Here is a 57671-nt window from a genome sequence, read left to right as displayed (position 1 = left end):
GTGTAATGGGTGAACGATGCCGTTGCGCTCATCGGCACATAGGGGGGGTCGAAATAGACCAGATCGCCCGGTTCAGCGCGGTGCAGCACATCGCTGAAATCGCCGACGCACAGTTCGACATTGCGCAACGCGGCGCTCACCAGCCGCAGATTCTCCGGGTCGCAGATCAGCGGATTCTTGTAGTAGCCGAATGGCGCGTTGAACTGCCCCTTGCGATTAAGCCGATACAACCCGTTGTAACAGGTACGATTGAGGAAAATCGTGCGCGCCGCGCGCTCGATCTTGCTGCGCTGCGCAAAATCGGGTTGACGATCCCAGTTCCGCACCTCCAGGAAATAGTGCGGGTCGAGCCGGTGACGGTGATGCCAGCGCAGGGCAGTGATCAGCGATTCGACATCATCGCGGATCACTTCGTAGCAGACCATCAGTTCAGGATTGTAATCGCTGAGCACCGCCCCATCGCGCAACAACCCGTGGTTGAAGAGGTGGAAAAAGAGCGCCCCGCCGCCGACGAACGGCTCGTGGTAGCGGCGAAAACGCGGCGGCAGACGACGCGCCAGTTCCGGGATTAACTGACCTTTGCCGCCCGCCCATTTGATAAACGGACGCGCCAGCGGCTGAGATTCACGTGCAAGAGATGGCTGCACTCTGTACCATCCGTCCAACTGTGTCGCAGACCCGACCTTTCTGCTGTGTCCGGCGATTATACCATACCGGTTGTCGATGGCGCCTGTCTCGTGTCTGGCTCATGACTCCTGAAATGCATGAAAAGCGACCCAGGATATGCTATACTCATTTTCAACAAATGATGAATGACGGAAGCACGGCTATGTCACTCCTTCCCACTGCCACGATCAGCACGATTGCGCATCACAACGGAGAGGTCGTCACCCTCGCCGGATGGGTTGTGCACAAGACCGAAAAGGGTAAACTGGTCTTCATCCGCCTCCGCGACGGCAGCGGCGTTATCCAGTGTGTTGTCTTCCGCAACAATGTCACCGAAGCGACCTTCGCAGCAGCGCAGCAGTTGACGATCGAAAGTTCCTGCCGGATCACCGGCGCCGTCCGCGCCGATGCGCGCGCCCCCGGCGGGTTTGAACTCGACGTCAACGCCATCGAAATCATTCAGATCGCGCCGGAATACCCGATCCAGCCCAAGGAGCACGGCGTTGAATTCCTGATGGAACATCGGCATTTGTGGATCCGTTCGTCGAAGCAGCACGCGCTCCTGCGCATCCGCGCCGAAATTATCGCTGCGGCGCAGGAGTGGCTCAACGATCAGGGGTTTGTGCGCTTCGACACGCCGATCCTCACGCCGTGCGCCGCCGAAGGCACCACCAACCTGTTCGCCACGCCCTACTTCGATCTCGGCACGGCGTATCTCGGGCAAACCGGGCAACTCTACGTCGAAGCCGGCATGATGAGTTTTGGCAAGGTTTACTGTTTTGGTCCGACCTTTCGCGCCGAAAAGTCGAAGACCCGCCGACACCTCACCGAGTTCTGGATGATCGAGCCAGAGGTGGCGTTTGCGCTGCACGAAGACAATCTGGCGTTGCAGGAACGATTCGTCAGCGCCATTGTGCAGCGGGTGCTGGAGCGCCGCGCCGACGACCTGGCAACCCTCGAGCGTGATACGAAGCCGCTGGAGCGCTGCGTGCCGCCCTTCCCGCGCATCACCTACGATGAAGCGCTGAAACTGATCGCCGAACGGCATGCCGATGTCGAGGGATGCACGCCGCTGGAGTGGGGCGAAGACCTCGGTGCACCGCACGAAACGCTGATCGCCTCACTGTTCGACCGTCCAGTCTTCGTCGAACGCTTTCCCAGCGCGATTAAAGCGTTCTACATGGAACCCGACCCGCAACGCCCCGAAGTGGCGTTGTGCGCCGATCTGCTGGCGCCGGAAGGGTATGGCGAGATCATCGGCGGCTCACAACGGATCCACGACCCGGCGCTGCTCGAGCGCCGCATTCGTGAATACGGGCTGAACGTCGATGACTATCAGTGGTATATCGATCTGCGTCGCTACGGGAGCGTCCCGCACAGCGGGTTCGGCATGGGCATCGAGCGCGCGACTGCGTGGATTGCCGGTACGCATCACATTCGCGAAACGATTCCCTTCCCACGGATGCTGTATCGCATGTACCCGTAACGCAAGCGTATGGGGTATTCACCAGCGCATGATCAACCGGAGAGCGCCGATCTGCTCTTTGAAGTGATTGACCACATTCCTGCGGGGATTCTGGTCGTATCGCTGCCCGACTTTCGCATCCTGGCGATCAATGCGCGCGCCTGCGCTCGCCTCGGTATTCGTATCTCGGCGACGCTCACCGGTCGCCTGTGCCGTGATGTTATCCCCCGCTTCAGCGACGATCGCCTCGATGACCTGTGGCTTTCGATGGCAGGTCTCCGGCACGATGACACGGTGCCAGCAACGCAGATCGGCGGAGTGGTGTCGCGGCGCTGGAATGCGTACCCTGTCCGTGATCAGCACGGGCATGCTGTGCGTCTGCTGCTCGTCTGGCTCGAAGCGGGTGAAACTCCGGAACATCAGTTCGCCAGCAGCGCACAGCACATCACCCAGGCGCTGATCTCGACCCTCGACCGCGACCAGCTTCTCGATCTCATCCTGGAACACCTCCACAGCATTGTTTCGTATGACAGCGCGGCGATCATTCTGCGCGACGACGATGGGTACTACATCGCCGCGAGCCGGGGTCTGCCTGATCGCACGGCGCCGACCTACCAACGGCTCCCTAAAGACAATGCGCTGCTCAACCGCATCGAAACCGTCGGTGAACCGGTGATTGTGCGTCGTTTGCCTGAAGATGCAATCGAAGCCATGTGTTCGTTATCGAACGCGCCGGGTGAATGGCTGAGTGTGCCGCTGCGCGCTCAGGGTGACGTGGTTGGCATGCTCACCCTGTTCAGCCGATTACCCAACCGTTATACCCGCGCCGATGCTGCGCGCGCCCAGGCGTTCGCCACCTACGCAGCGCTGGCGGTACGCAACGCCGAACTCTACCGCCGCGCCCGCGAACAGAGCGCCCGTCTCGCGCTGGTGAACAAAATCGCGCGGACGATTACCGCCACGCACGATCTGCGCGCGATCTTCGATCATCTGATCGAGCACCTGCACGGCGTGGTTCCACTCGATAGCGCCGAACTGGCGCTCTTTGATCGCACGGCGCAGCATCTCCAGCCAGTCGCGCACTATCCGGCGTCGGATAACACCGAAACGCTCTGCGTCCATTACCACGACCAGGATACGATCTTCCTGCGACGCCTGATTGAACAGCGTCAACCGGTGTTGCTGCCGCTGGACGATACCGGCAACCCGCCCCTCACGCAACGCCTCGTTGCAGCTGGCATCCGGTCGTGCCTGATCGTTCCTATCGTCGATGGCGAAAACCTTTCCGGCATGCTGCTGCTGGCAAGTCGGCAATCGAACGCTTTCCCTGCCATCGAGATCCGCACCTTTGCCGATCTTGCGCAGCATCTTGCGGTTGCGATTCAAAACGCACAACTGCATCAGGCGCGCGAGCAGGCGATAGCGAATCTGCGCATCGCCCAGCAGCGCCTCATCCAGTCAGAACGACTGACCGCAGTCGGCGAACTGGTTGCCGGTGTAGCGCACGAACTCAACAATCCGCTCACCGCCGTGCTGGGTTTTGCCGGCATTTTGCAAGAAGTCGCGCCGGCTGAATACCAGCACGACCTGACGATGATCGTCGAAAGCGCCACCCGCGCGCGACGGATCGTGCAGAATCTGCTGACATTCGCGCGGCAACGCGAGGCGCACCTGGAGGAGGTCGATCTGAACCTGGCTGCACGGCAGGTGTTGAGCCTGCTCGCCTATCAGATGCGCACACACAACATCACAGTCGAAGAACGCCTCCAGCCGCAGTTGCCGCTGACCGTCGCCGATGCGACGGCGATCAAGCAGGTAATGCTCAATCTGTTGAACAACGCGCAGCAGGCGCTGGCTTCCTGGAGCGGTCGGCGAACGATTGTCGTCACGACACGGCTGGAGTTGCGCGAAAATCGTCAGTGGCTTGTGCTTGAAATTGCCGATACCGGTCCCGGCATTGCGCCTGAACATCTGCCGCGCATTTTTGAGCCATTCTTCACCACCAAGCCGGTCGGTGAAGGAACCGGACTGGGACTGTCGATCTGTTACGGCATCGTCCGGCAGTATCATGGCAACATTCGCGTGCAGAGCGCTCCTGGCAAGGGGGCATGCTTTACTGTCGAACTGCCGGTGCAGTCATTTGTATCAGTTCCGTCAACCAGGGATACGACGGTTACCGTTCAGCCCTCTTCGCGCTACCATATTCTGGTGGTTGATGATGAAGCGGCGGTGGCGGAATTGATCGCGCGATTGCTGCGCGAACAGCGGTGTATTGTTGATGTGTGCCACGACGGGGCGCAGGCGCTTGATCTGCTCAGCCGCGTCGCCTACGATCTGATCATTTGTGATGTGCGGATGCCGGGGATGAGCGGCGATGAACTTTTCGTCGAATTAAAACAGCGCGCGCCGCATCTTGTGCGGCGCGTCCTGTTCGTCAGCGGCGACACTGCCAGTCGCAGCACGCGCGATTTCTTCGAGCGGAGCGGCGTCGGTTATATCGAGAAACCGTTTACTGCATCAGAGCTGATCGATGCAGTGCAGCGGTCGCTTGCCGCTGTGTCGTAACGCTTACGGCAGGCGGGTGCGCCCGCCCACGGCGCGACGCACATTGACCGCCATCGAGCGCGCGGCGCCCAGGTAGACGTTGTACACATCGGCGCGCCGCAGTGCAAGCGGAGTCGCCGCAACCAGCAGCAGCAGCGCAGGAATGTACCAGACCCAGCCGAAGGCGCTGCCCAGGAAGAAAAAGATAAGCCCCGCGCCGACCATGGTATTCATCAAGGCGGCGCTGCTGCCTGCGCCGCTCAGCAGGTCGCGCAGGTTTGCCAGCACCAGGAGTGCGCCCGCTGCAACCGCAAAATATGCCTGCACCCCGGCGCTCAACAATCCGCCGATGACCGATATGATGATGACTGCCAGAATACCAATGCCAATATACAGGTAGATTGGTGGAATGCTCAACCCGCCTGAACTGTTTCGATAGCCATTCCCGTTCATTGCTGACCTCGTTTTCTTTCACGCGCTCAGTGTTCCTTTTCCCTGACGATAATACGCCTGCCTGAACGTCTTTGTTGCGGTCTGGTGAGAACCGAGAACCGGGAACCGAGAACCGGGAACCGATAGCCGATAGCCGATAGCCGATAGCCGAGAACTGAGCACCAGGAACTGAGCACCAGGAACTGAGAACCGGGAACTGAATCGTATCATCCAAACCTGCCGACCGATCGGGCTTCCCACCTGCCTGACGTTCAACGTTCAACCTTCAACGTTCAACCTTCAACCTTCCCACCTTCAACCTTCCCACCTTCCCACCTTCAACCTTCCCACCTTCAACCTTCCCACCTTCAACCTTCCCACCTTCAACCTTCCCACCTTCAACCTTCCCACCTTCAACGCTCCCCCGCCACTGCTGCACTGATCGTCCGCGAATGGCGCAACAACCAGCCGTTATCGGCGGTGCGCGCGCCGAGGATTGCCCAGGCAACATCAGCGCCCGGCGCCGCCCACGCCAGGCATCCCGACGCGCCGGTGTGCCCGAACGAATCGGCGCCGACACTCGACGGCAGCCAGTGCGGTTCCTTCACGCCGCGCACTTCCGGTCCCAATCCCCACGGGCAGCGATCCCACCACAACGGCTCGATGAACCCTCCCGGCAAATGACCCGTCTGATCGGTGACCGCCGCAGTGCGCAGGGGTGGACTGAGAAAACCCGGCGGATGCCCACGAAACGCGCGCACCAGCGCCAGGGCGCCGGCTGCGTTCGTGATCAGTCCAGCCCACGGCAGCGCCAGTGATCGCCAGAACGTCGAGTTGAACGGTTCCAGTGCTGTTGCGCGGTGACGTCCGCGCACATCAGCGATGCGCGCCGGCGCGCGCGGCGGTTCTTCTCCCAGATACCCTTCGATACCGAGCGGCGTCAGCACCAGGTTACGTAACGCATCACGAAAACGCGCGCCGGCGCGCGCTTCCACAACCAGCGCCAGCAATCCGTAGCCGATATTGCTGTAGAGCACCTCCGTTCCCGGTTGGTGGCGCAGTTTCGCCCGCAGGCATGCCCGCCCCAGCGCCTCCCACGTCAATCCCGGTTCGTAAGGAGCATCGTCGCTGCTCAGGTCGATGGGAAATCCGGCAGTGTGGCAGAGCAGACGACGGATGGTAACGCCGGGATGCGGCGCTTCCCGATGGAGAAACCGGTCAACCGGATCGTCGAGCGCGATCAATCCGCGATCAACCAGACGCAGAACGGCGAGCGCGGTCGCGAGTTTCGTGATCGAGGCAACCGGAAAGAGATCGTCGGGGGTAAGCGGACGTCCGTCGGCATCCGAACCGACTGCACAGATATCCGGCTGCCGGTTGCCGACTGCCAGAGCGACCACTACACCCGGAATGCGCCCGGACGCAACCAGCGATCGGGCGGCGGCGTGCGCCGCAGCAAGACGAGAGATGCTGTTCATAACGTTATGCGTTCTTCTGACGGTCGTCGTCGATCAGCGCGCGCCGCAGCACCTTGCCGATGAACGACCGCGGCAGCGCATCGCGAAATTCGACGATATGCGGAACCTTGTGCGCGCTCAGGCGCTCGCGGAGAAACTCGATAATTTCGTCGGCAGTGGCGTGTTCTCCTTTCCGCAGGACAACAAAGGCGCGCAGATCCGGGCGTCCCTCGGGTCGTGGAATGCCGGCAACCGCAGCTTCCAGCACTTTGGGGTGCTGATAGAGCACTTCTTCGATGTCGCGCGGGTAGATGTTGTACGGTCCGGCGATGATAACATCCTTTTTGCGTTCGATGATCTGAAAGAAACCGTCGGCGTCCATCCGCGCCATGTCGCCTGTGCGCAGCCATCCATCCGGCGTGAAGGCATCTGCGGTATCGTCCGGGCGGTTCCAATATCCCTGCATAACCTGCGGACCACGTACCAGCAACTCACCAATACGTCCCGGCGGCAGATCGGCGCCGGTGGTCGCATCAACGATCTTCGCATCGGTCGATGGCAGGGGTATGCCGATGGTCGCGTAGCGCTCGTGCGCTGATCCCAGGGGATTGGCATGCGTCACCGGACCCGCCTCGGTCAATCCATACCCTTCGACCAGGCGGGCGCGGGTGACGCGCTCGAATCCTTCCTGCACTTCTATCGGCAGTGGGGCGGCGCCGCTGATGCAGGCGCGCAACGATGACAGCCCGTAGCGTCGTGCATTGCTCATCTCCGCAATTGCGGCATACATCGGCGGAACGCCGGGGAAGATCGTGGCGCGTTCCCGGCGAATGGCATGCAGCACGTGAGCAGTCTCGAACGTCGGCAACAGGATCATCGCCGCTGCAATCGCAACCGAAAAGTTCATGCAGGCGGTCATCCCATAGGCATGTGAGAATGGAAGCACACAGACAACCCGTTCGGCGCCGCGACGTGCTGCGGGAAACCATGCGGCGACTTGCAGCGCATTGGCGACGAGACTGCGATGGGTATGCACCACCCCTTTCGCTTCACCGGTCGTGCCGCCGGTGTACAGAATTGCCGCAGGTTCATCAGGATCGCGCGATGGCAGCGGTGCAGCGGCAGTATCCGCCAGCATATGCGCCATCCAGAGTGCGCGGCGCGCCTCGTCGGTGGGGACACGGTGACCCTCACGTTCCTGACGCAGCAGCGTAAACAGGCGTCGCTGCCCTGGCGGAAGAAATTCCTTCAGATTGGTATAGATGACCCGATGCACGCTGGCGCGTTCGCGAACAGCTGTGACCAGCGGATGGAACATGCTCAATGCCACCAGGGTGGTCGCGCCAGCATCGGTAAGCTGGCGTACAAGACCGCCCGCCTCGAAGATCGGGTTGGTGAGCACAACGATGGCGCCAGCGCGCAGCGCTCCGTAGTATGCGACAGGCGCCTGTGGAATGTTGGGCAACACCAGCGCCACGCGCTCGCCGGGCGCAACACCGGCGTTGCGCAGAGCAACGGCAAAGCGGGTTGCCAGGCGGTCGAATATGGCATAGTCGATCACCCGCCCGTAAAACAGGATTGCCGGCGCAGCCGGATATTCGCGCGCTGCTGTCGCCAACAGATCGGGCAATGTGCTATCCGGCACAACGATCCCGGCAGGAACGCCGGGATCATACCAGGCAAGCCAGGGACGTGCAGCCATATCGGTTGAACTCACCTCTCCGCCGCTGCGGACGATACCAGTGCATCGAGTGTCGCCAGTGTGCGATCGAGATCAGCTTCACGCACCAGCAGATGATCGCGGCTGAACCCGGAAATTGCAACGATGGGCACGGACGCCGCCGCCAGCGCCTCGCTGATAACCGCAAGGAATCCGGTCAGGTCGGGCGGCAGATCGATCTCGAAACTGACTACCCGATACGGACGTTCGACGCGGGCGCGCGGAAATGCCGGACTGAGACTGCGCCAGTCACTCTCCGGCAGAATGAAGGTGATGGTATCGGGTGCGACGAACAACTGCCACAGACGCGCGCGCAGACCTCCCAGCAGGCGGATCGCAACCGCCGACTCGCGCGGGTCGATCCCCGCCAGAACGTAGCGTTCCGGCAGTGCCGACCAGCGCATACGCCGCAGGATGTCGGGCAGGCGTGGATCGTACAAACGACTCATGGAAGACCTTCCTCCCAGAAGACATCTTCGCCCTCAATGTCGCCGCGCCAGCTTCGACGCACGCCGATGAAGCGTTCGATGGCGCGGTTGACCGCTTTCGGGCGTTCGAGTTGCGGCAGATGACGGGCGTACCTGATGATTTCCAGTTGCGAATCGGGCAAGAGACGGTGCATCCGTTGCAGCGCCGACGTCGGCACGATGAAATCGAACTGTCCTCCAATAATAAGGGTCGGCGTGGTGATCTGCGGGAGCAGATCCCATCCGCGCCAGGGAAAGAGTGTTCCCGCCAGCACACGCTTGATAACGAACAGCGGCGCATGCAGTTTGGGCGCAAGGATCGGACGCAACCGTTCGAGAGCGGTGAGCGGGATCGGCAATTTCAGCACGGTTTCCAGCACAGGATGCAGATGGATCTCCGGCGCAGTCGCCACGAGGGTCAGTCGGGCGACGCGATGCGGTTGCGCGGCGGTGAATGTCAGCGCAATCGGTCCGCCGAAGGAGTGCGCCATCAGGAGAAACGGCTCGCGGATCTCGAGACGGTCGAGCAGTTGGGTGAAATCCCACAGAAACTCCTCCGGCGTATAGGCGGAACGCGGCGCTTCGGATTGACCGTGACCGCGCAGGTCGAACGCAACAACACGGTAGTTGCGGGCAAAGCAGGTCGCCTGCGGCAACCATTGTTCGGCGCACCCGCCGGCGCCGTGAATGAACACCATCGTACCGCGTACAGGCGCGGTCGGTGCAACATCAATGACGCTCAAACGCACAGGCGCACTTCCGGCAACGACAACGGTTGTGCGCGTCAGATCCATCAGGTCAGAAACTCCAGCAACAGACGCTGAAACGCTTCCGGTTGCTCGTCCATCGGATGGTGCAGCGCTCCCCGCACCAGCGCGAAGCGCGCTTCCGGAATAGCTGCCGCCACGCGCTGCGACAGACGGGACGGCACGACGGCATCGAGATCGCCGTTGATCACCAGGGTTGGCACGCGCACCCGGTCCAGTCGACCGTCGAGCGAATTGGCGAACAGCGCATTCAGCAGACGATGCAAACCTTCCGGGTCGTGATGGGCAGCGAATGCTGCGCGACGGACTCCGGGAAGGATGCGGGTCATGGCGGTGATCGGTCGCCACTGGCGCGCCAGCGCATCCACCCTGCGGTAGAAGAGGAGCGATGCGCGCAGGGCTGCCCACCCATATCCGTCCTGCAAGAACAGGCGCGTGTAGGGCGGCATTGCCGTCCCCAGCGCCGCAGGCGCCACCAGCGCCAGCCGTTCGACCATCTGCGGATGCGTCAGCGTCAGTTCCAGTGCAACATTGCCCCCCATGGAGTGCCCCACAAGCGCAAACGAGGTCAACCCGTGCGCTGTGCAGAACGTTGCAACGCGCTCTGCGACCTGCTGCATCCGTTCGGCGCCGTCGAGCGGCGAGCCGCCGTGACCGGGGAGATCGGGGGCAAAAACGCGGGCGCGCGATGACAGCACGGCGCATGTGGCGTGCCAGATCTCTTTTGTGTCGCCCCAACCGTGCAACAGCACCACTCCACGTTCACCGCCACCGGCAACGCTGTAGCGCAGACGGCTTGTTGCACAGAATGCTTCAGTCGGCGAACGAACTGGTGTTTCGATCATCGGGATGTGCGGTGTTGGTTTCGTATGTATGATACCACACGATGCAGCAATTATGCGAGGTAAGAGGAACTGTTCACACCAAGGGTAACACGTGCGCCTGGGAGCGAGGGCGTCCCGCCCCTGTCGCGTCTACGAGAGCAGGATGCCCGCGCTCCAAAACGAACGACGCGGGGAGAAGCAACCGCTTCTCGACCCGCGTCTCGCGCCCCCCACGCCACGTCACGAACACGCGCCCTGGATCAGGTGCATCCGTCCATGTTCCGTACCATTCGATATGCTTGCTCAGGTCGCGTTCACCGTTCGGTATTCCGCCATCACGCAAACACCACACGATCCACCGCCATTGCCACGAAAAGGATCGCCAGGTAGAGCAGCGAATACTTGTACAGCGCCCAGGCGGTTGTGGTCGTTCCGTCGCGGCGCAGTTTGAGCGCATAGTGCAGGAACAGGCCGCCGGACACTGCCGCGCTCATCAGGTAGGCCCATCCGAGCATCCCCAGCACCGGAGGCAGCGCCGTGAGCGCCAGCATCGACAGGGTGTAGATCACAATCTGGCGGCGTGTTTCCTGATCGCCTTCCACCACCGGCAGCATCGGCACGCCAGCGCGGGCATAATCCTTCTGCCGGATGAGCGCCAGCGCCCAGAAGTGAGGTGGCGTCCAGAAGAAGACGATCAACCAGAGCAGCAACGCCTCCGGCGCAAGCGAACCGGTGACCGCCGCCCAGCCGACCAGTGGCGGAAATGCGCCTGCACCGCCGCCAATGACGATATTGTGCTTCGAGGTGCGCTTCAGCCAGATCGTGTAGATGAAAACATAGTAGAGGAAGCCAGCCAGCGCCAGTATCGCCGCCAGCAGGTTCACAAACAACGCCAGAATAACGAACGCCACGACGCCAAGCGCAATGCCCAGCGCCAGCGCGTGCCACGCCGGGATGCGCCCGCTCGGAATCGGACGGCGACCCGTGCGCCCCATGTTCACGTCGATATCTTTATCCAGATAACAATTGATGGAGTGCGAGCCGGACGCCATCAACCAGCCGCCGAGCGTCGTCCACAGCACCAGCGACAACTCCGGAATGCCAGCCGGTGTGATGTACATGCTGGTGATCGTTGTCAGAATAAGCAGCGAAATCACCCCTGGCTTGGTCAGACTGATATAGTCCTTCAGCAGCGACGGCTTACCCTCCAGCAACACCGTGTCGGTCATGCCGGGGCGCGCCACATGCGCCGGGCGCAGTAGCGCCACAGCGGGAAACGGTCGCCGCAACGCCAGCGTTGTCAGCACAACCAGCGCCCCCCACGCCGTTGCGCTCAGCCCCAGGTGCATCAGGCGCGCGACTGCCACCGGCTGCGATTCGCCGCCCTGCGCCAGCAGCACCTGCGCCAGACCGACCAGATTCTGTATCAGCATCAGCCCCAGCGCCCAGGCAACAGCGATCCGCAGCGAACGCTCGTGCCGGATGCGCCAGGTTTGCACCGCAAGCGCCGCAATCAGCAGGGTTGCGCCGCCCGCCAGCCCGCGGTGCGCCAGCGCAAGCCAGGCACTATCGCCGGTCATCGCGCAACCGGGCCATGTCTGGCACGTCCACAACGTGCCGGCACTCGTGTTGATCGCTCCAAAAATGACCGCCAGATAGAGCACGCCTGTGGCGGCAAAGGCAAGCGTCAGATAGGCGCGCCGCGCCGACGCAGCGCGCCCGCCCAACCGCACCGGCGCCGCGCCAACGCGCATACCGGTGTATATCGCAAGCGCCGCGCCCAGGGTGAACATCGCGATGCCGCTCACCGCAGCACCGGTCAGTGCAGGGACGATGCCGCCCGCCAGCACCGCACCATACGCAATCAGCGCCAGCACAATGAGCAACCAGGGGAGACGAACAAGGGGGAAAAGGATCGCACGCGCATGCTCACGGCGCATATCGGTAGCCCTCCTGAAGGCAGGATGATGAAGTCCACAGATGCATGCGTTCCATCGCACGAGGCATCTGATGCACCGAGTCTATCACACGAAATATATTGTGTCAAACTTCACAAAGAAAAGAAATAACAACCCTGGATAACGGGATGCTAACCATTCAGGCGCTTTGATCACATGCGCCAGAAGTCGTATGATCCCAGCACTGCGGCCACATCGTCGTTCGGGTGAATGACGACGACCGCATACCCGGACTCTTCCAGGGTAGCGCGCAGAGGAGCGAGGTCTTCACCCGCTTCCGGGCAGAGAATGCAGTAGCCTGGACGATAGACGAGGTGTGGGCGGCAGCCGTCCAGATCGGGCAGGATCTGATCCGGTTCACGCCCGCCCAGGTCGCGGATGGCAGTCAGCACCCGCGCAATGGCGGGAGAGACGGCGGGTAGCGCGGTGTGCTCGGGTGTATCACGATCATCGTGGCGCTGGCGCTGCACCCGTGACCGGGACAGATCGATCAGGAGATCGCGGATGGAGCGGCGGTCGAGCAGCCCGTGGTCGGGCTGGTTGCTGTACGAGAGGAGGCAGCGGTAGCAGGCGCGCACGCATTCTCCAACATCACTGCGCTCCTGTCCATGTTCATCGTAGTGGCAGAGTTCGAGCGCAGCGCGCGCGACCCGCGCAAGCGCTTCCGGCTCCTCCACCAACCGTCGCAGCACTCCCGCTCCTCCCTCGGCGGCTTCCCAGAAGATCAGGCGCGTCGTCGCACCTGAACCGAGACGTCTGGAACTCAACTCTTGCTCTTCGAGCTGGAAAGCGACGGTGATGCCGGATTGCAACGCATACTGCAGGCTTGCCGCAACCTGTTCCTGCGCGGCGAGCGACGGCGGCAGTTCAACAACGAGCAGATTGCGCGTGTCGCGCACCACGAGCCGCACGCCCGTGCGCACATCTTCGTTCCGCTGACCTGGATCAGCTTCGTTATCATCATCATCGGCGGGGTCGCTTCCCCATTCGCCACTGCGCACGTTGAGCGCAAAGCCGTTATTCGAGCGCTTCCAGCCGTGATTCACCTGCCAGATCGTCGCCGTTGGCGCATAGGTGAGCGCAATATGCTCCTGGCGCCCTTCCGCCGTCTCCAGTTGAACATTGCCTGTATCACGGCGAGCGCCGTGCGGTCCCCGCGCAAACTGGTAGAACATTTCCAGATTGTACCCCTTGCGAACACGTTCTTCCTCTTCACAGGTGATCCGGTCGGCGGGGGTGGCGATGACGGTGCTCATCTCGAAGAGGGTCGGCAGGATCGTTGTATTCTGACCGGTGAGCAGTAAGCCGCACTGGTCGCAGACATCGGCATCGCCGCCTTCGTGGAAGTAGCCGCAGGCGCGACAGATCTTTGCGCGCAGAAAGCGACGGCTTGCATCACCAGCCGGGATGGTGGTGCGGGTCACGCGATATTTGCGCCCTTCGTGGTAAATGATGTTTTGCGGACCAAACTCGCGGATCGCCAGGAAACGCGGTCGAGCCAGGTAAACCCCTTCTCCCAGTCTGTGCGCCAGAAATGCGCGCACCGGCAGACGCGGGAAGTTGTAACCGGGGAGAAACCCCTCGCTGGCGAAGTAGCGGTAGGGGTAGAAGTCGCTTTCGCTGCTGGAACGCTCGTGGCTGCACAGCAGATCGATCTGGCGTTTCGCTTCTTTCTCACGCTGTTCGGCATCGTCGGCAATCTCGCGCGTGCCGATGCCGCGGTGCCAGTCGTCGGTGATGCGACGCGCTTCGTTTAACTGCGCCCGCGCATCGGTGTAGAGTTGTCGCCAGCGGTTGCAAGCCTCGTCGAAGTGACGCGGCGCGTCGTTGATGACCCGCTCCAGCCACCCCTCGTCGAACCATTCGCCTGGAAGAGATGCGAGCAGCCCGCCGAAGGCGCGCCGCGCCCGGGCGACACACGCTGCCCGGCGGGAATCGTCCAGCATGATGTGTTCCTGCACCTCCGATTTGAGCGGCAGGTCTGGCGCGCCGGCATCGATCAGGTCGAGCATTGAGCGTTTCAGATCAAGCCCCGTCTCCGCCAGCCAGATCGCGTGGACATGCGCCTTCAGCAAATCTTCGTTGGTCAGGTCGATCTGCGGCGCTGCCACTGCCCCGGCGACCATGTCCTTCGGGCGCTGAAAGAAATACTGGTCGTGCCCGCTGGCGGTCGAACAGTAGGTGATGACCAGCGCGGGTTGACCGCTGCGCCCTGCTCGACCGGATCGCTGCGCATAGTTGGCGGGGGTTGGCGGCATGTTGCGCATATGAACCGCATTCAGGTCGGCGATGTCGATCCCCAGTTCCATAGTTGGCGAGCAGAAGAGCACCGGAAGTTCGCCTTCACGGAAGCGTCGCTCGCGCTCCTGACGGTCTTCCTGCGTTACCTGTCCCGTGTGCTCCCGCCCTTCGATCCGCAGCAACCGCTCTGGCGGACGGAGGTAGAACCTGGAAAAGAAGGCATTCGCCGGGGTGCGAGCAGCGCCGTTCTGCGTGTCGTCAGACGCCGCCCGTGCAACAGTCGTCATTCGTTGGGAACGGATCGGATCAGGCAGCGGCGGCGTTCCATCACCGGGCAACCACAGCAACGCATCGCGCCGGATCTGAAATGCGCGCAGTCCGCGCCGCACAGTCACGTCAACCAGAATCCCCGCGCCCATCAGGATCTCGAACAATGTCGTCAGCAGCGCCGCATACTCCTGATCATCGAGCGGCGCTTCGAGCGCGCTCCAGGCTGCCGATGAGCGCAGGAAGCGCCCTGCGCGGCTGTATCGGGAGAGGCTTCGCGCGCCGGGAACGTTCGTATCGTCGCCGGGGAGCACGAAGCGCGTCGCCATGCGCAACCCATTTGGGCGCTTTTCGGCTTCATCGAAGACCCATGGCTCTTTGAGCGCAGCATCGACGCGGCGGAGCAGTTCTGGTTGCTGTTCCGGATCGAGACAGGGTGCATCGATTGCCAGTTCGCGCCGCATATGGTCGAGCAGGGCGCGGATGGTGCGCTCGCGCTGATCAGGCGGCGTAGCCGCCAGAACCGGGTGACGCTGCCACGGTCGATCATCAGCACAGAGATCGTGCAGGTCGAGATAGTCGATCCGCAGCAAACCGCACTGTTCCAGGTTGGGTTGCGTCACGCGCCATGAGCGGCGCAGGTCCTCGAAGATGCGATACTCCAGATACGCGGTCAGCACTTCCTCGTTGCGTCGCCGGGCGCCGCCATATTCGCCGACGGTGCGCGCATACGCCTCCTGCGGCAGGTTGAGTTCCCTGAACACCGCTGGTGCGATAGTCAGGTGGGTCAGTGGATTGGAAGGCGAAGCTTTCTGCAGCGCAGCAGCGATTGCAGCCCGCAACAGACTGACGGCGGCAAAGTCGTTGAAATGGCCCGCCTGCAACGACGCATCCTGGCGATTATCGGTAAAACTGAGCAATTTGCGCGCTTTCGGATCGAGGTCGGTGGTGTGCATCGCTTCGATGGCGCTCAGCGAGATCAGCGTGGTCGCCGTGCTGCGCCCCTCGCTGCTCAGGCGCGCCAGTTTCCGAAAGTCGTCCCTGTCTCTGCGGGTGTACACCGCGCCGCAGGAGAGGCATGTGAGAAACGGCGCAGCAAGAAACCAGGCGTCCACTGCACCGCCAGGACGGGCGCCAACCCGCTCCGGATCGAACGTCTGACCGTCGGGGCGCACGTACAGGCGCTTTGGTGCGAACTCGCGATACTCCTTCTTCAGTGTGCGCCCGTTGCGGCGCACATTAAACCACGTGTCGGGCAACGTGTCCTCGAGTTCCTCGCTCCAGGCGTCGGCGCCGATCAGCAGGTATCCGGCGCGCGCCGGTTCGGTCACATCCTCGCCGCGCAGCATCGGGTGCCGCGGGACAACCTGACCGTGCTCCTCGTCGTAGGCGCAGAGCGCATAATGCTGACCACATTCGCGGCAGAAAACAAGCGGGAAGAGTAACCGATCACCGTCCGAACCGGCGACATACTGCTGCCCTTCGAGCGTCAGATGACGCGCTGGCGGAAGTTCCAGCGTGCTGTACACGGCGCTGCCCTGGGAGATGAACTGGTGCAGTTTGAAGGCGAACCCCGGATTGCCCTCCGGGTCTCTGACGTTGCTGCCCAGGGCGAAGAAATGGCGGAGATACTTCTCGCACCGTTCGACAGGAACGCCGGTCTGCTGCGCAAGCGCCTGTGCACCGTCACGCAGTGTGCGTGGCTCGGCGCGGCGCTGGCGTCCCTGTGCATCGGTGCGCAAACTGAAAGTCTGTTCGATCCAGCGCGCCAGCGGATGCCGTTGAAAGGCATTCCAGTCCAGGCGTTCCGGAGGATTATCTTCGAGAGCCGCGCGCAACTCTGCATTTGTGATCGATGCCGCAGGGGTTGCGTAGATCAGCGTTTCCTCGATCACCTGCTCGGCAGTGAACGGCACGCCGAAGATCGTCTCGGCTACACGGGCAACGCCCGCTCGCCGATCATCAACCGACTCGCCACTGACGATCGTGGCGCTGGTGCCAATGCAGATCAGGTTCGGATTGCCGCAGCGCTCGCGCAGACGCCGCATCAGCATCGCCACGTCGGCGCCCTGACGCCCGCGGTAGGTATGCAATTCGTCGAGCACCACGAATTGCAGGTTGGCGGCGCTGGCATCGACAAACGCAAACTCCTCGGGGCGCGTCAGCATCAATTCCAGCATCACATAGTTGGTCAACAGGATGTGCGGCGGGTTCTCCTGAACGCCCTTTTTTTCCGCGTCGTTTTCCTGACCGGTGTAGCGCGCAAAACGTACCGGACACCTGCCGGACGCATTCTCAAAGAAACGCTTGATCGCCTGCGCCTGTGAGTTGATCAGCGCATTCATCGGGTAGACGATGATTGCACGAACACGCCCATCTTCGGGACGGTTGCGCAGGATGTGGTTGACAATCGGGATGATATAGGTCAGGCTCTTGCCTGAACCGGTTCCGGTCGTCACCACATAGTGCCGACCGGCGGCGGCCATATCGATGGCCTGTTTCTGATGGCGGTAGAGCCGCAGGGATGATTTCGTCGCTCCGCCGACCTGAAAAATATCACGGCAGAGCGGATGCAGGATGCCCTGTTCAACCAGATCGGCAACCGTCAGAGAGCGGTCGTAGGCGGGTGAGAGTTGCACGAGGGCATCGGGCCAGAGTTTGCCGCGCGCAAGTTCTTGCTGCACAAACTCACGAATATCGGGGTCGAGAATGTTCAGGAAACTTTGCGTATATGCGGCGAACTCATTGACGATATGGTCGCGCAACTTGAAGATGTCCATAGCTACTACCCCACATATTTTTGTCCCGCCTGGAAACGACGAACAGTTTCTTCAATCAGGCGCACGGCGGCGTCTCTGCGTGCAGCTGTGCCAGCGGTCACTTCCCAGCGCGCCAATCCACGCTCACTCTGCGAGGCGCGCTGCGCAACCTGCGTCCACTCTTCGGTCAACGGCGTGTCGGCGTCGATCACGAAGGGGAGACCGTCGCGGAGCAGGGTCGCATCCATGGCGGCGCCGTCCGCCATTCGATGCATCGCCTGCCAGCCATTCCGCACGAACGCCTCCTCGACTGCCGCCAGCGCTGCTGCGCGCAGGTCATCATTCGGAAAATGATACCCCCATTCGCGCTCACGAAAGGTCGTCTGTTGCAGATCGAGCAGGTCGCGGTACAGCGCCGGATCTTCCCGCCAGGCGCGCGCCGTCAATAGTGCATAAAAGAGCGTGTTTTCAATCGGGAAGACAGCACCTTCCCGTCGCAGATTGAGATAGTAGTGCGCCGATTCCTCCACAGCAGCGACGAAACCGGCAGCCGCATTCTTTCCCAGCGCCTGTTTGATCTGCGAGTGACCATTGCGAATGACGTGCACGCCGAACCCCTGCCGCGCAATGCGAATGATTGCCAGCGGGTTGGCTTTCAGATCGACATACACGTTGGGGTGCGGTATGTCGGGAAAGAGTGCGCGCAAACGCGGCACCAGCGCAATCAGGTTGAACGCCGGGCTGATCTGCCGGCCATCCGGTGCAACAATATCGAGCCGATCCCCGTCGCCATCGAAAAACATGCCGAGATCGAACCTGCCGCTGCGCAGCACTTCCAGCGAAGGCGCAATCGACGCATGCACAACCGGATTGGGCGCGCCGGAAGGAAAATGACCGTCCGGCACCAGATTGCGCGGCTCGATCTCCGCGCCAGCAGCGGTGAACGCCAGGATCATCTCCTGCCCGGCTGCGCCGGAGAGAAAATCGAGCACGATCCGCAACCCCGCCAGGTCACCCGGACTGACGTCAGCCAGACGCATCGAGTCGCGCACATAATCGTCGAAATAGTTGACGATCCGCAACTTCCCGCTGCCAATGCGCTGCGGTCGCGCGCCCTGCTCGTACAACCGGCGAATGGTCTGCAACCCGCCGCCGGGACCGCACCCATCCGCAATCGGTTGCACACCCGGCGCGACGATCTTCTGCCCCGTGTCGCCGCCAGGGTTGTGCGATGCGCCGTACATCACGCCAGCCGCGTCGGGATGACGCATACACGTATAGTAGAACAGACAGGCGGAACTGACCTGCGGCGCTGCCAGCACCTCGAACCCGAGATCGCGAAAGATGCGAATGCCCTGTTCGAGATACCGCGCGCCGGAAAGACGCGCATCGCGGCAGAGAATAACCTTCTGAACCCCCAGGTTCTCGCGAAAATAGTATGCCTCGGCATACGCCAGACGCTCGGACAGGTCGAGTGTCAACTGCTGCGCTGGCGTGCGAATATCGTAGGCTTTGAACATGCTCAGATCAAGATGGGCCACACACGTACTCCTGTTACGTCCTGAGCACAGATTGAGCGCAAACGCCCGTGACGATTGTAGGGGAAGCGCGGAGAAGCGTCAATCCCCTGAGCAACAATGTATGATACAATGTCTTACAGGATGACTATCACGACCCGATCGGAGTTCGTAAGCAATTCTCACATTTGTAGACAGATGAACATGCCACACTGGGCGACCGTAGTGATCGTCACGCTCCACACGCAGCGATCAGAATAATGAATTTCAAGAATAAAATCCAGTATAGCCCGCGCAGGCAGGCTTCACCTTCCAGAGCTGAGGGCTGATCGTCGCCGATAGCCGATAGCCGATAGCCGATAGTCGATAACCGATAACCGATAGCCGATAGCCGATGGTCGAGAGGGTCGCCGTTGGAGTTCGCGTTCCACGCAGGCGGGCTTTGCCTTGCATAGCCGATAACCGATAGTCGATAACCGATAGCCGATGGTCGAGAGGGTCGCCGTTGGAGTTCGCGTTCCACGCAGGCGGGCTTTGCCTTGCATAGCCGATAACCGATGGTCGAGAGGGTCACCATTGGAGTTCGCGTTCCGCGCAGGCGGGCTTCGCCTTGGATAGCCGAGGGCGTATGGTCTTTGAAGAAATAATCCGGTATAGCCCGCGCAGGCGGGCTTCGCCTTGGATAGCCGAGGGCGTATGGTCTTTGAAGAAATAATCCGGTATAGCCCGCGCAGGCGGGCTTCGCCTTGGATAGCCGAGGGCTTCAGCCCCACGGCTAGCGCGGGATAGTGGATTTATTTCTCAATCTTCATTAGCCCGACGGCACGAGGCGCATACCGGATTTAATGCTCAATCTTCATCAACTCTACGGACAGAACGGACACCGGTGTATATTGTTGATCTTCATCATCTCCACGGCCAGAACATTCGGTATTACTGGATTCAATAGATGTGGCATGCGCGCCGCCGCCGTTCCCTGGAAGATCGCTTTGCTGCCAGGAGGGGGCGGAGCGCTGACGCACACCTGGCACGAAAAACTCCCATTCACACAGGATTGGAGATCGTTATGCTCGATCCGTTTATGCGCTGGATGCGCACGCTGCCATACACCGATGTGACGGCATACCGGCAGGCGACGTTGCTCCAGACAATGCTGCTGGTAGTGGCGGCGCTTTCGTTCGCCGGGTCATTCGTGACGCTCCTCGCGCCGCTGCCAATGACAGAACGGTTAATCGTTATGGGCATTATCTGGACCGGAATTCCGGTGCAACTCGCTGGCATTGCGCTTGTACGGCGCGGTCGCTTCCCGGCGGCGCTTATGCTTGGTTGTATCGGGCTTCTCCTGGTGATCAGCGCAGCGCTGCTTACCACCGGTGTGCGCAGCAGCGGGGCGATGCTGTTTACCTTCGCCCTGCCGATCGTGCTTGCCGGGTTGATGGGTCAAGAGCGCCTGGTCACGGTGACCATTGTGCTGAGCAGCATCAGCGTGGCCGTCACCGCTATTCTTGAGACGCTTGGTGTTCCGCTGGTCGGGATTGCCGCGTCCCGTCCGGGGAATATCGGCGGCGACCTGGGCGGATTTGTGGTTGTTGCGATTGTGCTGGGCATTTTCACGATACGATTCGGTCAGACGCTGCGGGTTGCGCTGCACGAATCGCAGCAGCGCAATCAGCGCCTGGAAGAACTCCAGGCAACGCTGGAAACCAGAATCGCCGAACGCACCCAGGAGTTGCAACAGGCGCTGGCAGAGGTCGAGGCGCGCGCCGCCGCCCAGGAGCGCCTGCTGGAGGAGAATCGTCAGCAGCGCGCGATCATTCAGGGGTTGAGCGTTCCGGTGTTGCCGGTCAGCGCCGATACTCTGATCGTGCCCCTGGTCGGCGCGCTCGATACGGAGCGGTTGCAGACGTTGCAGAGCCGGGCGCTGCATGCGCTCGAACGTTCCACAGCGCAGCGCCTGATCCTGGATATCAGCGGCGTGCCGCTGGTGGATAGCCAGGTCGCCCAGGGTCTGCTCGCAGTTGTCCAGCAGGCGCGGTTGCTCGGCGCAGAAGCAGTGCTGGTTGGTATTCGTCCCGAAGTTGCGCAGGCATTGGTCGGAATCGGCGTCGATCTCCGCCGGATGCGCACATACCGTGATCTGGAGGCAGCGTTGCACAATGGGAAATGAACGCGATCTCTGCCTGGTGATCGGCGGCAACGGGTTCATCGGGCGTCACCTGGTTGAGTTGCTGCTCCGTCAAGGACGCCCGGTGCGCGTATTTGACCGGACACCCTGCGATGATCCGCGGGTTGAGATGTTCCAGGGCGATATTCGCCGCGCCGATGAGGTGCAGCGCGCCTGCGCCGATGCTGCGGTTGTCTTCCAGTGCGCCGCTGTGGTGGACTGGCACCCCGGACGTGAGCAGACGCTCTACGAGGTGAATGTTATCGGCAACCGCAATGTGATCGCTGCCTGCACCGCGCGTCGCAACACGCGACTGGTGTTCACCAGTTCTATCGATGCCGTCTTCGCCGGTCGTCCGATCCGTAACGGTGACGAAACATTGCCCTACCCCACCCGCCATCTCTCCTTCTACGGGCATACCAAAATGGTTGCCGAGCAGGAGACGCTCGCCGCTACAGGACGCAACGGGTTGATGACCTGCGCGATCCGCCCGGCGGGCGTGTACGGTCCGGGTGATCCGTATCGCATGCCGACGGTCATTGCTGAGGCGCGCCGCGGCAGCCTGGTACGCCTCGGCGATGGACGGGCGCGCTTCAACCATGTTTATGTCGAAAATGTCGCCCACGTGCATATCCTCGCAGCCGACCGTCTCACCCCCGATTCGCCGGTCAACGGGCAGTGCTACGTTGTGACCGATCAACCGGCGCGCAACTTCTTCGACTTTGTCGAGTCGTTCGTGGTGGCGATGGGGCTGCCTGCCGCGCGGCGGACAATTCCTTACCGCGCGGCATACGCACTGGCAACCGTGCTGGAAGGCTGGGCGCACCTGACCCGCGCGCGCTTCGGCAAGCCGCTGCTGACCCGTTCGGTTGTGGCGTCCACGTGTGTCGATTGCTGGTTCACATCGGCGAAAGCGACGCGCGACCTGGGGTATGCGCCGCAGGTGTCCGAAACCGACGCTTTTGAGCGCACGCTGGCGTGGCTGAACGAACGGAGGCAGGGCTTTTAGCAAGCCGTTGCGTTCCTTCCATGCACCTACGACAACCCCACCGTTCTTCCATCCGCATCGATATCGATCCGTTCCGCAGCCGGATGAGCGGGTAATCCGGGCATCGTGCGGATGTCGCCAGCGAGCGGGTAGATGAACCCGGCGCCAGCCGCCAGGCGCACCTCACGAATGGGGAAGACATACCCCGAAGGTGCGCCGCGCAGTTTTGGGTCGTGGCTGATCGACAACTGCGTCTTTGCCATACAGATCGGCAGGGCGCCATACCCCTGCTGCTCGAACCGCGTCAACTGGCGGGATGCTTCGGGCGTATACTCGACACGCGCTGCGCCATACACCTTCGTCGCCAGCGTTTCGATCTTGTCACGCAGGCTCATGTCGAGCGGGTAGAGCGGGGTGAACTTTCCCGGCATTTCGCATGCTGCCATCACCGCCTGCGCCAGATCGTATCCGCCCGCGCCTCCCTCTGCAAACACAAAACTTTCGACCACCTCAAAAGCGCCTGCATCGCGCGCCACCTGGCGCACCACCTCGATCTCGGATGGGAAATCATCGGGGAAGCGATTGATCGCCACAACAACCGGTCGTCCGAAGAGTTTCGCGATTCGCACCTGCGCCGTCAGGTTTGCGACGCCTGCCGCCACATCGTCGGGATTCTCCTCAGAAAGCTGCGGATCGAGCGGTTTGCCAGCGGTAATGGCGTACCGCCCGCTGTGCGCCTTGAGCGCCCGCACCGTTGCGACCAGCACGACTGCGTCAGGCGCCAGACCCGAGGCGCGGCATTTGATGTCGCAGAACTTCTCGAATCCAATATCGGCGCCAAACCCGCTTTCGGTGACCACATAATCGGCGCAGTGCAGCCCGATCAGATCCGCCAGCACCGACGACGCGCCGTGCGCAATGTTGGCGAACGGTCCGCAGTGAACCAGCGCCGGAGAGCCTTCGAGCGTCTGCAACAGGTTCGGCTTGATCGCCTCCTTCAGCAGCACCGTCATCGCACCAGCCGCTTTGAGATCGTCGGCGGTTACGGGCGCGCCATCGCGTGTTTGCGCCACCACGATGCGCCCCAACCGTTGACGCAGATCGTGCAGACCGGTGGTCAGCGCCAGGATCGCCATGACCTCCGACGCCACAGTGATGTCGAACTGCGCCTGGCGCACCGGACCGTTCTCCTTTCCCCCCAGACCCACGATCACCTGTCGCAACGCTCGATCACTGATGTCCACCACGCGAGTCCAGCTTACAGTGTAGGGGTCGATGTCGAGGCGATTCCCGTGGTGCAGGTGATTATCGATCATTGCCGCCAGCAGATTGTGCGCCGCGCCGACCGCGTGAATATCGCCGGTAAGGTGCAGATTGAACGGCTCCATCGGCACAACCTGGCTGTACCCGCCGCCTGCGGCGCCCCCCTTGATGCCGAAGGTCGGACCCATCGAGGGCTGGCGGATGGTGACGACGGAACGCTTCCCCAGACGCGCCAGCGCCTGACCCAAACCGATCGTGGTGGTGGTTTTGCCTTCACCCAGAGGAGTGGGTGTGATTGCAGTAACGACGATGTAGCGACCGCGGGGATGGTCGGTCAACCGTTGCAGAACTGCCAGATCGATTTTGGCGATATTGCGTCCGTACCGTTCAATGTCATCGTCGGTCAGCCCGAGGTCGGCGGCGACGGCGTGGATCGGGCGGAGACGCGCCGCCTGAGCGATGTCGAGATCGGAAAGCATAGCTGCTCCTTCGAAGCATCATACTGCGGATGCGTCATTGCAACCGCATCCGCAGTATAGCAAACAAACACGATGACGGATGTGCGAATTTCGGAACAGAGGCTGAAAACCTCGCTACTGTGGAGGATTATGCTCCCAGGCGGATCGGTACGCCGTGGGTGATTGCAGGGTCGAGATCGACCGACGCACCGCCACGGAGTTCCAGCGCACAGGGTCCCTCACGGCGGTGGCGTTCATTCAGGGCGGTCAGTACGATTGCCGACGCCCCCAGTTCAAAGGAAACGCCTGCTGCAACGGTCATACCCTCGATCCCCAGCAGCGCGCGGTAGCGGGCGGCGCTCACTGCCGGATCACGTGTCGCAACCCGCACCCGCGCAATGCCGGTCACCCCATTTAGGTGCAGGCGAGCCGCCCCCGTCGGAACCCGCAGGTCGCGCGGCGTCACATCGCCGCACAGGAAGGGCAGATCGGGAGTAGCAGGGCGGGCAGTCTTCCAGGCGATACGCACCCCATCGGGGCGTTCCCTGCCGCCGGAGAAAGGACCGGTCATATCCAGCCCACGCATGCGCGCTGCGGTGACATCATCATCAATTGCATCGGGCAGCAGGGCGACATCGATGAGACCCTCGCCCTCTGCAACATACCGCCACCAGATATGATCCGGCGCCTCGCGGCGAAACGCAATCAACTCCAGGTAACTGCCGTCGGCGAACGCGACCAGCGCATTATGGGTTGCGCCGTCGGCATGCACCCCGCCCGGCGTCACGGTAAACCCCAGCGCAGCATAGTCGCTTGTTGCCGCCGCCAGATCGTGGACGAGAATGACTACGTGATCGATAGCGTATATCATTATAGAGACCCTTCAAACAGCGGATTGTAACACCGACGAATGAAGCGTGACCGTTCCTGTTTACGGGTCAGCCCGGCGCACAGATGCATCAGGCAAACAGATCATCGGCATTGAGCGCAATTGCTGGCACAACCGGCGACGTGATCACATCACCGGGGAAATACTTCTGGATGCGGGCATACTGATCGTGCACCGGATGCGTACACTGTTCGACGATGCGCTGTTCACCATCCACGATCCAGGTTTCAGGAATACCAGCCGCAGCATAGCGCGGCAGTTTCTCAATGCGATCATACTGCGCTGTTGTATCGGAAACCTCGATGATCAGCAACACATCGGCGGCTACGGGATGGGCACGCTGGTAGTTATCGGCGCGTGGACGCAGAACAGCGACATCGGGTTGCGGTTCAGTGTAGTCGTTCAACTGGATCGGATTCTGCGGACTGACAATCGCCTGATCGCCGACCAGATCGATAAGGCGCTTCACAAGGCGACGCACGATTGCGGCATGGAGCGGTCCGATCGGACTCATGGTACGAACCTCGCCATCAATCAACTCCACCCGATCATCTTCGGTAAGAATGCCGCTCTCGCGCATACGTGCGTAATCATGAACGCTAAAGGCGTGACGAACAATGTCAGTGCTCATATGTTATCACCGGATTTGTGAACCACTGATACTGATCTTGATCAATCAGGATGCATTCCTGCCGGGGCAACGAATGGGCGTTCGTGAGACGTTCCTGGCGCTCTGGAGCGGCGCGCATCCCTACACCGCCTGAGTGCGATTTATACAATCCTCATATATGGTCTCCCTGTACCTGGAACAGTGCGTCTTCTCGTACAGCCTGGGTGCGCGGGTGTCTCACCCGCATGTAGCAATTCTCACAGAGGTTGAACACTCCCGGAATCGCGCTCCCCATGCGGTGACCGAAATGATGGTCTTTGAATAAATAATCCGGTATAGCCCGCGCAGGCGGGCTTCGCCTTGTCTAGCCGAGGGCTTATGGTCTTTGAGTAAATAATCCGCTATAGCCCGCGCAGGCGGGCTTCGCCTTGCCTAGCCGAGGGCTTATGGTCTTTGAATAAATAATCCGGTATAGCCCGCGCAGGCGGGCTTTGCCCTGGTTAGCCGAGGGCTTCAGCCCCACGGCTAGCGCGGTATAGCGGAATAAATTCTCAATCTCCATCAGCCCGACGGCTGGCGCGGGATAGCGGATTTATTTCTCAATCTTCATCAGCCCCACGGCTAGCGCGGTAGAGCGGAATAAATGCTCAATCTCCATAATTTCGGTCTACACTCCGTCAGCGGCAGGCGTCTCGCGCGACACGGCGCTCCCAGACAGGGTTCAACGTATCTGAGAACTGCTATAATTTCACGATCTTCATTACACACGTCCCACGTGCTACGTTCCTCCGTCCCGACCTTCACCCTTCACCTCAACCCGATTGACCGGATTCGGTACAGGCTGACCGGTCAACGCCGCCACCAGGTTTGTGGCAGCCACCACCGCCATCCTGGTACGGGTGGCGACTGTGGCGCTGCCGATATGCGGCGTCAACACCACGTTGGGCAACGCCAGCAGCGGGTGATCAGCGCCGATTGGCTCGTGCTCGAACACATCGAGACCGGCTGCCCATGGACGACCGCGCTTCAGCGCCTCGATCAGTTCCGCTTCACAGACGACCGGACCGCGTGAGGCATTGACGAACACCGACGTCGGCTTCATCAGCGCAAACTCACGCGCGCCGAACATCCCGCGCGTCTCCGGCGTCAGCGGAACCAGCACCACCACCACATCCGCAGTGCTGAGCAGGTCATCCAGCGTCGGCGCATAGCGAATAACCGCGCCGGGGATCGCGCCGATCTGCGCTTCCAGCGAGGGTGATGGACGCCGGTTGTGGTACAGGATCGGCATACCGAAGCCAACCGCGCGTCGCGCCACGGCGGAACCGATCCGTCCCGCGCCAACGATTCCAAGCGTTGCGCCATGCACGTCCTGCCCGACCATAAACATTGGCGACCAGGTCGTCCATCCGCCGGCAGCGATCAACCGATGACCTTCGACAACCCGCCGCGATGCCGCCAGGATCAGCGCCCACACCAGATCGGCGGTCGTCTCGGTCAGCACATCGGGCGTATTGGTCAACAACACCCCACGCGCCGTCAGCGCTGGCAGATCGACATTGTCGTACCCGACTGCCATATTGGCGACGACCTTCAGGCGCGGGGCGGCAGCGAGCAGTTCAGTATCGACGCGGTCGGTCAGCAGAGTCAGAATGCCATCCACATCCGCCACAGCGCGCAGGAGCGTTTCGCGCGGCACAGGGTTGGCTTCATCGTCCCACAGCGTCGTCTCACAGGCGGCAGACACAATATCAATTGCCGCCTGCGGGAGACGCCGCGTGATATAGGCTCGGGGTTTCATGATTCTCCAGGGGGATCAGCGACACGACTTCCAGGCGGAGCGAGCGCACAGGGGTTGCGCATTTGGGCAATTCGCGCTTTTCCCAGATATGCTTCCAGTACGCGGCATGCTGCCAGTTTGGTTGCATTTCTCGACGCCAGTTGATCGTTGCCGGGAAGCCATACGCGGGATCGTACTCGATCGAGCCGACGCGCACGCGATGGCAGACACAATCCTGCTTTGAAGGGAAGCATTCAGGTCCGGCTTCGAGGCGCGCTCCCAACTCAAACAGCCGGTCTACCGTCAGGAACGAGAGCCACGACGAGTTGCACGTATCGCGCAACACGTACTGTCGGGTTCCATGAACCTCGATCTCCTGCGCACAGGCGCGACCCGCGAATAATGCGCGCACTACGATGCGGTATGAGGTGAGCGATTGTTCTGACCAGACACGTTGCGCCGCCTCGCGGCGCTCGATATATGTCGCCGGGATCGCTCGCACCGCCATCAATCCGAGACTCGCAACCATGAGGACTGGAATCCAGACAAACCGCCATCGACGTGCGCGCACCAACGTCTTCTGCATGACACCTCTCCTGCTACGGACGAACGGAGTAAACACGCGAGGGGTGGGGTATAGTGTACAATAGTTGTAAAGCAACTGTCAATCTGTGAAAAGACGGCGAACACCGCCAGAGGAGACGATGATGTCGGATCCGCTTGCTGCTTTCCGTGAAGCCTACCAGGAATGGGAGCGCGCCATCCTCCAACCGACGCTGCGACGTGCTCCTGAACGCGACGCCGATTTTACGACCGTGTCGGGTGAGCCGATCAAGCGCCTGTACACCCCGCTCGACCTGGAGGGAACCGACCCGGTGCGCGACATCGGGTTGCCGGGCGCCTATCCGTTCACGCGCGGCATCCATCCCACCGGGTACCGGGGCAAACTCTGGACGATGCGCATGTTTGCCGGCTTTGGCAGCGCCGAGGAAACCAATGCGCGCTTCCGCTATCTGCTCGAACAGGGACAGACCGGGCTTTCGATCGCGTTCGATATGCCGACGCTCTACGGGCGTGATACCGACGATCCGCTGGTGCCCGGCGAGTTCGGCAAGTGTGGCGTGGCAGTCTCCTCGCTTGCCGATATGGAGATACTGCTCGATGGGTTGCCGCTCGATCAGATCAGCACCTCGATGACGATCAACTCACCGGCTGCGATTATCTGGGCGATGTACCTGGTGGTGGCGGAGAAGCGCGGCATTCCCTGGAGCCAGTTGCGCGGCACGCTTCAGAACGATATTCTGAAGGAATACATCGCCCAGAACGAGTATATCTTCCCGCCCGAACCATCGATGCGTCTGGTCGTCGATACGATCGAGTTCTCCACCCGCCATGTGCCACAGTGGAATCCGGTCTCGATCAGCGGCTATCACATCCGTGAAGCGGGCGCAACTGCCGCCCAGGAACTGGCGTTCACCCTCGCCGATGGGCTGGCATATGTCCAGGCGAGTGTCGAACGCGGGTTGCATGTCGATGAATTCGCGCCACGGCTCAGCTTCTTCTTCAACGCGCACAACGATCTGTTTGAGGAAGTGGCGAAATACCGCGCCGCCCGACGCATCTGGGCGCGCACGCTGCGTGAGCGGTTCGGGGCGCAGAATCCGCGCTCCCTCTGGTTGCGCTTCCACGCACAAACGGCAGGATGCTCGCTCACGGCGCAGCAGCCGGAGAATAACATCGTTCGCACTGCCATCCAGGCGCTCGCCGCCATCCTCGGCGGGTGTCAGTCGCTCCACACCAATTCGATGGACGAAGCGCTGGCGCTCCCCTCCGAAAAAGCCGTCACCATCGCTCTGCGCACCCAACAGATCATTGCTGAGGAGAGCGGCGTCGCCAATACGGTCGATCCGCTCGGCGGCTCGTACTTTGTCGAAGCGTTGACCAACCGGATGGAAGAGGAATGCCTTGCCTACTTCCGTCGAATCGAGGATCTCGGCGGAGTCATTCCCGCGATCCGGCGTGGCTTCTTCCAATCTGAGATCGCCGATGCCGCCTACCGGTATCAGCGCGAGATCGACTCTGGACGACGCGGCGTGATCGGCGTCAACCGGTATGCGATCAAAACCCCGCTCGAAATCCCGATCCTCGAAATGGATCCGCACGGCGAGGCGCGTCACCTGGAGCGGTTGAACCGCGTGCGCGCCACCCGCGATAACGCGCTCGTGAAGCGGCGTCTCGAAGCGCTGCGCGAAGCGGCGCTGGGAACAGAGAACCTGATGCCGCCGATCCTCGACTGTGTGCGCGCATACGCCACGATTGGCGAAATGTGCGACGTGCTGCGCGATGTGTTTGGTGTGTACCGCGAAATGGTTGTGGTGTAAAGCCTTCGTTGGCTGGACATGTCATATCCCCGTGCAGTGTATGGGCGTCCAGGTCGTGGTACGCCTATGCACTGCGCCCACCATCCTGCCGCACCCCTCCTGACCGCCCCCCTTCCTCGTCTCAGTTTCCTGTCAGCCTGTACCGCTGCTGGTACGTGCTATAATCGAAAAGCACGAGACAGGAGGCGGTATGTCGCGTTGGAGCGCCCTGGGCAATCTGTGGGCAACGATCCGTGAAATCGATGCTGGCGCAATTCGCGCAGAAGCGGAACAACCACTCCACATCGTCGCTGTCGGACACGATCCGGCGCTGGCGGCTATCGACACACTGGCGCACCAGGGGCACAACCGCTACCCGCTCTTGTCCAGGTCGCTCACGCTGCTCTCATTGCGCGACGCAGCCCGGCAAACCGATCTCCTGCGCTCCGCAGATATGCTCATCCTCGCGGTCGATAGCCGCATCGGGTTGACCGGATCGGACGCGATGGCGCTGACGCAGATCGATCGCCTTCCGCGCCCGGCTGTTCTGATGCTGCTCTTCGGTGAGCGCCTGGCAGCCGCCAGCGCACCGTTGCCCCCATCCGCCGCTGCGCGAGCGGTCGTTATCCCAGACCCGGATCACAACAGCGCGGTGCGCCGTTTCGCCGAGGGGTTCTATGAGCATCTTCCGGCAACGCAGCATCTGGCTGCGGCACGCTGCTTCCCTGGCGTGCGCGCCGTGTATGCGCGCCGCCTGATCGACTCCACATCGATGACAAATGCTGCCTATGCACTGGCTTCCAGCCTGCCGGAGCAGATCCCGATCCTCGGCATCCCCTTCGCCGTGGCGGATATTCTGGTGCTCACCAAAAATCAGGCGATCATGGTCTATCGCCTGGCGCTGGCGTATGGCGCCCCGCCCGACTTTCGTCAGCGCATTGCGGAGGTGATGCCGGTTGTTGGCGGGGCATTCGTCTGGCGCGAACTTGCCCGCACCCTGGTCGGCCTGGCGCCGGTTTGGGGCGTGGTTCCCAAAGTCGGCATTGCCTACGCTGGCACCTACGCGACAGGGATGGCGGCCTGGCGCTGGTACGAAACAGGAGAACTGATCCCACGCGAGGAACTGGTACGGATCGTGGGTGAAGCGCAAACAATCGGTATGGCAAAGGCGCGTGAATTGATCGAACAGGCGCGGGCGACCGGAGAAGCAACCGGTGCTACAGCGAAAGAAATGGCAGGCCGGGTGGCAGACCACGTCGGTCATCTGGTCGAACAGGCGCGTCAGCGCGGGCATCATGCGCTGCGACGCGTGCGCCATCGCCTGCCGTTGCGTCGTCCTTCTGCGTCCTCGAACGACTCAGAATGACTGCCAGAGGAGCAATGAATGTGGAACGTTTCGTCATCGAAGGCGGTCACCGTCTCAGTGGAAGCATTAAACCATCCGGCAACAAGAACGCAGCGTTGCCACTGCTGGCTGCAACGCTGCTGACCAACCACGAGGTTGTGTTGCACAACATTCCGCAGATCGGCGATGTTGCAGCAATGATCGGGTTGCTGGAACGTCTCGGTGCGCGGGTTGAACGCCGTGGTTCGCACAGCTGGTCGATCTGCGCCGCCGATGTTGGATCGGCAGAACCGGATCCCGCGCTGGCGCGCAAGATTCGCGCCTCGGTGCTGCTCGCCGGTCCGCTGCTGGCGCGGCGCGGGTTCGCCGCCATCCCCCGACCTGGCGGCGACATGATCGGACGTCGGCGCCTCGATACGCACCTCAACGCCTTGCGCGATCTCGGCGCCTCTATTGAAGTCACTCCGACTGCCTACCTGCTGCATGCCGAACGACTGCGTGGCGCCGACCTGTTTCTCGACGAAATGAGCGTTACCGGCACCGAGCAGGCAATCATGGCGGCTGTGCTCGCCGAAGGGGACACCGTGATCAGCAATGCCGCTTCCGAGCCGCACGTGCAGGACCTCTGCCACTTCCTCAATCTGTTGGGAGCGCGCATCGAAGGGATCGGCACCAACCGCCTCTTCATCCAGGGTGTTTCGTCTCTGCGAGGCGGCGAGTATACGATCGGACCGGACTTCATGGAAGTGGCATCGTTCATCGGGCTGGCGGCAGTGACCCGCAGTTCCCTGCGGATCGTCGGTGCACGCCCCTCCGAGCACCGCATGACACGGATTGCGTTTGGTCGGCTGGGTGTTTCCTGGCGCGATGAAGGCGATGACATCGTTGTGCCGGCGGATCAGGAGTTGTGCATTCGCGATGATGTGCACAATGCCATTCCGAAGATCGACTCCTCACCCTGGCCCGGATTCAACCCGGACCTGATCAGCATCGCTATCGTGGTTGCCACGCAGGCGCGCGGGACGATCCTGATCTGGGAAAAAATGTTTGAGAGCCGGTTGTTCTTTGTGGATCGATTGATCAGCATGGGAGCGCGAATTGTCCTGTGCGATCCGCACCGCGTCGTGGTTGTCGGTCCGAGCCAGTTGTACGGCGAACCGGATGGATTGCCAAGCCCCGACATCCGCGCTGGCATGGCGCTCCTGCTGGCGGCGCTGTGCGCTCAGGGGCGCAGCGTCATTTACAATATCGGTCAGATCGACCGCGGCTATGAGCGGATCGATGAGCGTCTGCGCACCCTTGGAGCGCATATCGAGCGTGTGCGGTAGGGTGTGGTGTGAATCTCCGGCGAAGGGTTTCGGGCGGGCAACCGCATTGCCTTCACCCGCCCCGAGCGCCACGCGACGGCGAGCATCAATGCCGCAGGCGGTAGACGACGAGTGGTTGTGGTCCGCTCATATCGCGCAGCACAATGTCAATATCGGCGTGATCCACCATTCCGCGACTCAACGGGTCAAAATTGCGCTCACCCTCGATATAGTAGTAGTAGACAATCCCATTCAGCCGGAGACCACCGGGATTGCTGGCGCGCACGAAGACGCCTGGCGCCGCTTCAACGAGCGGATCATCGACGGTTCCATCGAGGCGGGTGAGTACCGCAGCGCGGAGTGTCTCCGCTTCCAGCGGGCTGAGCGAGCTGGCCGGTTGATGAGACATCAGCAGGAGTGCAACAAGCAGGGAACCGAACAGCAGCGCATTGACGATGAATAACCCCCAAAAGAAGCGCACACCACGCGCTGGCGCCGACGCCGCAGACGCATCAGAAACCGTAACCGACGGCGAGTACATCACTGCTCTGCCTCCTCTCACTTCCAGGTGCGCTGTAGTCCTGTTATAATCAACGGCGCCATCATCATATCTGGGTGCAATTAAGAACACGATGGTTCCTGCCTGAAACATCGCTGAGAATGTTCTCATTCATACCATATATACTGAAATATCGATACCTGACAGCGGCAACGGTGGTAATCGGCATTGTGGAGGGGGTACTGATCGCGCGGTTCGTCCTGCGGCTCTTCGCCGCACGCCCGGACAACCCGGTGGTTCAGGCGGTGTACGGTATCACGCAACCGTTGATTGCGCCGCTGCGCGTGCTCGATGCGGGGCAACCACAGTACGGCGCATCGCTCGAATTTGCGACACTCACGCTGCTGCTCGTGTTACCGCTCATCACTGCGCTTATGTGGAGATTGACCCAGAAGAATCCGTCAGATTCTTAGTTCTCCGTTCCTGGTTCTGGTTCTCAGTTCTCAGTTCTCGGTTTTCGGTTCTCGGTTCTCAGTTCTTGGTTCCTGGTTCCTGGTTCCTGGTTCTTGGTTCTTAGAGCCTATCCGAATAACCCGGCGGCACGCACGGCAATCACGCCACATGCGAAAAGGTTACAGTTCTTCGGATAGGCTCTCAGTACACCGGGTCGCATGACTGTTTCGAGTGTCGGAATGACGAACCTTGTGCGACAGGGTGTTTCCGCTCGCCGCCTGGCGACTGAAGTCGCGGCTGGCAGGCGGGAAGCCCGCCTGCGCGGGCGTGAGGGAGCGCATCCCGCTCGCCCGTAGACAAGCCCGTCGGACTTCCACGTCTTAGAGCCTGTCCGAATAACCCGGCGGCACGCACGGCAATCACGCCACTGGCGAAAAGGTTACAGTTTTTCGGATAGGCTCTTAGTTCTTGGTTCCTGGTTCTCGGTTCCTGGTTCTCGGTTCCTGGTTCTCGGTTCCTGGTTCTTGGTTCTCAGTTCTCGATCAGGAAAACGCTATGGACCCATTACAGTTGCTGATCCTGCTGGTAATTGCTGGAATCTGCGGCGCAGTCGCTGAGTTAATCGTCGGCTTCAGTCCGCCGGGATTACATGTGATGCTGGTGTCGATCATCATTGGCGTGATCGGCGCATTCATCGGCGCCTGGATCGCCAGCGTGCTCAACCTGCCCCCGATCACGGAGATCCGCGTGGGCACGATCCGTCTCAATCTCCTGTACACCATCATTGGATCAACGCTTCTGCTGGTGCTGCTCCAGGCATTGCGCAGCGGCAGACGATGGCTGTGGATCAACAGGAAGTAAACAACGCGGCGGAAAAGGGCTACGTCGCCGCTGGCAGGCATACGCGGAAGATCACCTGATCATCAGTGCACTGGACCGTGAGCGTACCGTGATGCTGCTCAATGATGCTGTAACTCAACGGCAGTTCAATGCCGTTCGCCTCACCGCGCACCGGACCGTCCGGGTCGAATAAACGCGGCAGATCGGCTTCATCGACCAGCGTGCCGGTATCGGCGAACTCTACCACGACCGACGGTGCAGTGTCATCATCCTGCCAGCAGGTGCGGATGGTCAATGTCCCCCCCCTGGGCATCGCATATGCAGAATTGAGGATCAGATTGTAACAGGCGAAGCGCAGATGCCCGGCGAAGCCAGACACTCGCAGATCGTCCGGCGCATAAAGGCATCGCACAACGATCCCGCGTTCACGAAGCACATCACTCGCCTGCTGGATCGCCTGATCAAGAATGCGGTGCAACGCCACCGGGCGCTTCCCCTGCCCCGACGAGCGGTAGAGATCGAGCATCCGCCGCACGCTTGCAATCACACGCTCCGTCTCCTGCTGCGCCATCCCCAGATAGCGCTGGCGTTTCTCATCGCTCAACGGACGATGCTGTAACAGATAGAGCGTATTGGCAATTGCCTGAAGCGGATTGTTAATCTCATGGGCAAGCGCAGCGGTCAAACGTCCAATCAGTGCAAGACGACCGGTATGCGCCTCATCGATCTGCCGCATACGCTGACGTAATTGCGTTTCACACTCGCCGATGCGATCCAGAGTCGAGCACATCAGCATTGCCGCACTCTGGAGACATGCGCCATATTCCTCGTCCTTACCCGCGCCGTCAGCCAGCGCGGCAACGATGACACCGCGTGATGCAACGCCGTGGAACGGCGCACAGACCAGAGTGGATTCTGATGCCAGGGTTCGTTCCCAGGCAGCGGTTGAAGACGCGGCAGGCGGAGCGACGACCAGACGTTTCTCAGCGATGGCAGCGCCAGCAAGACTGCCGGCAAGCGGCAATGCCGCCGGTAATGTCGGCGCCCGTCCAAACGATACCACCCGACTGAGGCGCAGCGTTTCCGCCTCCGCCAGAATGACGTAACCACGCAGCAAAAACGGCGCAGCGTCAAGCTGTGCCGCCATCGCGTCGAGCGCATCGGTTGCGGTGCGACAGCGCGTCAGCGCCAGACCTGCCCGGGCGATCCAGCCCAGGTAATCGGTACGCGTCGGCAGCGACGCTTCTTTACCATTTTCGTTGCCGTTCACGTGAACAACAGCAATGCCCTGCACATCTTGTGTCACGTTCAACCACCGTGGCGTCGCCGCAGTTCGTGCCAGACTGCTTCGATCGCCATCCCCTGTTGTTGCAGCAGAACCAGTGTGTGGTACATCAGGTCGGCAATCTCCCACGCCACTTCGTCAGGCGCGCCATTTTTCGCAGCGATGATCACCTCTGCCGCTTCCTCGCCAATTTTCTTGCCGATCCGATCCACACCGCCTGCAAGCATCTTCGTGGTGTACGATCCTTCTTTTGGCGCGGATGCACGTTGGGCGATCACATTCGCAAGATCGGTCAGGATCACCGACTGCGGCATGCGCACCGGGGTGACATCGCCATCAAGCGTGCGGTGAAAGCAACTTACACGACCGGTGTGGCACGTCGGTCCCGCTGGCTCAGCCAGCACCAGCAATGCGTCGCCATCGCAATCCTGCCGGATTTCGATAAGGCGCAGCACATTGCCGGAGGTCTCACCCTTGCGCCAGAGCGCCTGGCGACTCCGGCTCCAGAAGGTCACCATGCCCGACACCAGCGTCTGCTGCAACGCCTCCTCGTTCATGTATCCCAGCATCAGCACCTCGCCGCTCCGCGCATGCTGAACGATAGCCGGGATCAGACCTGATGCGTCGAACTTAATACCGTTGCCTGTCATAGCACGCTCAGTGCAGAAAATGTCGTCTGCCGGTGAACACCATCGCCATGCCGAGCCGGTTGGCGGCGGCGATCACCTCATCATCGCGCACCGATCCGCCGGGCTGAATAACCGCTGTTGCTCCCGCCGCCGCTGCAATCTCGACACTATCGGGGAACGGGAACAGCGCATCGCTGGCGATGACCGAACCGGCGAGCGAGAGACCAGCGTTCTGCGCTTTCCACACCGCCACCCGCGTACTATCGACGCGACTCATCTGCCCGGCGCCGATGCCTAACGTCCGGTCGGCAGCAGCAAACACTATCGCGTTCGATTTGACGTGCTTCACCACGCGCCAGGCAAAGCGCAGCGCAGCCCGTTCCGTCTCAGTCGGAGCGCGCTGTGTCACAACCTGGAACGGCTCCTCATCGAGCGGCGCAAGGTCTGGCTCCTGCGCCAGGATACCGCCGGGCACGCTGTGGTATGCCAGCCCGCGGGCAAGGCGAACGGGGCGCAGCGCACGCATCAGGCGGCGGTTCTTCTTCTTCCGCAGCAGCGCCAGCGCATCATCGGCGAACGCTGGCGCAATGACAATCTCGGAGAAAATCTCGTCAATCGCCTGCGCCAGCGGCAGATCAAGCGTCTGGTTCACCGCAATGATGCCGCCGAACGGCGCCTCGCGGTCGGTCGCAAATGCCTTTTCCCAGGCTTCGAGCGGCGTTGCACCGATGCCGACGCCGCACGGGTTCGTATGCTTGACGATTGCCAGTGCGGCGCCTTCCTGTGGATCGAACTCCTCGATCAACCCCTGTACCGCAGCAATATCAAGGATGTTGATATACGACAACTCACGACCGTGCAGTTGCTCGAAGAAGGTGTGAAACTCGCCATAAAGCGCAGCGCGCTGATGTGGATTCTCACCGTAGCGTAAATCCTGCGCCTTGCGGAACGCCAGCGGCAGCGTCTCCGGGAAGGGTTCATCGGACAGATACGCAGCAATCGCAGCATCATACGCTGCTGTATGAGCAAACGCGCGCGCTGCCAGACGCCGGCGCAGGTTAGGCGTCACCGCTTCGGAGCGCAGCGCCGTCAGCACCGGATCATAATCATCAGGACTGACCACCACCAGCACCGAGTCGTGGTTCTTGGCAGCGGCGCGTACCAGGGCAGGACCGCCGATATCGATCTGCTCGATTGCTTCGGCAAAGGAAACATCGGGACGGGCAATCGTCTCGCTGAAGGGGTAGAGATTAACAGCGACAATATCGATCGGCGCAATACCGTGGACATCCAGCGCCGCCATGTGTCCAGGATCGTCACGACGCGCCAGGATGCCAGCATGAATGGCAGGGTGGAGCGTTTTCACCCGCCCGCCGAGAATCTCAGGAAAACCGGTGACATCACTGACCGGTCGAACCGGAATACCGGCGGCCGCAAGCGTTCGCGCCGTGTTGCCGGTCGAAACAATCTCGTACCCGAGTTCAACCAGACCGGCAGCGAATGCCTCGATGCCGCGCTTATCAGAAACGCTCAACAGTGCACGCACACAGCGCCTCCAATGGTACAAACGCCGCCTGCCTTTTCGGAAATTGCACGCTGTTTGCACAGCAGGCGCATTGTTCAGCCTTCATTGTACCACAGAGCATCAGGTACATTTTTTTGAATATATAGCAGTTCTCAGATACGTTGACCTCTGTCTGGCCCGCCGTGTCGTGCGAAGCGCCCGCGTCCGGCAGAGTGTAGACCGAAATTCATTTCGGTCGCCTCTTGGGGCGCGCAATTCTGGGACTGCTATAACATAGGGTACGAGAAGGGAGCGCCAGGGAAGGTTCGGAGTTCCCTGGCGTTCATGTCTGTCGGACCCCAACGCAGCGACAGCAGACGGCAACCGGACGTTCGCGCACCCAGGGGCGACACATCCTTTCGGGTGCGCGAGTCTCCGCCCGCATGCCTGCCTGCGTCAGCAGTGGATGACCAGTTGCGCAGGACACAGGACGCCTGCAGAGCGATTCTCGATCAGCACAGGAGAACCACAGATCGCTGGCTCCACAATCCTGTCGTCGATCCGAACGATTTCAGCGTGGCTGCCAGACTTCGGCGCCTTCCAGCAGTAACCTGATCTGCTGCGGGAAACGGTCGAAATCGATAGGTTTGCCGATGAACCCATCGAACCCGGCGGCGCGGGCGCGCGCTTCGTCCTGGGGCAGAACGTTGGCGGTCACCGCTGCAATGCGAGCCGCGCGCAGTTTCGGGTGTGCGCGCAATTGACGCGACACCTGGTACCCATCTTCGTAGGGCAGTTGAATATCAAGCAGGACGAGATCGACACGTGTCACCGTCTCGATCAGTTTCAACGCCTGCCGACCGGACGCACGCGCATTGACGTAGCGAATGCCCATCATGCGGAGCAGATCGACAGTTATCATCAGATTGTTTGCGTCATCCTCTATGACCAGCACATAAGCGTCTTCCGGGCGGATCATCATTCTATTCCTCCTTCTACGGGGAAGTGTCGTGTGTTTCCTGTCAGTTCGCGGACACATCCATCGCATTCCTGGCGTTCAACAGTTCCATGACACGATTGAGCAAATGTTCAGGAGACGTGTCACCTTTGGCGAGCAGGGCTTTGACACGCTGCGCAAGATACGCGCGCTCCTGAATGGTCAGGTCTTTCGCCGACAACACAACAACCGGAATATGCCGGGTGTGCGGATCGGTTTCCAATCGTTTCAGAATCGTGAACCCATCGATTTCCGGCATCATCAGGTCGAGGATGATCAGATCGGGTCGCCGTCGAACTATCTCTGCCCAGCCCTGTGCGCCGCTGTTCGCCGTGTGCACCTGGTACGCACCTGCCCGATTGAGACAGGTGGCAATAATTTCGAGCTGATTGCGATCATCATCGATGACGACGATCGAAGCGTTCTTCTGGACCAGGTGCGCTACGGTAGCGCGCAATTGCATCTCATCGATCGGTTTGATCAGGTATGCGCTGGCCCCGAGATGAAATCCGAGACGCTGCTGTTCGACAATCGTGTAGAGCGCCACCGGGATCGCCTGTAACTCTGAATCGGCTTTCAGATCCGCCAGAATCTCCCAGCCATCGCGGTGCGGCATCAGCACGTCCAGGATGATCGCTGCTGGCTTAATCCGCCGCACCTCTGCAATGGCGTGACGGCTGTCGGTGACTGCAACCACCGAGTATCCGTCGCACGATAGATACGTGCGAACGATCTCAATGGCTGCGGGATCATCGTCGATCACGATTATCGGAATTGCGCCCGACGGTTCGTATGTCTGCGACGACTCAGGCGATGACGCAGACTGAGTCGCTGCCGTCAGCGGCAGGCTGAACGAGAAGGTCGAGCCGACCCCCACAGCGCTTTCGACCCACAACCGGCCGCCGTGCAGATCGACCAGGCGACGGCAGATCGCCAACCCCAAGCCGGTGCCCTCGTAGCGACGATTGCTGGCATTGTCCAGTTGGCGAAATGCCTCGAAGATCTTTTCGAGGTGCTCCGGTGCAATACCGATTCCTGTATCGCTCACATGGATCACGATCTCGCCATTGCACCCTTCGGCGTGCACCGTGATTGTGCCAGCATCGGTGAACTTTGCCGCATTCGAGAGCAGGTTGAGCAAGACCTGCCGGACGCGCGTGCGATCAGCGTAGACCGGCGGCAGGTGTGGCGCAATCTCGCTCCGCAGTTCGATCGGCTTCTCCTTGACCAGTCCGCTCGCCGTCGCCAGAACACTCTGAATGAGGTCGCCGATCTGGAAAGATTCGCGGAAGAGTTCCATTCGACCAGCTTCGATCTTCGACAGATCGAGAATATCGTTGATCAGTCCCAGCAGATGCTCTCCGCTCTGCCGCACCCGATTCAGGTAATCGATCTGCTCTGGCGTCACGGGTCCGCGTGCACCGGTGCTGATGATGCGGGTAAAGTTGATGATTGAATTCAATGGCGTGCGCAGTTCGTGCGACATGTTCGCCAGAAATTCGCTCTTGATCTGACTGGCATGCTCGGCTGCGGCGCGCTCGGTTGCCAGGCGCACATTTTCGCGCATGGCGACGACCTGGCGAACCATGACAATCACCGTCAAAGCCAGCGCACCGATGATTAAGTCGCCAAGCGGTCTCGTCCAGTTTTGAATGGTCACCGCCAGCAATAACCCAAAACCGACGACGATGCCGAGATAGGGGAGCAGGTTGAGCGAGGCGGTTGTTGCGCCATCGGTTGCAGACTGACGTGCTGGTGCAGCCTGACTGGTGAGTTGCAACTGGGCGGCGACGGCAAAGATGGTGTATGCCACGATCCACAAACTGCTGGGCCACATACCTTCCTGGTATGTTTCACTCATCATCATGCTCGAATAACCAAGGTCGCCCGCGAGGAACGCCAGCAACCCAAGACTGAACATATGCATGGGTAGAGCGCTGCGCCAGTTGTCGCTCTTGAGCGCAATGTGCACAACGCCAAACAGGACGATCAGATCGCCAACCGGGTACGCAAGTAACAATGCGGTCAGCCACGGATCGTCCAGACCTGCACCGGCGCGTGGTACAACACTGAAGAACCAGATCAGCATGCCCCCGCCCACCAGCGTAGCGCCCGCATCGAGCCAGAAGGCGACCCGTTCCGCGCGTTGACGAGGAGCAGTGGGCAGAAAGAGCAGTCCGATCAGGGTCAGCGGATAGAAAGCAAGCCAGAAGAGATCCGCCCACGAGGCAGCCGGCTCCTAGTGGAGCGCCTTCGTATAAATAAGCCAGATCGCGTTCCCCAACCCGCTGGCGAGGAACGCGGCTCCAAAGAAGAGCCAGCTGCGCCGTATTCTCGCAGGCACGTGCGCAGCGCGCACAATGCGAAACGCGAGCACAATTGCAACCGCGCCGAAAAACAGATACCCGGTTTGTGCCAGCCAGTTGCGAGTCTCTGCGTCCCCCAATTCGAGCGCCATCCAGACAGCGCAGGGGATCACAAGAATCAGCGCCATCATCGCCAGCGCGCCGCCTCAATCGTGCGACCAGGTCCGAAGAGTCTGTCGAATTGCGTATATATGCGCCATGGCACGATGTCCTCCCAATCTGCCATACGCTCATCGCCCCTCCTGGTCATGCACCAGAGCCAGGATCGTAGCGGTAGACGTTCGCAGAAGCAGTGCTGCAAAAACGATACGACGTATAACAAACAACCGCTTACGATAATAACTGGCGAGTATAACCAGAGCGTACCCACCACCGACGGACGGATGGCAGAGAGGGCATGTTCCTCATCAGGAAGCTATTTTTAGAATTGCGAGCAGTGGAAGATTGGCAAGCGGCAGGTGCGACCGTAGCGACGTTGCACCGCAACATCTCCGCTTGCTCCGGGTGCAGTCATGCATTGACAAGAAGGTGAGCGCTCCGCATGCGCATCCCCCAGCGTGCGGGCGCGGCAGCGCCCGCCGTGCGCCCCGCCCATCGGTTCAGCGTCGGGCGGGGCGGCGCGGCTGGTTCCGCCGCATGCGCATGCGCCAGGGCGAGCAACGCCCGCGCGGACGTGAACGCCCGCGCTGCGCGCACGAAGCCCCGCTGGCGCGGGGCTGGCGCGGAGCACCCGCACGCGCCAGCGCGGGCGCGGCAGCGCCCGTCGTGCGTTCAGCCTGGCGCTTATGGTCTTTGAATAAATCATTCGGTATAGCCCGCGCAGGCGGGCTTTGCCTCGCCTGGCCGAGGGCTTATGGTCTTTGAACAAATAATCCGCTACAGCCCGCGCAGGCGGGCTTTGCCTCGCCTAGCCGAGGGCTTCAGCCCCACGGCTAGCGCGGCATAGCGGAATAAATTCTCAATCTCCATCAGCCCCACGGCTATACGGGATAGCGGATTAAATGCTCAATCTCCATGAGCGTCGGGCGGAGCGGCGCGGCTGCCTGACCATTCGTGCCTGCAACCCCTTCGGTATCCTGACGTTGTCGTGGTGCAGTGGACAGGTGCGAAGGTTGCAGATGCGACAGGGGAAAGCAACCCCTGACGAGATCACATCGTGCGAAAGACCTGCTGAGTAAAAGAGCGCATTTGCGCAACAGGCTCACGAACGCGCGCTTCGCCAAACGAGCGCATCGCCGATGCCTCAAAGAGGCTGAGGGCAGTCGTGACCTGTTCCGGCGTTGCCGTATCCTGGTCGTGGATGCCGGCGCGCACATACGCTTCGACCAGCAGCGCGCGGGCGGCAGGACCGAGCGCCTCCAGAACAATGCGTTCAAGTTCGGGGAACAACGAGTCGGTCAGGTTCGAGTCACGTTTTTCAACCAGACCACTCTCGAGGAGGCGATTCAGGATTTCGCACGTGCGCGCCTCACCCAGGCCGCTGCGTTGCGCGATATACCCGACCGTATTTTTTCCGTTCACCATCGTCAACACGCGCCACTCATCGGCTTCCAGGCTGATCTCGCTGCCAGTAGACGCCGGATTGGGCACAAGACGCAGGATCGTCGTCGAGGAAAGCACAGGTTCCGGGGCGTGCGCCAGCGCTTCCTGGCGCATAATGCCTTCCATGATAATCATATTGTTGCTCTGCGTAATCGTCGGCTTATCGAGCAACACATCTTCGTGAAAGCGGAAAGGACCAGAGGTAAGGGTAAAGAAGGTATACGCCGCTTCGAGGGGGGGCAGCGATCCCAGGCGTGCACCGATAATCCGCCCATCGCGGAAATAGAGCCAGCCATCGATCTCCTGCGTGCCGCGCTTCCCCTGGAGATGCACAGCACCCGACTTATTGCTCAACTCGATCAACTGAATAATGTCGGTCAGCGAAAACTCGCTCAAGTCGCCCGCGAGTGCCATGGCTTTCATCCCAGGCGCACAGATAGAAGGCGTATCGCCGCCAGGAATCCGCGCGCGCTACAGTTTGCTAATGACCAGTTTGCTGATCGCCTTCAACGTATCGAACACGCCAGCGCCATTCGTCGCCGTTGCCTCGAACCGCTGCCACCCAAGCGTATTCAGATATTTATCGAGCGTCGCGACCGGCAGCGCACCGGGGACATCGCGCTTATTGTACTGCAACACGACCGGAAAATCCTGGAAGCGCTTGTTCTGCCGCGTGATATTGACCGCCAGTTCGCGCAGGCTGCGAATATTTTCTTCGAGTTTGTGCTTTTGCGAATCGGCGACGAAGACGACCCCGTCGGCGCCGCTGAGCACAGCGACGCGGGTTCGCTCGTACAGCACCTGACCGGGAACCGTGTAGAGGTGAAAGCGCGTCTGAAACCCGCGCACCTTTCCCAGATCGAGCGGCAAAAAGTCGAAGAACAGGGTGCGCTCGGTCTCCGTAGCAATCGACAACAACTCCCCTTTGGCTTCTTTGGGCACCTGGCTGTGGATATACTGCAGGTTGCTGGTTTTCCCGCTCATGCCAGGGCCGTAGTACACGATCTTGCAATGGATCTCACGTGCAGCAACGTTGATCAGAGCCATAGGTCCTCTCGTCTGCATGCCGGCGGCCGTGCCCGATGGCGCGAAAGCGCGGCAGTGGCCGACTAGTCGCGGAACAGGAGGTCAATCGTATCTTCCATCGAAGTGCGGAACGACGAGCCGAGCACATCGTCGCGCGCCTTTTGTTGTTCGCGCACACGCTCGAGAACCACACTCAGATCATCGGTGGCTTTTTTCGTCAGCACTTTCACCAATCCGATATGCGTTCCTTTGTTGAAGATGATGCACAGTATCCACTGGTCTTCGATCAGCGAGATGAAGATGTTCTCCCGCACGCCTTGCGTAAACAACTGGCGGAAGTCTTTTTCGCGCAGCAGTTTGGCAACCTCGCGCGAGGAGGCGAAGGTGCCGGCAATCAGCGCACCCAGGGCGGTAATATCCTGGCGTGCGGCGTCTCCCTGCGCTGTGATCACCTGCCCGCTCTTGTCGAGAAGCAACACATAGTTGCCACCCGTGTCTTCAGCCAGGCGCACAAGACATTCTTCAATAACTTTGATCTCTTCGGCAGGAACAATCTGGCTCGTCAGTTGTGGATCCATGCGGCTCTCCACTCTGTGTGCACCGGGAAAGGCGCGCTGCATACGCATCGCCTCGTTGTCCGTTATTATAGCACACCGTTCATACCGCAAGCCGCCTGCACGCGCCAACCGGTTGTTGCGGGCGTGCGGCGCATCTGCGGCAGTCTATTCTCCATTATACTACACAGTTTCATATCAGAAGATGATCGAAGCAGTAACAACGTGATTGCAGCTTTGCTACATCAGGCGCTCTATGCGTCGTTCTCGGCGTTGCGCTCACGTTCTTTGGGCGGACGCCCCGTGCGGATGTTGCGCAACGATTGAATGGTGGCCGCCAGCGCCCGATCCGCCCACCCGTAGATCGTCGGGCGGCTCTTGCGCAAATCTTCAGCAATCTGGGTGACGTTGGTGCGGTATTCGGGATCGAACGTCGCCAGATTGATGCGCGCCGATGCAACGATCTGTAAAATCTCTTCCTCGCTCAGGTCGTGCTCGCGGATAAGTTTCCTTGCTCGCTTGCTACTCAGATCGAGTCGCATAGATGCGCACCCCTACACTGATGCCCTGGCTCATAACTCTGGCGGGCAGGCTTGTGCCGACTGGTTGCTTTGATGTGATCATAGCATGCAGAATCTCGAATGTCCAGTGCTGTTTGTAAACAGTAATTGCGCCATTGTCCCATGCACGCTGCGCTGCACAACCGATCAGGTAGCGGCTTATGGCATGTGGAAACCGGTCGAATATTCTTTCGAGATGTGACGACATGTAAGTATTAACAGACTGTCGTTCATTGATAAAAATGCCCTGCCCGTCAGCGTATCGGCGCCGACGGGCAGGGCAGCGAGGGGCTGCACGAAGGATCAGTTGGTCGTCGGATTGATCAGAATGCGGCGCGGCTTGACTTCTTCAGCCTTGGGGATCTCCAGCCGCAACACGCCGTTGCTCAGTGTCGCCTTGATGGCGTCTGCCTTGACCGAGCGCGGCAGTGCAACCTGGCGCTGGAAGGCGCCGTAGCGCCGCTCGATCCGATGATAGTTGCGCTTCGTCTCCTGCGACTCCTGCTTGATCTCGCCTTTGATCGTCAGTACACTATTTTCCACCGTCACTTCCAGATCTTCCGGCTTCAGCCCGGGCACTGCCGCTTCGACCAGATAGGCATCCTCGGTTTCGCTCAGGTCGAGCGCCGGTACGAAGCTGCCACGCGCCAGATCGGGGCGCACGAAGCTTTCCTCGAACAACTGATTCATCGCTTCGCGCAGGGTCATCATCTCCTGGAAGGGATCCCAGCGAGTCAGGTTGGTCATGGCTCTTCCTCCTTCTTTTTTCGGGTGTATCAGGTTTTGTCGCCTTGTGCGACTGTTGTTTTCCTGCTTTCGTTGAGCAGTATATGTCATGTGTGTTAGAATGCCGTCTATGGAGCGTTAGAACGATGTTAGACCGGTATGACCAGCGTTTGCGGCAACTCGAGTCGTTGCTGCGCATCAGTCGTGCGATCACGGCGCACCTCGATCTGACCAGTGTGCTCAACCTGGTGATCGAGGTGGCGGTTGACCTGCTCGCCGGCAACTCCGGTTTGATCGCGCTGCGCGATGATGACGGCGTGACGCGCATCTATGCGGCGTCGGGGCTGGCGCGCGAAACCTGGCCCGCTTTTACCGATCTGCTGGCGACCCCCATCGACGATCAACCGACGCTGGTGCGCCGCCTGCGCGAGGTTGGCGCCGACATCGGGCTGCCGTTGCGCCACGTGAGTGCGTTGCCGCTCGTGTTTCGCGGCGCGACGGTCGGGGTGATCTATGTCTTTCGTGCGGCGCTGAATGTCGAGTTCACCGCAGAGGAACATCAACTCCTCACTGCTTTCGCCGATCAGGCGGCTATCGCGGTTTCGAATGCGCGCCTGTTCCAGAGTGTGCTGCGCGAAAAGCAGCACCTCGATGCGCTCATCGAGAATAGTGCCGATGGCGTGATGATCCTCGACTCGCGCTGGCGTATTACGACGTTCAACCGCGCCATGGAACAGCTGACCGGGTGGAGTCGTGAAGAGGCGATCGGACGTCCCTGCGCCGAGGTGCTGGCGATCCATACGCCGCAGGGCGCCAACCTCTGTCTGACCGATTGCCCGCTGCAACGGCAACCGTTCGAGCCGAACCCCGTTGCGGAAGGGTGGATCACCACCCGCGACGGTCGACGTCTCTATATTCAGAGTCGCTACGCCGCACAGCGCACTCCACAGGGTGCATTTTTGGGCGCAATTGCGAATGTCCGCGATGTGACCGAGCAAAAGATCGAGGCGGAGATGCAGAATACCTTCATCTCGGTTATTTCGCACGAACTGCGTACACCGGTCAGCATTATCAAAGGGTATGCTGAAACGCTGGCGCGCCAGGATGCAGCCTGGGATGCTGCGACCCTGCGGGAAGGGTTGATGGTCATTATCGAAGAGGCTGACCGTCTGGCGCAACAGATCAATACGCTGCTGGAGGCGTCTCGCCTGCAAACCGACGGGATGCGGCTGGAATTGAGCGACTGGCCGGTGCGTCCGCTGGTGGAACGTGTGGTCGAGCGATTCATGCCGCAGGCAGGCGAGCGATTTACCTTCGAGATCGACATCCCTGATGATTTGCCACCGGTGCACGCCGACTATGAGCGCACCCGCACTGTGCTGGAAAATCTGGTCAGCAATGCGATCAAGTACAGTCCGAACGGCGGACTGGTGCGCATCGCGGCGCGCGTGAGCGGTGATTATGCGATCATCTCGGTCAGTGATCAGGGGATTGGCATTCCGTTCGAGGAGCAGAAGAAACTTTTCCGTCGCTTCTACCGCGTCGATAATCGTCTGCGCCGCGAAACGCAGGGGGCTGGACTGGGGTTGTTCCTGTCGCGTGTCATCGTCGAAGCGCAAGGGGGGCGAATTTGGGTGGACAGTCGACCCGGACGCGGTTCCCGCTTTTCGTTCACCGTACCGCTGGCGACGCCGATGCTGAGCGACCGGACAGCGGCGCCTGAAGCGCCATCTACTTCTTCTGAAGGCACAAGCGAACCGCCAGCCATGTTGCCGCCGTACACCGAACCGCCGCTGCTCGAGGACCATGAACAGTGAGGAACTCACACATATGTCAGAACTCAAAGACAAATTGATCCTCGTCGTTGATGACGAGCCGCGCATGGTCAATTTCATGCGCATGAATCTGGAGCTTGAGGGGTGTCGGGTTATCAGCGCATCGAACGGACGTGAGGCGCTGGAGAAGGTGCGCGACGAGATGCCCGATGTCGTGTTGCTGGACATTATGATGCCAGTGATGGATGGTTTCGAGACCCTGCGCCGACTGCGGCAGGCGTCGTCGGTGCCGGTGCTGGTGCTGACCGCTAAGGACGATGAAGAGGACCGTATCAAAGGGTTGGAATTGGGCGCCGATGATTATATCGGCAAGCCGTTCAGTCACCGGGAACTGGTGAGTCGCATTCGCGCCGTGCTGCGGCGCCACTATACCCCGCCGCCAGCGCCGCAAACCCTGGTGAAGGTAGACGACCGACTTCAGATCGACTTTGCCCGACGCGAGGTGCTGGTGAACGGCGAACGGGTGAACCTGCGCCCGACCGAGTATCGGTTGCTGTACCACCTGGTGCAGAATGCCGGGTATGTGATGACCCACGAGCAACTCCTGAGCAAGGTGTGGGGTCCGGAGTACCGCGATGAGACGCACTACCTGCGGCTCTATGTCACCTATTTGCGCCAGAAGATCGAAGAGGACCCGGCAAACCCGAAGTACATTCTGACCGAACGCGGAATCGGGTATCGTTTTGTCGATTTCAAGCGCGACCACGACGGGAGGAGCGAGGGGTGATAACGTTGAAGGTTGAACGTTGAAGGTTCAACCCTCCACCTCCAACTCCCAACCAGCAACGAACCCTGGTCCGTGGCGGATCACAATCGCGCCAAAGAGACCGGTCTGTTCGACCGTAACCGCGCGGCGTTTCCACATTTCCAGCACCGCCCAGAATGCGACGATGATCTCTATGCGTCGGGCGGTCAGCGAGGTGATTTCTTCAAATGCGATCCAGGAACGTTCCGATAGAAGCGCTCGAATGCGCTCAACCATATCGCCGACTGTGACGATCTTCGGTGCGGGAAGCGCAACAGGCGGCGGATCGAGTGGCAGCATCAACTGCATGCGGCGTTGTATGGCAGCAATCAGGTCGGCGACCGTATGGTCGAGCGACGCGGCGCGGGGCGCCGGAGGCGGGGCAAGCCGCAGATACATGCGACGACCTTCATAGAGGCGCAGCAGCGCAGCGAGTCGGCGGAAGCGCTGATAATCCTGCAACTGACGCACCAGTGCGTCGTCATCGTCGTCTGGCGCCGCATCATCGGTCGCTGGCGGTTGTGGCAGCAATGCCCGCGATTTCAACAGCAGCAAACGCGCTGCCACAACCAGAAATGCCGAGAGCGACGCCGGATCCGGCGCTTCCATTGAACGCACATGAGCAAGGTACTGTTCGGCGACGTGCGCAAGCGCCACGCTGGTAATATCCAGTTCCTCGCGCTCGATCAGGCGCAGCAGCAGCTCGAGCGGACCCTCGAATACCGGCAGAGTTATGGTGTAGTCGAGATGATCGACGAACATGGCGTTCAATTCGTATCATCAGCAGCGCGTAGTGCGTCGGTGAACGGCGTTGCGCGTCGTTCGGCGTAGTCGCTCAGGATCTGCACGACCTCTGGATGACTGCCTGCCGCCCGGGCGTAGATGACGCTGCGCTGCTCGTGGGTGGCGTGAAGCGCGAACGGGTAGAGCAGACCGCGACCATTGCGCGCGGCGCGCTGGTACAGATCGGGAGCATACTGTTGCAGCAGCACAATAATGGCATAGTATATCAGGGGGATGGTGCGACCGTTCGGATCAACCTTTCCGCAATCGTGCAACAACGCCGCCTGGAGCAGATGTGGATCGGTGTGACCGGCGCGCACCAGTGCGTGATAGACATCGAGGCTATGCCGTTGAGCGAACCGCGGCATACGCTCAAAGAGCAGCAGCTGCGGATCGCTCAACGTGCACACGAGCAGGACGCGTTCGTCCAGACGAATACTGGCGATCAGGGCGGTGACGAATTGACGAACCCGGTAACGCCACCTGCGTTGCGCCATCCCAACCTTTCGTCGGTCTGTCTCGCTCTTCGCAGCAATGCTGACGGAGAACGATGCGGATCACTGTGCCGGGCTTCCATTGCGTGCACGGGTCGCAACAGATATTGACGATGCGCACCGGTACACCTGTCTGAACCACACCGCTCGCTGCCTACATAATCTCATCGATCTGGGTGGCCAGATCGAAGTCCTTCTGCGTTAAGCCGCCAGCGTCGTGGGTGGTCAGGCTTAGCGTCACCTTACGCCAGCGAATATCGATATCGGGATGGTGTCCAGCAGCCTCAGCCAGAAAGGCGACGTTGACAACAAATGCAATTGCAGAAGGGAACGAGGGAAGTTGAAATGTCTTCCGGATCTCGTTGCCCTGGCGTGTCCATCCGGTCAGATCGCCGAGGCGCTCTTCGATCTCGGCATCGCTCAGTCGAGTTGCCATACGTATGTCTCCTTACAGATGCACAAACAATCGATTCCAACTCACACCGGGATAGCGCCCCCGCGTGTGAGGCAGGTTGACGAACAGCCCGCAACGCAGCGCGTTAACGGCATTATAGCCGATGGCGGCACAAAGACGGATGGATGACGCACGGTTACACAGGTAGTATACCAGGAGTCGGGCACGAGCACGCGACCCGGCGCCATCAAACAAAGAAGCCCCCTTGTCGCCAGGAGACAAGGGGGCGAGCGCAACAGCGCGTCAATCGAGATAGCCGCGCAACTTCTTACCGAGGTGCGGATGGCGCAATTTTCGAAGCGCCACCGCTTCGATCTGGCGGATGCGTTCGCGCGTAATGCCAAACTCCATGCCGACCTCTTCAAGCGTGCGATACCGCCCATCTTTCAAGCCGTAGCGCAACTGAATAATCTTGCGCTCGCGCTCCGGCAGCTTCTGCAACACCTCTTCAAGTTGCTCACGCAACATCGAAGCCGCAGCAGCCTCAGCCGGCGTCGAGATCCGGTCGTCTTCGATAAAGTCGCCCATCCGCCCTTCACCTTCCTGCCCGACCGGCATTTCGAGCGAGAGCGGGTGCATCGACGCCTCCAGCGTGCGGCGTACCTTCGTCGAACTGATGCCCATTGCGTCGGCGATCTCTTCCGGCGTAGGTTCGCGCTGCATCGTCTGCTGGAGTTTGTGCGAGGTACGCTTCACCTGGCTGATCGCCTCACCCATATGCACCGGCAGACGAATGGTGCGGCTCTGATCGGCGATGGCGCGGGTGATCGCCTGGCGGATCCACCATGTGGCATACGTGGAGAATTTGTGCCCTTTGGTATAGTCGAACTTTTCGACTGCGCGCATGAGACCGATATTGCCCTCCTGCACCAGGTCCATCATCGTCAGCCCATACGATGTGTACTTCTTGGCAATCGAAACGACCAGTCGCAGGTTGGCCTGGATCAGGTGCTGGCGCGCCTCATTCCCCTGCGCGACCTGCTGCTCGTACATCACGCGCTCCTGCCAGGAGCTGTACTCTTCGCGTTCGAGCGCGCGACGCGCACGGTGACCGGCTTCCATCGCCTTTGCCAGCATGACTTCCTGTTCCGCCGACAGGAGTGGAACCTGACCGATCTCCTGCAAATACATGCGGACCGGATCATCGAGCGCCACATCGGTCAGGTCGGGCATATCCGCCAGCAACTCATCGTCGCCGGTCGAACCGTTGTCGTGGATGTCGAGCGGGGTTTCGACGACGCGAATGCCCTCTGCTTGAAGGGAAGCATAGAGTTGATCAACATCAGCAATGTGGTGCTCAGGTTGCGGTAACGCTTCAAGGATTTCGTTGTAGGTAAGGAACCCGCGTGTGCGCCCGATTTCCAGCAGATACTCGAGGGTTTGCGCCCACGCCTGTTGTGTCTGCTCCACGATCTCGGTGGCCATGTGTCTACCTTCTTGCATTGATTTCATTTGCGATCACGCCGGGCTGTCGCCCCTGCCGATCGTGCGATAGTCCAATACTGCCGATGTACAGTTGGCAACAAGACGGGGCTAAGAGTAAATGACTCCAAGCCCCCCAACTTCATTGCCTGACCAGAACGCGAACACGGCGCTCCGTTGTTTCTGCGGCTACTATACATTAGCAAGTGGTTAAAGTCAACCCCTTTATCCACGACTGTTATAAACACTTTGTCCACAGTATCCACAGAGCCTGTCCGCATCGCGCCTGAGTTGATAGGCGATAGCCGATAGCCGATAGCCAATAGTCAGATGCGATGCGGATAGTATAATGATTGCGAGTTACACTGTCAGTTACACTGTTACACTGTCAGTGCTGCGCTACCTCGTTTGCGAGGCAATTGGTTCGCAGAACCGCGTGAAGGTATGACCTTTCGTGAAACAGTCTGTGCGACTGCCCGACGCAACCGGAGCTGGTTGTGCATTGGGTTAGACCCGGAGCCAATGCGGATGCCGGTGCATCTGCCGGCGGACGCGGAGGGGGTGTACGCTTTTTGCGCTGCCATTATGGACGCGACATCGGATCTCGTGTGCGCGTTCAAACCCAATATTGCCTTTTTCGAGGCGTTCGGCGCCGCCGGATGGTCGGCGCTCGAACGGCTCATCCGGTTGCGCCCGGGGCCACCGATCATTCTCGATGCCAAACGCGGCGATATTGGTTCCACAGCGGAAGCGTATGCGCGCGCCGCTTTTGAGGTGCTCGACGCCGATGCAGTGACGGTGAATCCGTATCTGGGAGGCGATGCGCTCGAACCATTCTTGCGGCATTCCCAACGGGGATGTTTCATTCTCTGCAAAACATCGAACCCTGGCAGCCACGATCTGCAGGATATGCGCCTGGCGGATGGACGCCCGCTGTATCTGGCGGTTGCGGAGATGGCGCGCGACCGCTGGAATATGCACGGCAATACAGGGCTGGTGGTCGGCGCAACACATCCGACTGCGATCACGGAGGTTCGCCGCGCCTGCCCGGATATGTTGCTGCTTGTGCCGGGAATCGGGGCGCAGGGTGGCGATCTGGACACAACGGTGCGCGCCGCCGCAGCGGTCGATGAACCCCTGATGATGATCAACGTCTCGCGCACGGTGTTGTACGCCGACCGCGGAACGAACTTTGCTGCGGCGGCGCGCACGACGGCGCTTCGCCTGCGCGATGCCATCAATGCCGCGCTGATGGCGCGCTGAGCGCACACGCCGCATCCCGGTTTGTGCATTGTGCAGGTGGCATCTATAATGTCAGGACATTGTTGAGTACGGAATGTGAAGCGAGGTCCCGCTATGGCGCGGGGGAACGATATTGAGCGCGTGGTTGCCGACAATCGCAAGGCGCGCCACGATTATTTCATCGAAGAGACGTATGAAGCGGGGATTGCGCTGACCGGCAGTGAGATCAAGTCGATCCGCGCCGGGCAGGTGAACCTGCGTGGCGGCTATGTGCGCATCGTCGATGGCGAGGCATGGCTCTACGATGTGCATATTGCGCCCTACGAGCAATCCGGGGCGTACTTCAACCACGAGCCGACGCGACCGCGGAAGTTGCTGTTGCATCGACGCGAGATTTCCCGCATTGCCGGGCAGGTCGAACGGCAGGGATACACGCTCGTGCCGCTCCGGCTGTATCTGCGCGGGCGGCGCGCAAAAGTCGAAATCGGGCTGGCGCGCGGCAAGAAACTCTACGACAAACGCGACGACATCGCGCGCCGTGAAGCGCGCCGCGACATCGAGCGCGCCCTCAAAGAACGCACGCGCCGCTGAGCGACCGGCAATCAGGATGCTGGCTCCGACTCCTCCAGCATGCGACGCCCTGGCGGGTCTGTTGCCGGGTCCTGAAAGCAGTACCCGATGCCGCGCACGGTGCGGATCAGCGTTGGATTGGCGGGATCAGGCTCCAGTTTTTCGCGCAGCCAGCGCACGTGAACATCGATTGTCCGGTTCGAACCGAGAAAATCGCTGCCCCAGACACGCTCCAGCAACAGGTCGCGCGAAAGCGCGACACCGGCGTTGTGCATCAGGCACGCGAGCAGATCGAACTCTTTGTGCGAGAGTTCGATCTCGCGGTCCTTGTACCAGACGCGTCGGCTGTTGCGATCCAGTTGCACCGGACCAACGCATAGCACATTCGAGGATGGGGTTTGGCGCTGGCGTTCATTCCAGCGCAGGATGGCGCGTACACGCGCCAGCAACTCACCCATACTGAACGGCTTGACCACGTAATCGATTGCGCCGAGTTCCAGCCCGGCGATCCGGTGCGCCTCGTCGTGCAGCGCCGTCAGCAGAACAATCGGAACGGTTGTTTCTTTCGCCACTGCGCGACAGACGGAAAAACCATCCAGTCCCGGCAGCATCACATCCAGGATGATCAGATCGGGATGCGTCCGACGCGCCATTTCCAGCCCGGTCAAACCATCCGAGGCGGTTGCGACCTGAAACCCTGCCCGCTCAAAATTGTACGAAAGCGTCTCGAGAAGAACGCTATCGTCTTCGACCAGGAGTATTGTCGTCATATCTCAACTCTAATCGATGAGCATTAACGTTCTGTTATGCCAGGGTTAAACTCACATGGGAAAGATACGTATCAGCATAATGATCACATCTTCGTAACATACCCGACACAATGTTGCATACAAACGCGCCCGATCTCTTGTCTATAATCGATCCCAGGAATATAGTCCGTGGTGTTTCATTGAGAGGTTGTTATGGACCAGATACCGTCCACCATGCAGCGTGCGATCCGCGGCGACAAGAATCCGCTTGATATTGTGGAAAAGCAACTGCGTCACACCATTTTTGGTCAGGAGCGCGCCATCGAAGCGGTCATCCGGGTGCTGAACCGGGCGCGTTTCGGGTTTTCGGCGGGTAATCCGCGCCGCCCACGCGCGACGTTGCTGTTCCTGGGACCGACCGGGGTCGGCAAGACGGCAATGGCGCGCCGGCTGGCGCAACTGCTGCGTCCCGATGGCGAGGCGTTTCTTAAGATCGACTGCTCGCTGTTCTCACAGGGTCATGAAGTGTCGGCGCTGGTTGGAGCGCCGCCGTCCTACGTCGGGCGCGACCAGAAGCCGTTGCTGAATCCCGACATCATCGAGCAGGAGAATAGCGTCGTCCTGTTTGACGAGATCGAAAAAGGTCAACCGGAGTTGTGGAATCTGCTGCTCCAGATCATGGAGGATGGCGAGATTCTGCTGTTGAACGGCGGACGGCGGGTGTCGTTCAGTAATAGCATTGTGATTTTGACGACCAACGTTGGGGCGAAGGAGATGGTTGATTTTCTTGACCAGCGCACCATCGGTTTTCGCACGTCACGTCAGGATGTCGAGGCGACAGGACGGCAGATCTATCAGATCGGGTTCGAGGCGTTGCAGAAAGTGTTTCAACCTGAGTGGATCAACCGCATCGATGAGATTATTGCGTTTCGTCCGCTCTCGAGCGAGGTGCTGCGACAGGTGCTTGATCGGATGGTGCAGGAGGCGAATGAGCAGTACCTGCGGCATGGCATTCACCTGACGTTGACCGAAGAAGCGCGTGAATATGTGCTGCGGAAGGGGTTCGAGCCGCGCTTCGGCGCTCGCCCGCTCCGCCAGCAATTGCTGAAACTGATCGAGGCGCCACTCGCCGATCTGATCGCATCGGGCGGCATTCCGGCTGGCAGTAAAGTGCTGGTGGTCGCCACCGGCGTGGATCGGCACGGCGAGGCGCTGGAGTTCTACCACGAGCCGGCGCCGGAACTGCTCGCGCAGGCGCAGGAACTGCGGGCTGCGGAGGTTGGTCGCTCACTGAGCGATGGACCGCAGCAACCCAGCGTTGGGCTGTCAGCCGACCGCGGGCATACGATGGAGTACTCAGCCGGACCGTTCGGCGCACGCGGACCGCGCGCTGCGCCACGGCGCAACGAGGAGCGGCGCTGAACAGAACGTGGTCTGCGATGAACATGCAGGGTTGCGGCTTTTTGGGCGCCACTGTTTCCAAACAGTGGCGCTTTCAACTCTCGTCGTAGACGCTCAGGAAATCTTCTCTTGCTAATGAAGATTGAGCATTTATTCCGCTATCCCGCGCTAGCCGTCGGGCTGATGGAGATTGAGCATTTATTCCGCTATCCCGCGCTAGCCGTGGGGCTGAAGCCCTCGGCTAGCCAGGGCGAAGCCCGCCTGCGCGGGCTCGAGCGGATTATTTGTTCAAAGACCATGAGCGTCGGGCGGGGCGCGGGGCTGCTTCCACCGCCTGCGCATCCCCCAACGTGCGGGCGCGGCAGCGCCCGTCGTGCCATCAGCCCGACGCTTCAGCGTCGGGCGGGGCGGCGGGGCTGGTTCCGCTGCATGCGCATGCATCAGGGCGCGCCACGCCCGCGCGGACGTGAACGCCCGCGCTGAGCGCACGAAGCCCCGCTGGCGCGGGGCTGCTTCCACCGCCTGCGCATCCCCCAACGTGCGGGCGCGGCAGCGCCCGTCGTGCCATCAGCCCGACGCTTCAGCGTCGGGCGGGGCGGCGGGGCTGGCGCGGAGCGTGCGCATCCCCCAACGTGCGGGCGCGGCAGCGCCCGTCGTGCCATCAGCCCGACGCTTATGGAGATTGAGCATTTATTCCGCTATCCCGCGCTAGCCGTGGGGCTGAAGCCCTCGGCTAGCCAGGGCGAAGCCCGCCTGCGCGGGCTCGAGCGGATTATTTGTTCAAAGACCATAAGCCCTCGGCTATGTGAGGCAAAGCCCGCCTGCGCAGAACGCGAACTTCAACGGTGACCCTCTCGACCATCGGCTATCGGCTATCGGCTACAATCAGCCCTCGGCTAGCCAGGGCGAAGCCCGGCTGCGCGGAACGCGAACTCCAACGGTGACCCTCTCGCCTCTCGCCTGGTTGTTCACACGCCAGTCCCTTGCGAACGAAGCGGGAGTTGGGGCGAGGCGGTCAGCGGCAGGGTCAATCCGCTGCGGGCAGGCGGACAGGGATGAGGGGCGCCGCGCGCTGCGCCTGTTCGGCATCCAGCGTCACCAGCGTTGCGGCGGAACGGCGCGCGACCGCCGCGTATACCGCATCGCTGCCGCGCAAACGATGAGCGGCGGCAATTTCGGCGGCTTCTTGCGCCAGGTCGTCATCCAGGGGGACGAAGGTGAGGTGATCCAATTGCTGAATGCGCTCCATCCATTCCAACGCCAGGGCAGTGTTGTTTTGCTTGCGCGCCAGTGAAGCGACGACTTCCACCAGCATCAATGTAGGAACAACGACAGGGGCGCCTGCATCCAGGAGTTGTGACAGAAAGCGCCAGCTCTGCTCGCTGCCGGTTTCGGTGGGACTGAATGCGTTGACGAAAACGCTGGCGTCGATGGTCAGGGCGCCGCTCATCGCCGCATCTCCGAGAGGATTTCTACGGCGCTTTTCTCACTCTGCCGTCCTTTCCCCAACTCTTCCCGAATCTGTTCCAGCCGCGCCCAGACTTCCCTGGGGTCGGGCTGGGACGGGAGGGCATCGAGCGGTACCAGGAGGGCTGCCGGGCGTCCGCGCCGGGTGATGACGTAGCGGGCGCGGCGTTCTTTGACGGCGCGCACCACTTCCGAAGCGCGCGCCTTGAGTTCACGAATGCCGATCTCTTCCATAGGGAGTTCCTTTTATGGTTCCTTCTGCATTCTATTGTAGTCACTTTTGGAGGGTGCGTCAATCCCTTGTGACTGCCTGAGTGCAGTCATGATGGGTCAGAAACCATAGCGTCGCATCGGTCGCGCTGCGCTCTGCCACCCATCTCGACCAACCGGCGGCGCCCGCGCGGACGTGAACGCCCGCGCTGAGCGCACGAAGCCCCGCGGACGCGGGGCTGGTGAAGACTGGGAACTTTACACCCGCGACCGCCGAACCTGGCTGACGGAGAAGAGCGTGCGCGAGTTGGGAGAGTCCATTCGGCAACAAAGAAGTGAACCGTAAACACATTCTTGAGTCCTGCAAAAAGGTTCAACCTCTGTGAGAATTGCTATAGTTTTTTGCGCCAGGCTCTACCAGGTGACCACCCATGCTTCGGCACGGATGCGGCGGGGTGGGTCGAGTTTCGATTGGATGGAAATCGAGGCGCCAGCAGCAGGACTGGCAAAGCGACGCAGCACCCAACTGATGCCATTCCACACACTGACCGATGGCGTCTGCGCAACGCATGCCTGCCCCTCGACCGTTATGCTGACCAGGTGATGCGGCGCTAGTTCGGTGATCACGCCGTTCCTGTCGTCCTGATGTCCGATTCGCAGGGCCGGGAAGGGTCCGGGCAAATGCGGTGCGCCTTCGTGGATAGCGGCAATGACCATCAATTCGGCGCCGGCAGGCAGGCTGGCGGGGAGCGTGGCGGTCAGTCCATTGGGCGTGGGCTGCCAGTTCAGGGAGAGCAGTTCGGTCTGGCGCGGCAACCGGGTGGTTTCATCGGGCGGCAGGACCCACTCCGGGGCAGCATACGCCCCCAGCCCGATCAGGGCGGCCTGTTCCGGACCCAGGACCAGAATCAGTTCGTCCGGCTGGGTTTGCAGGGCGGGACGCTCGCCTTCGTAGAACAATATCCGGGCATGTGCCAGGTTGACGATGGGCAGGCGGATGACGCACAAATGCAAATGCGGGTTGACCAGCCAGACCAGTCCGCGCCGTCTGCCGCCGGTCATCCAGCCAT

The 57671-nt window shown here is 60.8% G+C and carries 53 protein-coding genes (2 of these 53 cut by a window edge); 15 read left to right on the top strand and 38 right to left on the bottom strand.

All coding sequences use genetic code 11. The features are described from left to right. Positions 1 to 647: the 5' portion of a DNA adenine methylase gene (locus ROSERS_RS01195; protein ID WP_011955028.1), read on the bottom strand. Its footprint begins 235 nt before the window's first position; only the first 647 of its 882 coding nucleotides appear in the window; the start codon lies at positions 645 to 647; the stop codon falls past the left edge of the window. A 182-nt stretch (positions 648 to 829) separates the two neighbouring features. Between ROSERS_RS01195 and asnS the strand changes: the two genes are divergently transcribed. Together asnS and ROSERS_RS01185 are read left to right on the top strand one after the other, a co-directional pair. Further along, complete coding sequence (gene asnS / locus ROSERS_RS01190; protein ID WP_011955027.1) at positions 830 to 2152, top strand: asparagine--tRNA ligase; 1323 nt, start codon at positions 830 to 832, stop codon at positions 2150 to 2152. 9 nt (positions 2153 to 2161) lie between these two features. After that, on the top strand, positions 2162 to 4696 hold the full coding sequence (locus tag ROSERS_RS01185; RefSeq protein ID WP_011955026.1) for an ATP-binding protein: 2535 nt from the start codon (positions 2162 to 2164) through the stop codon (positions 4694 to 4696). Positions 4697 to 4699: 3 nt separating this feature from the next. On the opposite strand, the gene ROSERS_RS01180 is transcribed toward ROSERS_RS01185, so the two are convergent. The 10 genes from ROSERS_RS01180 to ROSERS_RS25665 all read right to left on the bottom strand — a co-directional run bounded on the left by ROSERS_RS01180 (position 4700) and on the right by ROSERS_RS25665 (position 19607). Then, entirely contained in the window at positions 4700 to 5128 is a 429-nt protein-coding gene (locus tag ROSERS_RS01180) for a hypothetical protein (protein WP_011955025.1), read from the bottom strand. Between the two features lie 392 nt (positions 5129 to 5520). After that, positions 5521 to 6585 carry a serine hydrolase domain-containing protein gene (locus tag ROSERS_RS01175; protein ID WP_011955024.1) on the bottom strand — a complete coding sequence of 355 codons (1065 nt, stop codon included), beginning with the start codon at positions 6583 to 6585 and terminating at the stop codon, positions 5521 to 5523. Between the two features lie 4 nt (positions 6586 to 6589). Continuing rightward, complete coding sequence (locus tag ROSERS_RS01170) at positions 6590 to 8266, bottom strand: long-chain-fatty-acid--CoA ligase (RefSeq protein WP_011955023.1); 1677 nt, start codon at positions 8264 to 8266, stop codon at positions 6590 to 6592. An 11-nt stretch (positions 8267 to 8277) separates the two neighbouring features. After that, positions 8278 to 8733 (bottom strand): ACT domain-containing protein, encoded by a 456-nt coding sequence (locus ROSERS_RS01165; RefSeq protein WP_011955022.1) that lies wholly within the window; start codon positions 8731 to 8733, stop codon positions 8278 to 8280. Further along, positions 8730 to 9545 (bottom strand): alpha/beta fold hydrolase, encoded by an 816-nt coding sequence (locus ROSERS_RS01160; protein ID WP_011955021.1) that lies wholly within the window; start codon positions 9543 to 9545, stop codon positions 8730 to 8732. The genes ROSERS_RS01165 and ROSERS_RS01160 overlap by 4 nt, the downstream gene beginning before the upstream one ends. After that, on the bottom strand, positions 9545 to 10363 hold the full coding sequence (locus ROSERS_RS01155; RefSeq protein WP_011955020.1) for an alpha/beta fold hydrolase: 819 nt from the start codon (positions 10361 to 10363) through the stop codon (positions 9545 to 9547). The genes ROSERS_RS01160 and ROSERS_RS01155 overlap by 1 nt, the downstream gene beginning before the upstream one ends. A 314-nt stretch (positions 10364 to 10677) precedes the next feature. Then, the gene (locus ROSERS_RS01150; RefSeq protein WP_011955019.1) at positions 10678 to 12282 is read right to left on the bottom strand and encodes a heme o synthase; all 1605 of its coding nucleotides are present in this window, start codon (positions 12280 to 12282) and stop codon (positions 10678 to 10680) included. Between the two features lie 170 nt (positions 12283 to 12452). Further along, positions 12453 to 17588, bottom strand: coding sequence for a DEAD/DEAH box helicase (locus tag ROSERS_RS01145; RefSeq protein ID WP_011955018.1), 5136 nt, complete (start codon positions 17586 to 17588; stop codon positions 12453 to 12455). A 5-nt stretch (positions 17589 to 17593) separates the two neighbouring features. Then, positions 17594 to 19108: a phosphoglucomutase gene (locus ROSERS_RS01140; protein ID WP_011955017.1), complete on the bottom strand. Its 1515-nt coding sequence runs from the start codon at positions 19106 to 19108 to the stop codon at positions 17594 to 17596. A gap of 208 nt (positions 19109 to 19316) precedes the next feature. Then, entirely contained in the window at positions 19317 to 19607 is a 291-nt protein-coding gene (locus tag ROSERS_RS25665) for a hypothetical protein (protein WP_157040916.1), read from the bottom strand. Between the two features lie 543 nt (positions 19608 to 20150). Between ROSERS_RS25665 and ROSERS_RS01135 the strand changes: the two genes are divergently transcribed. Both ROSERS_RS01135 and ROSERS_RS01130 read left to right on the top strand, forming a co-directional pair. Then, a complete protein-coding gene (locus tag ROSERS_RS01135) occupies positions 20151 to 21251 on the top strand; it encodes an STAS domain-containing protein (protein WP_011955016.1) in 1101 nt (366 codons plus the stop codon). Next, on the top strand, positions 21241 to 22257 hold the full coding sequence (locus tag ROSERS_RS01130; protein WP_011955015.1) for an NAD-dependent epimerase/dehydratase family protein: 1017 nt from the start codon (positions 21241 to 21243) through the stop codon (positions 22255 to 22257). Before ROSERS_RS01135 ends, ROSERS_RS01130 begins: the two co-directional genes overlap by 11 nt. 26 nt (positions 22258 to 22283) lie before the next feature. Here ROSERS_RS01130 and ROSERS_RS01125 read toward each other — a convergent pair whose 3' ends face one another. The 5 genes from ROSERS_RS01125 to ROSERS_RS01105 all read right to left on the bottom strand — a co-directional run bounded on the left by ROSERS_RS01125 (position 22284) and on the right by ROSERS_RS01105 (position 27822). Beyond that, positions 22284 to 23978 carry a formate--tetrahydrofolate ligase gene (locus ROSERS_RS01125; RefSeq protein WP_011955014.1) on the bottom strand — a complete coding sequence of 565 codons (1695 nt, stop codon included), beginning with the start codon at positions 23976 to 23978 and terminating at the stop codon, positions 22284 to 22286. 127 nt (positions 23979 to 24105) lie between these two features. Next, positions 24106 to 24828 carry a VOC family protein gene (locus ROSERS_RS01120; protein ID WP_011955013.1) on the bottom strand — a complete coding sequence of 241 codons (723 nt, stop codon included), beginning with the start codon at positions 24826 to 24828 and terminating at the stop codon, positions 24106 to 24108. 88 nt (positions 24829 to 24916) lie between these two features. Continuing rightward, the gene (locus ROSERS_RS01115) at positions 24917 to 25477 is read right to left on the bottom strand and encodes a Uma2 family endonuclease (protein ID WP_011955012.1); all 561 of its coding nucleotides are present in this window, start codon (positions 25475 to 25477) and stop codon (positions 24917 to 24919) included. A 757-nt stretch (positions 25478 to 26234) separates the two neighbouring features. Continuing rightward, on the bottom strand, positions 26235 to 27257 hold the full coding sequence (locus ROSERS_RS01110) for a 2-hydroxyacid dehydrogenase (protein ID WP_011955011.1): 1023 nt from the start codon (positions 27255 to 27257) through the stop codon (positions 26235 to 26237). Beyond that, positions 27208 to 27822, bottom strand: coding sequence for a hypothetical protein (locus tag ROSERS_RS01105; protein ID WP_011955010.1), 615 nt, complete (start codon positions 27820 to 27822; stop codon positions 27208 to 27210). Before ROSERS_RS01105 ends, ROSERS_RS01110 begins: the two co-directional genes overlap by 50 nt. A gap of 118 nt (positions 27823 to 27940) precedes the next feature. Here ROSERS_RS01105 and ROSERS_RS01100 point away from each other — a divergent pair, with 118 nt between their 5' ends. The 3 genes from ROSERS_RS01100 to murA all read left to right on the top strand — a co-directional run bounded on the left by ROSERS_RS01100 (position 27941) and on the right by murA (position 32269). Next, on the top strand, positions 27941 to 29617 hold the full coding sequence (locus ROSERS_RS01100) for a methylmalonyl-CoA mutase family protein (protein WP_041332675.1): 1677 nt from the start codon (positions 27941 to 27943) through the stop codon (positions 29615 to 29617). Between the two features lie 190 nt (positions 29618 to 29807). Then, positions 29808 to 30962, top strand: a complete 1155-nt coding sequence (locus tag ROSERS_RS01095; protein ID WP_011955008.1) for a hypothetical protein — start codon at positions 29808 to 29810, stop codon at positions 30960 to 30962. Positions 30963 to 30982: 20 nt separating this feature from the next. Further along, positions 30983 to 32269, top strand: a complete 1287-nt coding sequence (gene murA / locus ROSERS_RS01090) for a UDP-N-acetylglucosamine 1-carboxyvinyltransferase (RefSeq protein WP_041334558.1) — start codon at positions 30983 to 30985, stop codon at positions 32267 to 32269. 85 nt (positions 32270 to 32354) lie between these two features. Here the strand turns inward: murA and ROSERS_RS01085 are convergent, their stop codons facing one another. Beyond that, complete coding sequence (locus ROSERS_RS01085) at positions 32355 to 32789, bottom strand: hypothetical protein (RefSeq protein WP_011955006.1); 435 nt, start codon at positions 32787 to 32789, stop codon at positions 32355 to 32357. Between the two features lie 119 nt (positions 32790 to 32908). Between ROSERS_RS01085 and ROSERS_RS01080 the strand changes: the two genes are divergently transcribed. From ROSERS_RS01080 to ROSERS_RS01075, 3 genes are all read left to right on the top strand, one after another. Beyond that, complete coding sequence (locus ROSERS_RS01080) at positions 32909 to 33220, top strand: YggT family protein (protein ID WP_011955005.1); 312 nt, start codon at positions 32909 to 32911, stop codon at positions 33218 to 33220. A gap of 198 nt (positions 33221 to 33418) precedes the next feature. Further along, the gene (locus ROSERS_RS25660) at positions 33419 to 33556 is read left to right on the top strand and encodes a hypothetical protein (protein ID WP_157040915.1); all 138 of its coding nucleotides are present in this window, start codon (positions 33419 to 33421) and stop codon (positions 33554 to 33556) included. A gap of 199 nt (positions 33557 to 33755) precedes the next feature. Then, positions 33756 to 34061 carry a GlsB/YeaQ/YmgE family stress response membrane protein gene (locus tag ROSERS_RS01075; RefSeq protein WP_011955004.1) on the top strand — a complete coding sequence of 102 codons (306 nt, stop codon included), beginning with the start codon at positions 33756 to 33758 and terminating at the stop codon, positions 34059 to 34061. A gap of 19 nt (positions 34062 to 34080) precedes the next feature. On the opposite strand, the gene ROSERS_RS01070 is transcribed toward ROSERS_RS01075, so the two are convergent. The 11 genes from ROSERS_RS01070 to ROSERS_RS01015 all read right to left on the bottom strand — a co-directional run bounded on the left by ROSERS_RS01070 (position 34081) and on the right by ROSERS_RS01015 (position 45250). After that, on the bottom strand, positions 34081 to 35346 hold the full coding sequence (locus ROSERS_RS01070; RefSeq protein WP_011955003.1) for a sensor histidine kinase: 1266 nt from the start codon (positions 35344 to 35346) through the stop codon (positions 34081 to 34083). Positions 35347 to 35348: 2 nt separating this feature from the next. After that, a complete protein-coding gene (gene hisIE, locus ROSERS_RS01065) occupies positions 35349 to 35975 on the bottom strand; it encodes a bifunctional phosphoribosyl-AMP cyclohydrolase/phosphoribosyl-ATP diphosphatase HisIE (protein WP_011955002.1) in 627 nt (208 codons plus the stop codon). A 7-nt stretch (positions 35976 to 35982) separates the two neighbouring features. Beyond that, entirely contained in the window at positions 35983 to 37500 is a 1518-nt protein-coding gene (gene purH / locus ROSERS_RS01060; RefSeq protein WP_011955001.1) for a bifunctional phosphoribosylaminoimidazolecarboxamide formyltransferase/IMP cyclohydrolase, read from the bottom strand. Positions 37501 to 38029: 529 nt separating this feature from the next. After that, entirely contained in the window at positions 38030 to 38440 is a 411-nt protein-coding gene (locus ROSERS_RS01055; RefSeq protein ID WP_011955000.1) for a response regulator, read from the bottom strand. 40 nt (positions 38441 to 38480) lie between these two features. Beyond that, positions 38481 to 40544, bottom strand: coding sequence for a response regulator (locus ROSERS_RS01050; protein ID WP_011954999.1), 2064 nt, complete (start codon positions 40542 to 40544; stop codon positions 38481 to 38483). A gap of 150 nt (positions 40545 to 40694) precedes the next feature. Beyond that, complete coding sequence (locus ROSERS_RS01045; protein WP_011954998.1) at positions 40695 to 40952, bottom strand: hypothetical protein; 258 nt, start codon at positions 40950 to 40952, stop codon at positions 40695 to 40697. 1018 nt (positions 40953 to 41970) lie between these two features. Then, positions 41971 to 42777 (bottom strand): DUF4388 domain-containing protein, encoded by an 807-nt coding sequence (locus ROSERS_RS01035; protein WP_011954996.1) that lies wholly within the window; start codon positions 42775 to 42777, stop codon positions 41971 to 41973. Positions 42778 to 42834: 57 nt separating this feature from the next. Then, positions 42835 to 43410 (bottom strand): GTP-binding protein, encoded by a 576-nt coding sequence (locus ROSERS_RS01030; protein WP_011954995.1) that lies wholly within the window; start codon positions 43408 to 43410, stop codon positions 42835 to 42837. Positions 43411 to 43472: 62 nt separating this feature from the next. Then, complete coding sequence (locus tag ROSERS_RS01025; RefSeq protein WP_041331273.1) at positions 43473 to 43967, bottom strand: roadblock/LC7 domain-containing protein; 495 nt, start codon at positions 43965 to 43967, stop codon at positions 43473 to 43475. A 230-nt stretch (positions 43968 to 44197) separates the two neighbouring features. Beyond that, on the bottom strand, positions 44198 to 44485 hold the full coding sequence (locus ROSERS_RS01020) for a hypothetical protein (protein WP_011954993.1): 288 nt from the start codon (positions 44483 to 44485) through the stop codon (positions 44198 to 44200). Between the two features lie 321 nt (positions 44486 to 44806). Then, positions 44807 to 45250, bottom strand: coding sequence for an Hsp20/alpha crystallin family protein (locus ROSERS_RS01015; RefSeq protein WP_011954992.1), 444 nt, complete (start codon positions 45248 to 45250; stop codon positions 44807 to 44809). Positions 45251 to 45375: 125 nt separating this feature from the next. Between ROSERS_RS01015 and ROSERS_RS01010 the strand changes: the two genes are divergently transcribed. Continuing rightward, entirely contained in the window at positions 45376 to 47046 is a 1671-nt protein-coding gene (locus ROSERS_RS01010) for an ATP-binding protein (RefSeq protein WP_011954991.1), read from the top strand. A gap of 13 nt (positions 47047 to 47059) precedes the next feature. Further along, complete coding sequence (locus tag ROSERS_RS01005; RefSeq protein WP_011954990.1) at positions 47060 to 47791, top strand: response regulator transcription factor; 732 nt, start codon at positions 47060 to 47062, stop codon at positions 47789 to 47791. Positions 47792 to 47818: 27 nt separating this feature from the next. Here ROSERS_RS01005 and ROSERS_RS01000 read toward each other — a convergent pair whose 3' ends face one another. The 4 genes from ROSERS_RS01000 to rpoD all read right to left on the bottom strand — a co-directional run bounded on the left by ROSERS_RS01000 (position 47819) and on the right by rpoD (position 50965). After that, a complete protein-coding gene (locus ROSERS_RS01000) occupies positions 47819 to 48571 on the bottom strand; it encodes a segregation and condensation protein A (protein WP_011954989.1) in 753 nt (250 codons plus the stop codon). 5 nt (positions 48572 to 48576) lie between these two features. Beyond that, the gene (locus ROSERS_RS00995; protein WP_011954988.1) at positions 48577 to 49089 is read right to left on the bottom strand and encodes a hypothetical protein; all 513 of its coding nucleotides are present in this window, start codon (positions 49087 to 49089) and stop codon (positions 48577 to 48579) included. 151 nt (positions 49090 to 49240) lie between these two features. After that, positions 49241 to 49522, bottom strand: a complete 282-nt coding sequence (locus ROSERS_RS00990; RefSeq protein WP_011954987.1) for a 4a-hydroxytetrahydrobiopterin dehydratase — start codon at positions 49520 to 49522, stop codon at positions 49241 to 49243. 261 nt (positions 49523 to 49783) lie between these two features. Continuing rightward, complete coding sequence (gene rpoD / locus ROSERS_RS00985) at positions 49784 to 50965, bottom strand: RNA polymerase sigma factor RpoD (RefSeq protein ID WP_049767448.1); 1182 nt, start codon at positions 50963 to 50965, stop codon at positions 49784 to 49786. 441 nt (positions 50966 to 51406) lie between these two features. Between rpoD and pyrF the strand changes: the two genes are divergently transcribed. Next, positions 51407 to 52225 (top strand): orotidine-5'-phosphate decarboxylase, encoded by an 819-nt coding sequence (gene pyrF, locus ROSERS_RS00980; protein WP_011954985.1) that lies wholly within the window; start codon positions 51407 to 51409, stop codon positions 52223 to 52225. Between the two features lie 93 nt (positions 52226 to 52318). Then, entirely contained in the window at positions 52319 to 52795 is a 477-nt protein-coding gene (gene smpB, locus ROSERS_RS00975; RefSeq protein ID WP_011954984.1) for an SsrA-binding protein SmpB, read from the top strand. Positions 52796 to 52806: 11 nt separating this feature from the next. Here smpB and ROSERS_RS00970 read toward each other — a convergent pair whose 3' ends face one another. Beyond that, complete coding sequence (locus ROSERS_RS00970; protein WP_011954983.1) at positions 52807 to 53544, bottom strand: response regulator transcription factor; 738 nt, start codon at positions 53542 to 53544, stop codon at positions 52807 to 52809. Between the two features lie 192 nt (positions 53545 to 53736). Here ROSERS_RS00970 and ROSERS_RS00965 point away from each other — a divergent pair, with 192 nt between their 5' ends. Further along, on the top strand, positions 53737 to 54945 hold the full coding sequence (locus ROSERS_RS00965; RefSeq protein ID WP_011954982.1) for an AAA family ATPase: 1209 nt from the start codon (positions 53737 to 53739) through the stop codon (positions 54943 to 54945). A 546-nt stretch (positions 54946 to 55491) separates the two neighbouring features. Here ROSERS_RS00965 and ROSERS_RS27090 read toward each other — a convergent pair. The 5 genes from ROSERS_RS27090 to ROSERS_RS00940 form a co-directional block, all read right to left on the bottom strand. Further along, positions 55492 to 55614, bottom strand: a complete 123-nt coding sequence (locus tag ROSERS_RS27090; protein WP_269626971.1) for a hypothetical protein — start codon at positions 55612 to 55614, stop codon at positions 55492 to 55494. Positions 55615 to 55951: 337 nt separating this feature from the next. Then, positions 55952 to 56374 (bottom strand): type II toxin-antitoxin system VapC family toxin, encoded by a 423-nt coding sequence (locus ROSERS_RS00955; RefSeq protein WP_011954980.1) that lies wholly within the window; start codon positions 56372 to 56374, stop codon positions 55952 to 55954. Next, on the bottom strand, positions 56371 to 56625 hold the full coding sequence (locus ROSERS_RS00950) for a type II toxin-antitoxin system Phd/YefM family antitoxin (protein ID WP_011954979.1): 255 nt from the start codon (positions 56623 to 56625) through the stop codon (positions 56371 to 56373). Before ROSERS_RS00950 ends, ROSERS_RS00955 begins: the two co-directional genes overlap by 4 nt. A 390-nt stretch (positions 56626 to 57015) precedes the next feature. Continuing rightward, positions 57016 to 57417, bottom strand: a complete 402-nt coding sequence (locus ROSERS_RS00945; protein WP_011954978.1) for a hypothetical protein — start codon at positions 57415 to 57417, stop codon at positions 57016 to 57018. A gap of 10 nt (positions 57418 to 57427) precedes the next feature. Continuing rightward, positions 57428 to 57671: the 3' end of a hypothetical protein gene (locus ROSERS_RS00940; protein ID WP_011954977.1), read on the bottom strand. The gene runs 1028 nt beyond the window's last position; the window shows 244 of its 1272 coding nt (coding positions 1029–1272); its start codon lies beyond the right edge, outside the window; it ends in the stop codon at positions 57428 to 57430.

Origin of the sequence: Roseiflexus sp. RS-1 (assembly GCF_000016665.1) — a bacterium.
Lineage (GTDB): Bacteria > Chloroflexota > Chloroflexia > Chloroflexales > Roseiflexaceae > Roseiflexus.
The sequence above is the reverse complement of the archived record's forward strand: the minus strand, read 5'-3'. Positions and strand labels throughout refer to the sequence as shown.

Coding starts and splice junctions, on each gene's coding strand:
- ROSERS_RS01175 (WP_011955024.1), bottom strand. CDS start 6,585: ATGAACAGCATCTCTCGTCTTGCTGCGGCGCACGCCGCCGCCCGATCG.
- ROSERS_RS01085 (WP_011955006.1), bottom strand. CDS start 32,789: ATGTACTCGCCGTCGGTTACGGTTTCTGATGCGTCTGCGGCGTCGGCG.
- ROSERS_RS01170 (WP_011955023.1), bottom strand. CDS start 8,266: ATGGCTGCACGTCCCTGGCTTGCCTGGTATGATCCCGGCGTTCCTGCC.
- ROSERS_RS01015 (WP_011954992.1), bottom strand. CDS start 45,250: ATGACCAACCTGACTCGCTGGGATCCCTTCCAGGAGATGATGACCCTG.
- ROSERS_RS01055 (WP_011955000.1), bottom strand. CDS start 38,440: ATGATGATCCGCCCGGAAGACGCTTATGTGCTGGTCATAGAGGATGAC.
- ROSERS_RS01075 (WP_011955004.1), top strand. CDS start 33,756: ATGGACCCATTACAGTTGCTGATCCTGCTGGTAATTGCTGGAATCTGC.
- ROSERS_RS01180 (WP_011955025.1), bottom strand. CDS start 5,128: ATGAACGGGAATGGCTATCGAAACAGTTCAGGCGGGTTGAGCATTCCA.
- ROSERS_RS00950 (WP_011954979.1), bottom strand. CDS start 56,625: ATGGAAGAGATCGGCATTCGTGAACTCAAGGCGCGCGCTTCGGAAGTG.
- ROSERS_RS01095 (WP_011955008.1), top strand. CDS start 29,808: ATGTCGCGTTGGAGCGCCCTGGGCAATCTGTGGGCAACGATCCGTGAA.
- ROSERS_RS00970 (WP_011954983.1), bottom strand. CDS start 53,544: ATGACGACAATACTCCTGGTCGAAGACGATAGCGTTCTTCTCGAGACG.
- ROSERS_RS01115 (WP_011955012.1), bottom strand. CDS start 25,477: ATGAGCACTGACATTGTTCGTCACGCCTTTAGCGTTCATGATTACGCA.
- rpoD (WP_049767448.1), bottom strand. CDS start 50,965: ATGGCCACCGAGATCGTGGAGCAGACACAACAGGCGTGGGCGCAAACC.
- ROSERS_RS01050 (WP_011954999.1), bottom strand. CDS start 40,544: ATGCTGATCTGGTTCTTCAGTGTTGTACCACGCGCCGGTGCAGGTCTG.
- ROSERS_RS01135 (WP_011955016.1), top strand. CDS start 20,151: ATGCTCGATCCGTTTATGCGCTGGATGCGCACGCTGCCATACACCGAT.
- ROSERS_RS01125 (WP_011955014.1), bottom strand. CDS start 23,978: ATGCTTTCCGATCTCGACATCGCTCAGGCGGCGCGTCTCCGCCCGATC.
- ROSERS_RS01005 (WP_011954990.1), top strand. CDS start 47,060: ATGTCAGAACTCAAAGACAAATTGATCCTCGTCGTTGATGACGAGCCG.
- ROSERS_RS00965 (WP_011954982.1), top strand. CDS start 53,737: ATGGACCAGATACCGTCCACCATGCAGCGTGCGATCCGCGGCGACAAG.
- ROSERS_RS01150 (WP_011955019.1), bottom strand. CDS start 12,282: ATGCGCCGTGAGCATGCGCGTGCGATCCTTTTCCCCCTTGTTCGTCTC.
- ROSERS_RS01145 (WP_011955018.1), bottom strand. CDS start 17,588: ATGGACATCTTCAAGTTGCGCGACCATATCGTCAATGAGTTCGCCGCA.
- ROSERS_RS01120 (WP_011955013.1), bottom strand. CDS start 24,828: ATGATATACGCTATCGATCACGTAGTCATTCTCGTCCACGATCTGGCG.
- smpB (WP_011954984.1), top strand. CDS start 52,319: ATGGCGCGGGGGAACGATATTGAGCGCGTGGTTGCCGACAATCGCAAG.
- ROSERS_RS01165 (WP_011955022.1), bottom strand. CDS start 8,733: ATGAGTCGTTTGTACGATCCACGCCTGCCCGACATCCTGCGGCGTATG.
- ROSERS_RS01000 (WP_011954989.1), bottom strand. CDS start 48,571: ATGTTCGTCGATCATCTCGACTACACCATAACTCTGCCGGTATTCGAG.
- ROSERS_RS01130 (WP_011955015.1), top strand. CDS start 21,241: ATGGGAAATGAACGCGATCTCTGCCTGGTGATCGGCGGCAACGGGTTC.
- pyrF (WP_011954985.1), top strand. CDS start 51,407: ATGACCTTTCGTGAAACAGTCTGTGCGACTGCCCGACGCAACCGGAGC.
- ROSERS_RS25660 (WP_157040915.1), top strand. CDS start 33,419: ATGACTGTTTCGAGTGTCGGAATGACGAACCTTGTGCGACAGGGTGTT.
- hisIE (WP_011955002.1), bottom strand. CDS start 35,975: ATGACAGGCAACGGTATTAAGTTCGACGCATCAGGTCTGATCCCGGCT.
- ROSERS_RS01160 (WP_011955021.1), bottom strand. CDS start 9,545: ATGGATCTGACGCGCACAACCGTTGTCGTTGCCGGAAGTGCGCCTGTG.
- ROSERS_RS01020 (WP_011954993.1), bottom strand. CDS start 44,485: ATGCGACTCGATCTGAGTAGCAAGCGAGCAAGGAAACTTATCCGCGAG.
- ROSERS_RS01105 (WP_011955010.1), bottom strand. CDS start 27,822: ATGCAGAAGACGTTGGTGCGCGCACGTCGATGGCGGTTTGTCTGGATT.
- ROSERS_RS01025 (WP_041331273.1), bottom strand. CDS start 43,967: ATGGATCCACAACTGACGAGCCAGATTGTTCCTGCCGAAGAGATCAAA.
- ROSERS_RS00990 (WP_011954987.1), bottom strand. CDS start 49,522: ATGGCAACTCGACTGAGCGATGCCGAGATCGAAGAGCGCCTCGGCGAT.
- ROSERS_RS01155 (WP_011955020.1), bottom strand. CDS start 10,363: ATGATCGAAACACCAGTTCGTTCGCCGACTGAAGCATTCTGTGCAACA.
- ROSERS_RS01045 (WP_011954998.1), bottom strand. CDS start 40,952: ATGATGGCGCTGATTCTTGTGATCCCCTGCGCTGTCTGGATGGCGCTC.
- ROSERS_RS01110 (WP_011955011.1), bottom strand. CDS start 27,257: ATGAAACCCCGAGCCTATATCACGCGGCGTCTCCCGCAGGCGGCAATT.
- ROSERS_RS01080 (WP_011955005.1), top strand. CDS start 32,909: ATGTTCTCATTCATACCATATATACTGAAATATCGATACCTGACAGCG.
- ROSERS_RS01100 (WP_041332675.1), top strand. CDS start 27,941: ATGATGTCGGATCCGCTTGCTGCTTTCCGTGAAGCCTACCAGGAATGG.
- ROSERS_RS00955 (WP_011954980.1), bottom strand. CDS start 56,374: ATGAGCGGCGCCCTGACCATCGACGCCAGCGTTTTCGTCAACGCATTC.
- asnS (WP_011955027.1), top strand. CDS start 830: ATGTCACTCCTTCCCACTGCCACGATCAGCACGATTGCGCATCACAAC.
- ROSERS_RS01030 (WP_011954995.1), bottom strand. CDS start 43,410: ATGGCTCTGATCAACGTTGCTGCACGTGAGATCCATTGCAAGATCGTG.
- ROSERS_RS27090 (WP_269626971.1), bottom strand. CDS start 55,614: ATGCTCAATCTCCATAAGCGTCGGGCTGATGGCACGACGGGCGCTGCC.
- ROSERS_RS00995 (WP_011954988.1), bottom strand. CDS start 49,089: ATGGCGCAACGCAGGTGGCGTTACCGGGTTCGTCAATTCGTCACCGCC.
- ROSERS_RS01010 (WP_011954991.1), top strand. CDS start 45,376: ATGTTAGACCGGTATGACCAGCGTTTGCGGCAACTCGAGTCGTTGCTG.
- ROSERS_RS01185 (WP_011955026.1), top strand. CDS start 2,162: ATGGGGTATTCACCAGCGCATGATCAACCGGAGAGCGCCGATCTGCTC.
- ROSERS_RS01035 (WP_011954996.1), bottom strand. CDS start 42,777: ATGGCACTCGCGGGCGACTTGAGCGAGTTTTCGCTGACCGACATTATT.